This window comes from Enterococcus sp. R12, assembly GCF_058135755.1.
The window spans coordinates 1,384,114-1,440,273 of record NZ_CM176874.1; the positions used below are offsets into that span (position 1 = coordinate 1,384,114).

Here is a 56,160-nt window from a genome sequence, read left to right on the forward strand (position 1 = left end):
CGATTTTACCTTCGATCTCAACGCCTAAAACAAAGCTTGAGTCACTTTCTGCATATAGGGTCACTTGTGCACTGACAGTCGAAGCACCGTCGATTCCTTTGTTGCTTTTCACTAATTCAAGGGCACTATTGAAACAAGCACTAAACCCAGCCGCAAAAAGTTGTTCTGGATTGGTGGCATTTTCAACACGTTTGCCAGGTGCAGTAATATTTAGTTCAAATGAATGATCGGGACTATGAACTTCTCCTGAACGGCCGCCAGTATTGATCATTTTTGTCGAATACATTTTTTTCATCATTTCTTCACTCCTGATTTTTATATTTTGTACAATTAGATTGTATGCAATTTAATGAGGAAATGCAAGGAATTGGTTTTCGTTCTATGTTTTTTTTCTAAAAAAAAGCGGAATCTGCATAAGTTTACTGTTCTCTTGGGTGAAACGTGCTATCATAGTTAGTAACACTTGTAATAGATTAACAAATGAGTTTGAAGCTTCAAATTTACTGCATGAAGGCAAAGAGGGTGAAAATCATCGTAGATTATATGGAAAAACGAGCGGTAGGGCGCTATTTTCGATCGTTGACGGATCATTATTCAGGCTATATACGGCTTTATGGCACCTATACAGAATATCGGGTGATTGCAGGGATTCCTGCTGAAAATGTCATGTTAGAGATTATCGGGGTTGAAAACGGTGTCTTATTGACCCGTGTAAACAATACATTATTTGAAAATGGAAGAGGGTTTTTACAATGATCATTATCCAAATTATTTTAGTTATCTTCGTATTAGTGATTTTGATTTGGCTGATTGCAAGCACTGCTGTGATCGTTCGTCAAGGGGAAGTCAAAGTTGTCGAAAGTTTTGGGAAGTACGTTCGAACGTTGGAACCAGGGCTTCATTTTCTTGTTCCGATTTTGTATACAGTTCGAGAAAGAGTGTCCTTGAAACAGATTCCTTTGGAGATCGAACCCCAAAGTGCAATCACAAAAGATAATGTAATCGTTCAAATTGATGAAGCAATCAAATACCATGTCACAGATGTGCGTGCCTTTGTCTACGAAAATGAAAACTCCGTTGTTTCAATGATCCAAGATGCCCAATCGAACTTGCGGGGAATCATCGGGAAAATGGATTTAAATGAAGTTTTAAATGGAACTGAAGAAATCAACGTGGCTCTATTTACTTCGATCAAAGACATCACTGCTGGCTACGGGTTAGCGATCGACCGGATCAATATCGGAGAAATCAAAGTTTCCCAAGAAATCATTGAATCAATGAATAAATTGATCACAGCTTCAAGAGACAAAGAATCCATGATCACAAGAGCCCAAGGGGAGAAATCTTCTTCAGTCTTAAGTGCCGAAGCCAAAGCTTCGCAAATGACGATCGACGCGCAAGCTCGGGCAGAACAAACCCAAATCGATGCAGAGGCGCGGGCAAAACGTGTACGGATCGATGCTGAGGCAGAAGCGGAACGAATCGCGAAAATCACTGAAGCTGAACGCAAACGGATTTTAGCTATCAATGAAGCAATCAAAGAAAGCCAGCTAGACGAGCGCTCCTTATCTTATCTAGGGATCGAAGCCTTTAAAGACGTGGTCAACAGCAATACCAACACGGTCATTCTGCCATCCAATATGACGGAACTAGGAAATATTCCAGTCGTCAAACAACTTTGGGAAAACGCACCATCTAAATCAGCAGAATAACTTTGAAGCGCAACAATTAAAAAAGCTCAAATGCTCCGAGAATAAACCGGCGCATTTGAGCTTTTTTATTTCGTTTTGTCTGCCGCTTGATTATCGACAATCAACAGGGCAATCATGACATAACCGATCCAACTGTCCCGAGAATATAAGATGTAGCGAGGGGACCAAGAAGCGGCATATTTCTGTTTGTATTCCCGCAATCCTTCAAAGGAATAGAAGCGAGACCCGAAGGTGTAAACGAGATAGGCGATCCGCTCTTGCAAGAAACTACTGCGGAAAGTACCAACATTGGCTAATGGTGCCATACCTAAATCGAATTGTTGGTAGCCTTGTTCTTTAAAATAATCAAACAGCTGAATAAACAAGAAATCCATCGTTCCGTTCGGGGCTTTTTCAGGATCGTGACGCATCAGATCAATGGAAGCTAAGCCTGTCTGATAAGTTGGCATAAAGGAGGCAAACGCGACGATCTCTTGTTGCTGATTACGGACAACTGCAGTTGGTGCGGTACTCAGATAGGATTCTGAAAAGAATCCAAGGGAGAACCCTTTTTCTTTCCGTCCATCTAGCCAGTTGTCAGAAATTTCCTTAAGGGTTGCAAAGGTTTCGGCTGAAAAGGGTGGGGTGAGCACATCAAAGGTAAAGCCTTCTTTGGTAATCTTGTTGTTCAATGCCCGCTGTCCTTTCATTTTCTTTCCTGAGAGGGTGAAGCTAGGCAGATCCACATAGGCTTTCTCACCGAATTTGATAAAGTCATACCCGAATTCATGCAGTAGCATCACCATTTCTTCACTACTTTCATAAAAGACTGGCAAGTAATTCCACTGATCCATCTCTGTTAGAAAGGTTTCCAGTGCCTGGAGAAAGTCTGCTTGCTTTCCAGAAGGATCCCCCATGACTAAGCATTTATTATTAAAGGTCGTAAATTGAAAAAAGACCGTCGGCTCGCCGATTTCTGGATAAACGTACACTTGCTTGTCTTTTAAATAGACAAGATGGCTATCGCTATTGCCGCCATAAGTGTTCAAAACATGCTTCACTTTATCGGTGGCGGCACTGACGCCGAGTTGGTGCTTTGGTCCCATCAAGTAGCGTGCAAACAGCAGCATCGCAACGGCGACGAATAAAATCGCAACGAAACCTTGGAGCCATAATTTTTCAGAAGGGAAAAGCAAAAAATCCATCGAATGGTGATGCGTCGGATGACGATTGATATGGGGCATGTTGTAGACCCCGATAATGACATAGAGAATCGTCAACGAACCAATCAGCAAACCATCGATCGTCAGCCATTCCCAAGCGAAAACCAGTTGCTTTCGGAATAACTCGCTTTTTGAAAAGATCATGATCGCCAGTAATAATAGAAGAAACAGCATGGTCGAAAAGCGGAACCCCGCAAAAATAGCATAGCCGATCGTTGCTGCAATCAACAAAAGCGTCGGCACATACGCGCGACTGACACGGGCAGAGATGCCGCGACCGGCAATCAAAAAGAGATAGCCGAGAAAGATACTCGGGTACTGCATTACAAAATTCAAGCGAATCGGATTGAGGTGGGCTAACCATTTGATTTGATCAAAGGCTTCTGGGATCGTGGCGGAAAGCACCAACATCGTTCCAGTCAAATAAAGCAGCAACACTTCGATCTTGTGGAACACTTCCAACAACAAGCTTTTTGGAATACCAGAAAAGCGCTGGTTGAGGGAGACACCGACATTTTTTGAGAAAAAAAGCAAACCGATCAAAAAGGGAATGATGTAATAAAACAGACGGAACAGCAAGAGCCAGGCAATGACACTTTCACGGGGAATCTGTAGTGAACCCATTCCCATGATCATCATGACATCAAAGGTTCCCAGTTCCCCGGGAATCATCGAGACGATCCCAATCACGGAAGCAGCGATGAAAAGCGGCAACAGTTGAAACACATCGACCGAGAGACCCATCAACAGACCCGTCGTAAAGAAGGCGGCAAAAACACCTAGCCATTCCAATAAGGAAGCGGCGATCAGCTGCAGACGATCGCGTCGTTGCAGCCCACCTAAGTAGGCATTTTTTTTGGAAAAACTAAGCGCATAGACGATTGGAAAATAAAGACTGCCGCCTAAAAGCCAGATCCAATACTGTTGGAGATAATCGGTCGTGGGACCGAAGAGGACGAATGCCAGCGCAGCAAGCGATAAAATCGAAAGACCAGACATCAAATAGATAAAAATCTTCGAAATGGCTTGGGCAACGTCTTTGCCTTTTTTTCCTTTGCCATAAAATTCCGACCGTAACCCGATACTGATGAAACCGCCAAAGCCGATCAAATTGTTCATGGTATTGATGATCCAGCTGGTTTCTAGTAAATAACGGCGATCAGGTTTGTCCCCTAGCAAGCGATTCAAGACGATATCATATAAGACCATGGGAAAGACACACAGTAAGCCAATGACAGCCATTAAAGCCACTCGCCAAAGGGATAGCTGCGCAAACAATTGTTTTAGTTGATCAATCGAGATCGTCTTGCTTAACGAAAGCAGCTCGCCGAACACGATCACGGCGACTGCAATTAAGAAGAGGGTTTTAAACAGTGAGCGGTGGTCGCGGAGCCAAGTAAAGATTCTCATAGTTATTCACCGACCTTTTCTAAAAAAGATAAAACTTTCGTATTAAATACTTCTGGATTTTTTCGTGCAAAACTATGTCCTTGTCCTTTGACGACGATAAAATTGGACTGAGGAATACTGTTTGCAATATAAAAAGAATGGGAAAGCTTGATCGAATCACGTTTGCCGACCAAAATCAATGTCGGCACACTGAGGTGATTCAAATCGGCTGTAGATAAACCGATTGGACGAAACAACAATCCCAAAATAGGCAGAAAGCCCCGCATGCCTTTGGAGAATGGGGAACAAAGCCAAACGATCAGATATTGCAAGACACTGCCGATTCGAGAAAAGAGCCTCACACCTCGCGGTTCCGTGTTGCCAGAGTTTAAAATCATGCAGCTGACATGCTCTGGGTAGAGATGGCAAAAGACCATCGCCAGATTGGCACCATCGCTAAATCCTAGTAAGGCGATTTTCGTTAGCTTTTCTTGCTGAATAATTGCTAAGAGATCTGTTGCCATTTTAAAAAAATCGATTTTCTTCTGCGTATTGGTGGATTTGCCATGTCCTCGACTATCGATTAAATACAGTTGATGTTTTTGACGCAAAGTGTCGACCTGCTTTGAGAAATAGGCACTGCTGCCGCCATTTCCGTGCAATAAAAAAAGAGGGCGTCCTGAACCGGTTTTCTCGTAATAGAGGACAGACCCGTCCGGTAAGGGCGCGTAACATTTTTCAACTTCCATTTTTTCACCTACTTTCTAAGAGTATACCTTGAAGTCAGGGACGATCACAAATATATCACTAGATAAAATGAGAAAAAATAACAATCTGCTCATCTTTTTTTTACCAGAAGTTCAGGAAAAGGCTTTTTTCTTTACAATGTAAAGAAAAATAATTGGTAAACATAATTAATTTGTTTTCAGAAAATTCTTTACAAATGGACGATCGTTGTCTATAATCGAACTAACTAATTGAGAATGATTTTCATTTACGAAAGAGAGGCTAGCCAATGACCACTATAGCAGATGTTCTGATTATCGGCGGAGGACCCACTGGACTCTATGCGAGTTTTTATGCTGGATTACGTGATCTATCGGTCGTATTGTTTGAAGCACAAGCCGAATTAGGCGGGAAGATCAATTTCTATCCTGAAAAAATGGTCTGGGATGTGGGTGCATTGCCGCCCACCAAGGGAAAGAAAGTCAAAGAACACTTGATTGAACAGGCCAAGTTGTTTGATCCAACGATCTATCTGAAAACGAAAATCATTTCATTGACCAAGGAAGACGACCTTTTTTATGCAGTGGATGACCAAGGGAGGACCCATGTTGGACGCACCGTTTTAGTCTGTATCGGCGGCGGTGTCGTTTCTCCGCAAAAATTGCCATGTTTCATCCATAATAATGTCGACAACTATATCCACTATCAGTTTCCTGACCAGCAAGCGATCCAAGGCAAGCATCTAGTGATCTCTGGCGGCGGTGATGCGGCAGTGGATTATGCGATCGAAGCAGTGTCTTATGGTGCCAAAGTCACCCTGTGTTACCGAGGAGAAAAATTGAAAGCTCATGAAGCACAAGTAAAGAAGATGAAAGCAGAAGGGATTCAAGTGCTGATGAATCACACCATCGATGGGGTGAATCAAGCCGAAACATTCAATATGGTTCTACGACTAAAAAACAGTGCCAACCATGAAACGATCGATTTTTTATGCGATCATCTACTGATCCAACACGGGTATGACCGTGACAGTGGCTTGTTAGATAAAGTCTCCTTTGATCTTGCACGCCATGAAGACTTTTACCTCAATTGCGAGATTCCTACAAAAACTAGCCATCCTGGTGTTTTTGCGGCGGGCGACATTCATTATTTCAAAGGCAAAGTGAATCTTTTGGCGGGAGCCTTTCAAGATGCTGCGCAAGCAGTCAACCAAATCAAACACTATTTAGAGCCGACCAGTGTCCCACAGGCGATGGTTTCATCCCACAATGAGAAATTCAGTGAAAGAAATCGCCAGTTGTTGGTGAATGAGTAGCCATGCTTCTTTGTGAAAGAAAAAGTAGAAAAAGCAGGAGTCCCTTATGGGTCCTGCTTTTTTGGTGTCCTCAGAACAGAAATTCGTTTCACTAGAAGTGAATGTTTGCCGCTCCTAAAAAATAAAATCTCTCAAATAAATGATGCAAACTGTGAAAATTTCAGCTATTATTTTCAAGTTGACTATTTGGAGGGGATGACATGAATCAAACAAGATACGCAGAATTAAAACAAGCAGAAAGAGGCGCCATCTTAAGTATCGTTGCTTACATTTTGGTTTCGATCGCCAAACTTGCCATCGGTCGTTTGGCAAACTCTGAAGGACTATGGGCAGATGGGTTGAACAATGCGACGGATATCGTAGCGTCGATCGCTGTCTTGATTGGTTTGCGTTTGGCTCAAAAGCCAGCAGATGAAGACCATAAATATGGTCATTGGAAAGCAGAAAACGTGGCGAGTCTCGTAACGTCCTTGATTATGCTGGCAGTCGGTCTGCAGGTCTTATGGTCTTCCATTCAAACGATTCTACTCGGAGAAACGCAAAGTCCCGATATGATCGCGGCAGTCGTCGGTATCATTTCAGCTATTTTGATGTATGGCATGTATTATTATAATAAGCGATTATCCGCTCGCGTAAAAAGCTCCGCTCTGCTAGCAGCTGCTAAAGACAACCGCAGCGATGCGTGGACGAGTATTGGAACTGCGATCGCTATTTTTGCCGCATCATTTGGTATCGGTTGGTTGGACAGTTTGACTGCGATCGTGGTAGCTCTTTTGATTATCAAAACCGCCGTCGATATTTTTCGTGAGAGTGCCTTTTCACTTTCTGATGGGTTTGATGAATCGTTAGTCGTGGAGTATGAAGCGGCAATCGCTGGTTTTTCTGAAGTGAAATCTGTCAAATCGATTCGAGGAAGAATGTATGGCGCCAATGTTTTTCTCGATGTCGTCGTGACGATGGACAAATCTTTGACGGTTGAAAAGAGTCATAACGTTGCAGATGCTATTGAAGATCTCTTAGCTGATCGTTTTCAGGTGTTTGATACTGACATCCACATCGAGCCTGCTACCGAATAAATTTTCTGGCAAAACCTTGATAGGACAAGGATGTAAACCACCCGTTTCCTGTTTGTAAACTGAAAAGTTCTTACGGAACCTGCTCATTCATGGCAAACTAGAGGTAACAAAGGAAGAAAGTAGGGAGCCCTATGAATAATAAGCAGGTAGTAGAAAATGAATTAGTTATTTCTTTAGATAAAATGGATGAAACAGAAATGATGGCACTTTGCCAACAATATATTGCGGCTATTGATGATAGCCAAGTCCTCTTCGCTTTACTGAAAAAAGTTCAAGCCTCAAAAGCAGCAGTAAGTAAATAAAAAACAAACCGGCATCTTATGCATTGATGTTCCCCTCAGCGAAAGCGAAAGGCGCATTGATCAACAGGAAAAGATGCCGGTTGTTTTTATTTTGTTTGAGTCTTTTTAAAAACTTTTAAAGGACGTTTAATAGTGCGATTAACCCATAGATGATCAAAGAGGCTATTCCTAGAGGAACAATGCGTCGGAATATAATCTCTTTCAAGCGCTTGCCTGCTTGTCGTTCTTTTTCATAGTTAGGATCATGGGCATGCGCTTTAAATTGCTGAGGAGAACGAGAGAAGATCAAGCCATTGGTCATCGATAAAACCCAGCCAATCAACGCCATGAAGAACGAAACAAAAATGATTGCCAGTAAAAGTAGTTGCAAGAGCTGCATCGTGTTGCTACCTCCTTTTCGTCACCATTTTTTCACTTCTAGTTTACCATCTTTTGAGACATTTTGGGGTCTTTGTTCCACGTGCCCTTTCTTTTTTTTCCCTATCCATTATAATAGAGATATTTATAAACGAGTTTTTGTTTCGTGCAGCAGAAAGAAGGGGTTCTTATGGCAATCACAAAAAAAATCGTTCAATCACCTGAAGATTTCCAAACGTTGGATCGTTTGATCAAAGAAATCTGGCCAGAAGTGTTTACACCTATCATTGGGTCCGATCAAGTCGCGTATATGCTGGCTCATTACCAATCACCAGCAGCGATTCAAAACGAAGTCCAGCAAGGAGCAGTCTATCTTTTGTTATTAGAAGGAGACCGAGCAGTAGGATATACAGCGTATGAAGAAACGCAGCAGCAGATTTATTTAAGTAAATTGTATCTCCATCAATCCACTAGAGGCAAAGGCTATGCCAGCCAAGTCTTTGATTGGTATGAGGAGATCGCCTCAGGCAAAACGCTGCATTTAAACGTCAACAAACAAAACCAGCAGGCGATCGCTGTTTATGAGCATCGCGGCTTTACGCGCGTTTCTGAACGCACCGTTGCGATTGGTTCGGGGTTTGTGATGGATGATTTTATTTATGAGAAGAAGATGGTTTGAAGGCGAAGGTGCGCAGCAAGGAGAAAACTGATGGAACTCACTGCCGAGAATAAGTCATTTAGTAAGAAAGAATGGCAACTATTTCAGTACGTATTAAATCAGCAAGCAGAGGTCTGTTCGATGTCTATTCGTGAGTTGGCGGATGCAACAAAAACTAGCTCAACGACTGTTCTGCGGTTTTGTCGAAAATTTGATTGCGGAGGTTTTTCAGAATTTAAAATCAAATTGAAAAGGACGTTACAGAAACAAGGAAAGACTGATCGATTATTCAAACAAGATAAAAAAGCCCTGCACTATTTTTTTGAACGTATGGATGAATCCTTCTATCGAGAAACATTATTAACGATTGCTAAACGAATAAGCAAAACAAAACTTTTAATCTTAGCCAGTGACAGGGAATCGACACTTGCTTTGACCTATGCCCAACAAAAGTTTGCACGTTTAGATAAGATCGTGTGCGTAAAGGAAGAAACAACATCGATTAAATCCGTTTGGCGAACCTTAAGTAGCGAAGCCACGTTGCTGGTTTTTTCTAATAAAGGCGCCGATCCATTCCTTGAATCCTTGATTACTGAATGTACCACCGCTGGAATTTCGACCATTTCACTAACAAATCGTTCAACAACGTCAATTGCCAGACTTTCTGAGCGAAACTTTGCTTACTATTTTTCCGATAATCAAGCAGCTGATTCATTGTCCTCACAAATTCCAGCCATTTATTTGGTGGAACTTTTATTTGATTTAGTTACAGATTGTGAAGATCGCTGAATAAATGAAACTACCTGCGCCTATCAGAGAAGTTCTTCTGATAGGCGTATTCTTTTGGCAATTTTTTCAATTAAATAAATTGCTGGTAGTTGAGAAGTCAGTTCAATGGTTTTCTCTTTTTTTTGACTGGCTTTAAAAATGGTCTCTCTTTCGATGTAATAGGGCACCGTTAAGTCGGATAACTGGCTGATAGTTGAATCTTCGGTATTCGTGATGGCAATAATCTGACAATCTTTTTGATTTAACTTTTGTAAGTATCGAATCATTTCTTGTGTTTCCCCAGAAATCGACAAAACAATGATACCGGTTTTGCACAATATGTCTTCAGGAAACCAGTCGATAGGATAATTTGAGGGATCGTCAACTTTTAATGCCGTTTTTCCCAAGTCAGTAAAATAGAGTGCGCCATATTCCGCAATCGTTTCAGATAAGCCTGATCCAATAAATAGCACGAAGCTTTTGTTCTTAAGAATCTCTGTTGCTCGATCGATTCTTTCAGATAAAAAGGGCTGGTTTACTCGCTTCAAGAAATCAATTGTTTGGGACTCATCACTATCGGATATTTTAGATTTTACGAGAGAATCTAAGTAAAAGCGCAAATTGATCTTAAATTCGGTAAACGTATCACATTCAAATTTCTTGCAAAAACGGCTAATACTAGCAGTACTGGTATGGGTCTCTTTGGCAAGTTCTTTCATCTTCATTTTAGACACTGAAGCCAAGTTTTTTGATACAAATCGGTAAACCTCGTATTCTAGTGCAGTAAGTTCAGGATTGTAGTCAAGAAAAAGCATGATGCACCTCCGTAACAAAGTGTTTTTTTTGTGGAACAAATGACAAGGGATGAAAACGTTCTCTATTTAGGATTATAACATTATATTGATTTTACTTCATGCTATACTTTCGTTGTTCAATAATGTAAGCGGATGCTTCGCTTAGTAAAAAAGGAATTGTAGGAGGGCGACATGGAGTATAATTTTTCGAAGGACTTTTTCTGGGGTGCAGCAACGAGTGCGACACAATCAGAAGGAACGATAGCTGGAGACAATAAAGGAGAAAACATTTGGGATTATGCCTCAAAAAACTATAACCATCGGTTTTTTGAAGGAGTTACAACAGAACATACATCAAGGTTTTATCAGGAAATGGAAGCGGATTTGGATCGAATGGCGGCACTTTCTTTTAATTCTTTTCGGACTTCGATCTCTTGGTCACGTCTTATTCCCGAAGGTACAGGGGAAGTTAATCCTGAAGCTGTTGACTTTTATACCAGAATGCTTGATGGGTTAAATCAAAGAGGCATCAAACCGTTTATCAATCTTTATCACTTTGACATGCCAATGAAATTACAAGAAATCGGCGGATTTGAAAATCGTGAGGTCATCGAAGCGTATCGGTCGTATGCGAAAATTTGTTTTGATCTATTTCATGAGAAAGTTGCGTACTGGTTTACCTTTAATGAGCCGATGATTCCAGCAGAAGCCGGCTATTTGCATGACCGACACTATCCTTATGTAGTAGATTTTAAACGGGCGGCACAAGTACTTCACCATATCATCCTTGCTCACTGTGAGGCAGTTAAGGTCTTTCGACAAGGAACTTATCAAGGAAAAATCGGTATCATCATGGATGTGATCCCAGTTTACCCAAGAAGCCAGCATCCTGCCGACTTAAAAGCAGCGGAAATGGCAGACCTCTTCTATACTCGCTCCCTTAATGAAGCGATTTTAAAAGGTCGTTACCCACAGGAGTTAAAGGCTATTTTAACGCGCTACGACCAAATGCCACGAGTGGAAGAACAAGATCTTGCTTTGATTGCTGAAACAACGATTGATCTGTTAGGGATCAATTATTACCGTCCACGGCGAGTGAAAGCCAAAGAATCTTTGCCTAATCCCGAGGGAGTTTTCTCACCAGAATGGTTTTACGATGATTACGAGATGCCTGGCAGAAGAATGAATACTTCAAGGGGGATTGAGATTTATCCTCATGGCTTGTATGATATCGCTAAAAAAATCCAGTTAGAATATGGGAATATTGATTGGTTTGTTTCAGAAAATGGCATCGGGATTCAGGGAGAAGAAACATTTATCGAAGGAGGGCAAGTGCAAGACAACTACCGAATTGCTTTTTTAAAAGAGCATTTAATTGAGCTTCATCAAGCAATGATGGAGGGGAGTAACTGTCTGGGGTATCACATGTGGACATTTGTGGACTGTTGGAGTTGGCAGAATGCGTTCAAAAATCGCTATGGCTTTTATCGTCTGGATTTAGAAACGGGAGAAAAAACGATGAAAAAGTCTGGCCTATGGTTTAAAGAAGTGATTCAAAAAAATGGTTTTTCAAACGAATTTTAGGAGGGTTTTATAATGAAAGTTTTAGACTCGGTTGCAATGAAGTTATTACCGATTGCCAATGCTATTGGACAGCAGCGGCACTTGCAGGCTATTCGAAATGGGTTGATTTCTATTTTACCGCTCACGATCGTTGGCTCTTTTTTCACTATTATTTTAAATTTGCCGATTCCTGGTTATACCGAATGGGTCGCTCCTTATTTACCGGCACTTGACATTCCTTTTCGATTTACGGTGGGGTTAATGTCTCTCTATGCCTCATTTACGATTGGCTCCAACTTAGGTGCTAGTTACAAACTCGATCGGATAACAAGTGGGTTTTTATCCATGTTAGCGACGATTTTAATGGTCGTTCCGATCAATTTGGCGGAAGGCATCAGCACGACAGGAGATGCCGTACTTGCAGGAAGGTATTTACCCATCGCTTCCCTTGGATCCCAAGGATTATTCGGTGCGATCATTGCGGCGCTAGTTTCAGTAGAGATTTATCATTTTACAAAAGCAAAAAACTTGGAAATCAAGATGCCAGAAGGCGTACCGCCTGTTGTAGGCGAATCCTTTGCGGCACTCCTACCAACCTTGCTGGTTATCTTAGTCTTTTGGATTCCGCGTCACTTTTTCGGCTTTGATTTAAATGGATTGCTGACGATCGCCATCTCTCCTTTAAAAGGTTTCTTAACAGGTAATAATTTGATAGGCGGAATCATCACACAATTTGTTATCTGCGTTTTCTGGGTATTGGGTATTCATGGCCATGCCGTTTTAGGACCCATCATTCGTCCATTTTGGGATCAAGCAATTTTAGAAAATGCGGAATTATTCCAAAATGGTATGTCTGCCTTTGATCTACCAAATCTTTTTACCGAACAATTTTATCAATGGTATGCGCAAATGGGTGGTACTGGATCAACGCTTGCATTGGTTGTTTTGTTTATGTTCTCTCGTTCAAACTATTTAAAACAATTGGGTCGTCTTTCCATTTTACCAGGGATTTTTAATATTAATGAACCGATGATCTTTGGGACGCCAATTGTGATGAATCCACTGTTGGCAATTCCGTTTATTCTTGTGCCAATCGCTAATACTATCTTAGTCTATATCGTTACCGCTTTAGATTGGATGCCTAAGATGATGGTCAAACCACCATTTTCGATTCCCGCACCTCTTGGCGCATTGATTACCTCAAATTGGAATTGGGTTGCTTGTTTGATGGTCTTCGTCTGTTTCTTCGTTTCATTAGCGATTTACTATCCATTCTTTAAAGTATTTGAGAAACTTCAAGTGGCGCAAGAGCTAGAAACAGCTAAAGAAGGTGAGTAGAATGGTTCTAGTAGTGAGTTGTTTGCTCTTGATTTTTCTGACCCATCTTCTTTTAGAAAAAAATAATGCCAAAATCACGCTGGCTTTTTGGAAACTGTTACTTGTTTCCTTACTTTTCTTACTCAGTTTGTTTTTCTTGTTGATCCGCACTCCTTTGGCACCAGTTTTCATTTTGTTACTTATTATCAATTGTACCGTCATCCAAAATCGTTTTATGTATCAGTATCGACCGAAAAGACAACGATAGGACGCTTGATGGTTACTGTAGGAAATGTTATTGCGAAAAGATTATTCTATCTACTGTTTAAAAAACTATTTACGAACCCAGATCCTCTGTGCTATTATCCTTGTATAAACATTATAATGTTATAAACTAAGGAGGCAATTATGAAAGGGTTTGTAGAATTTATAGAACAGAAGTTGATGCCGATTGCAAATAAAGTGGGGATGCAACGGCACATGGTAGCGATTCGTAAGGGGATCATCGCTACGTTACCATTAACGATCGTTGGGTCTTTCTTCACGATCTTACTGAATTTTCCCATCGAATCAGTCGCTGCGGTGATCGAACCGTATCGGGAAGTTTTGGATATTCCCTTTCGTTATACAGTCGGATTATTGGCATTGTATGCAACGTATGGGATTGCTTCATCGCTAGCAAAAAGCTACAAGCTGGATTCATTGACTGCGGGTATCTTAGCAACGATGTCCTTTCTTGTAACCGCTGCACCACCGTTGCGAGTCTTCGATTCTGTGGAAGGCATCATTGATGCGGGACGCTATATCAATGTGGCAAACTTAGGCTCAGGCTCTTTGTTTGGCGCGATCGTCACGGCGATCTTGTCCGTTGAAATCTATCGTTTCTTTATCGTAAAAAACATTACCATCAAAATGCCAGATGGTGTACCACCAGAAGTAACGAATTCATTTATGGCGTTGATTCCTGGAGGAGCGATCCTGATTTTGTTCTGGGTGATCCGTCATATGTTAGGCTTTGATATCAATGGCTTTTTAAGTAACTTGTTGATGCCGTTAAAAGACGTGCTAGCTGGTAACAGCTTGTTTGGTGGCTTATTGACTGTCTTCTTGATCTGTTTCTTCTGGGTACTGGGGATTCATGGACCAGCCATCATGGGTCCTGTCATTCGTCCATTCTGGGATATTTCCATCGCTGAAAATATGGAAGCGTTCCAAGCATCTGGCAATGCGCATGAATTGCCTAATATTTTTACGGAACAATTTTTACAATGGTTCGTCTGGATCGGTGGAGCCGGTACGACCTTAGCGTTGGTCGTTTTGTTCTTCTTCTCCAAATCAAAATACTTGAAACAATTGGGCCGTTTGTCCATCTTGCCAGGCTTATTCAATATCAATGAACCAGTGATTTTCGGTGCACCGATCGTAATGAACCCAATCTTAGGCATTCCGTTCTTGGTGGCACCATTGATTACGACAACGATTTCTTACTTCGCGACTATTACGGGTGTCGTACCGATGATGGCTGCCAGACTTGGGTTTGCCATTCCAGCACCAATCGCCGCCTGGATGAGTACGGACTGGAGTATCGCAGCAGCGATTTTAGTAATCGTCAACTTCTTTATCACACTCGCAATCTACTACCCATTCTTTAAAGTCTTTGAGAAACAGCAGATTGCCCGCGAACAAGAAGAAGAAACAGCCGCTTAAGCAAGACAAAAAAGAGTGAGGTGCAAACATGGGGATTTATGCCATTTGTTTATTTTTTGGTTGTCAAATTTGGTTAACAAAATCAGCACAAGGGAAAAAAATTCAAGAAGTGCCGTTTTGGCGGATGCTTTTGTTCGGGATTCTTGGCGTTGCTGCAGCGATCCTACTGAGCCGTCAGTTTCCGTGGGGACCATTTTTGACGATAACGGCGACGATTGTTTGCAGTTCGCTTTTACTGACACGTTTTACTGCTTTTTATGAAGAAATGAGGATGAGATAAGTTGAAAAGACAACTAGGAGTATCGGTGTATCCCGATCACAGTGATTTTGAAACAGACAAAGCCTATCTGCAATTAGCCCATGATTATGGCTTTAGCCGCATTTTTATGAGTATGCTGGAAGTAAGTGACGGCAAAGAAAATGTGCAGAAAAAGTTTAAAGCGTTGATTGATTTTGCCAAAGGATTAGGCTATGAAACGATTTTAGACGTGGCACCAGCCATCTTTTCGGAACTAGGCATCTCCTATGATGACTTGACCTTTTTCCATGAACTAGGTGCCGATGGGATTCGTTTAGATTTAGGCTTTGACGGCAATAAAGAAGCGATGTTGACCTACAATCCCTTTGGCTTAGCTGTTGAATTGAATATGAGCAATGATGTGGCGTATTTAGACAATATTTTGACCTATCAAGCCAACATTCCTTACTTATATGGCTGCCACAATTTCTATCCGCAAGAAGGGACTGCCTTGCCCTATGATTTCTTTGAAAAATGCAGTCGTCGTTTCAAGGAAAAAGGCATTCGAACCGCCGCATTTATCTCTTCTAAAACGGGAACGATCGGACCTTGGGATATCAATGATGGCTTACCGACCTTAGAAATGCACCGGAAAATGCCTGTAGAAACTGCCGCAAAGCATTTGTTTGCCACAGGCCTGATCGACGATGTCATTATCGGAAATGCTTATGCTTCTGAAGCAGAATTGGCAGCGCTAGGAGCGATTGATCGCTACCAGACTGCATTTGCTATTGAATTTGTGCCTGAAATCAATGAAGTTGAACGCCAAATCGCCCTGGACGAGCAGCATTACCGCCGAGGCGACATCACCGATCGGATGATCCGTTCCACAGAAGTTCGTAAAAAGTATAAGAACCATGACAATCCTGTCCATGACCACGAAGGCGTCTTTCAACGAGGGGACGTTGTGATCGGCAACGATCGTTTTGGCAAGTACAAAAACGAGCTGCAAGTCGTGCTAGAGCCTCACTCAGATCCACGAAAAAATAAAATCGGTTCGATCGTCGAACAAGAGTTAGTTCTGCTGCCCTTTATCCATCCTTGGTCGAAATTCACTTTCACAGAGAGGAAGGTGTAACGAAATGTTTGATTTGATTATTCGTCAAGCCCGCACGATCGATGAAGAAGTATTTGATATTGGGATCCAAGACGGCAAAATCACTGCTCTGGCACCCACATTGCAGGAGCAGGCGAAACAAGAGCTGACCTTAGCAGAAGGGGAGTTCTTGTCAGCTGGTTGGATCGATGACCATGTCCATTGTTTCGAGGAAATGACGCTCTATTATGATTATCCAGACGAGATCGGTGTCAAACAAGGCGTCACGACCGTTATCGATGCGGGGACGACGGGCGCTGAAAATATCCATCGGTTTTATGATTTAGCCAAAGAAGCCAAAACCAATGTCTTTGCTTTAGTCAACATTTCCAAATGGGGGATCGTAGAGCAGGATGAACTTGCGGATCTGTCAAAAGTCAAAAAAGAATTGGTCAAAGAAGCACTGCAGAAGTTTCCTGACTTTATCGTCGGGATCAAAGCCCGAATGAGCAAAACGGTGATCGGCGAAAATGGCATCACGCCGTTGAAATTAGCGAAAACGATCCAAGCTGAAAATCAACCGCTGCCTTTGATGGTCCATATTGGTTCAGCACCACCGAATTTAGCAGAGATTCTCGCTGAATTGGAAACAGGCGATGTGGTAACCCATTGCTTTAACGGCAAAGCCAATGGGATTTTGGATCAGACAAACCAAACCATCAAGCCTTTCGTCTTTGCTGCCTATGAAAAAGGCTTGGTCTTCGATATTGGTCATGGGACAGACAGTTTCAATTTTGACGTGGCGGAGACAGCCTTTGCCAATCAGCTGAAGGCTTCTTCCATTAGTACAGATATCTACATTCGCAATCGTACTAATGGACCAGTCTTTGATTTAGCGACGACTATGGAAAAATTAGCGGTCGTAGGGTATGATTGGCGTGAGATCATCGAGAAGGTGACCAGTGCCCCTGCGAAGCAATTTCATTTACAGAACAAAGGCGAGATCGCATTGGGATATGATGCTGATTTTACGATTTTCCGCTTTGAAGCGGGCGAAAAGGAATTGACGGATTCTAACGGCAATCGCCGAATCACGACACAACAGATCGTGCCGCAAAAAGCGGTGATAGGAGGGGAACTTTTTGACACTGAATATTGAAGAATTAGGCTTGAAAGAAGTCATCAATGCTTCTGGCAAAATGACGATTCTAGGTGTCTCGAAAGTCAGCGAAAGTGTGCTTGCAGCCCAGCGCTACGGCGGGGAGCATTTCTTTGAAATGGCAGATCTAGCAGAAAAAACCGGAGCCTATTTAGCAGAATTGTTGAAAACGGAAGATGCACAGATCGTTTCTTCCGCTTCAGCGGGGATCGCCCAATCAGTGGCGGCACTCATCGGTCAAGGCGACAGCTATCATTTGTATCATCCATATAGTGAGAAAATCAGTAAGCGGGAGATCATTTTGCCCAAAGGCCACAACGTAGATTATGGCACACCAGTGGAAGTGATGGTGACACAAGGTGGTGGGAAGGTAGTGGAAGCAGGCTATGCCAATATGTGTACACCCGAGCACATTGAACAGATGATCACACCCGAAACGGCAGCGATCCTCTACATAAAGAGTCATCACACCGTTCAAAAAAGTATGCTGACGGTAGCAGAAACGGCCCAAGTTGCCAAGGCACACGATCTTCCATTGATCGTTGATGCGGCTGCTGAGGAAGATTTGTTTGCCTATACCCAAGCTGGTGCTGATTTAGTGATCTATTCAGGTGCCAAAGCATTTTCAGGACCGAGTGCTGGCTTAGTGATCGGCAAGCAGCCCTATGTCTCTTGGGTGCGCCTGCAATCCAAAGGGATAGGTCGAGCAATGAAAATCGGTAAAGACAATATTCTCGGATTTACCCAAGCCGTGACGGATTATCTAGCGGAGGGAACAGAATCTGGCGCTTCGATGCAAGAGCGTCTGCAACCATTTATTGCGGCAATCAATGAAATCACTGGTTTCGAAGCAAAAATCGTTCAAGACAGCGCTGGCAGAGACATTTATCGGGCGAGTGTTAAAGTGAAAGAACCAAGTGCCAAAGCAGTGATCGACGCGCTAAAAGCAGGAGAACCAGCGATTTATACCCGTGAGTACCAAGCCAATAACGGCATTATTGAATTTGATATCCGAGCAGTCAATGAACAAGAAATGGCAGTGATTACTGATCGCTTACAAGAAATTATGTTAGGAGCAACCCAAAAATGAAAACTTCACCCAATTATTTCGCTAACCGTGTCTGTCTAAATGTGTTAGCAAACTCCATCGACAATGCGAAAGCTTGTTACGATGCAGCAGAGGGCAACATCGTCCTAGGTGTTTTATCAAAAAACTATGATAGTGACGAGGCGGCTATCGCTGACATGAAGAACTATCAAGTGGCAACAAATAATGCCCTTTCTGTAGGGCTTGGTGCTGGCGACCCCAATCAAAGTGAAATGGTCTCCCGAATTTCCGCTGTTCTTCAACCACAGCATGTTAACCAAGTGTTCACGGGAGCGGGGACCTCACGAGCTTTGCTAGGACAATCTGAAACGATCGTCAATGCCCTTGTTTCACCAACGGGAAAAGTCGGCTATGTCAATATTGCGACTGGTCCATTGAGTTCACAAACTCCAGCTGCAGAAGTCCCAGTTGAAACAGCGATCGCTTTATTAAAAGACATGGGCGCTAGTTCTATCAAGTATTTTCCAATGAAAGGGTTGGCTCATAAAGCAGAATATCAAGCGGTAGCCGAGGCTTGTGCCGCGAATGATTTTTATTTGGAACCGACCGGCGGTATCGATTTAGAAAACTTTGAAGAAATCTTGCAGATCGCTGTTGATGCAGGAGTGAAAAAAATCATTCCACATATTTACAGCTCGATCATCGATGGAGAAACAGGGGACACACGCCCTGGAGATGTACAGACATTAGCAGAAATGACGAAAAAGGTGTTGGCAGCAGCCAAATAGGGGGGATCAATGATGCGGATCGGTGCTTACGGTGAGGTAATGATGCGGTTGACGCCACCAGAATATCGAACGTTGGAACAGACCCACTCTTTGCGGATGGATTTTACGGGAACAGGGGTCAATCTGTTAGGCAATTTGGCGCATTTCGGCTTGACGACGTCGATGCTGTCGCAGGTGCCAGCCAACCGATTAGGAGATACGGCAAAAGCCAGCTTGCGTTCCTATGGAATCCAGACGGCATTTGTTGGCAAAAAATATAGTCATATCGGCAGTTATTTCGCCGAGATCGGCTACGGCGCTCGTCCGACCTATGTGACGTATCAAAATCGCCATCATAGTTCCTTTGGCGTTTCAGGTCCAGAAGAATATGCTATCGATGGGTTTTTAGAAACGGTCGATCTCATTCATATTTGCGGGATCTCTCTTAGTTTGACTGAGAAAACCTGGCAAACAGCTTTGGCTTTGGCCAAACAGGCCCATGCCAAGCAGATTCGCGTCTGCTTTGATTTCAACTTCCGTCCAAGCTTGAATGAAGAATTAAATCGGGAGGTACTGAAACGACGGTATGAAACGATCCTACCCTATTGTGATCTAGTTTTCGGCTCTGTCCGTGACTTGGAGGAGCTCTTGGCTTATCCCTTAGAGGAAACCGAAGGCGCCGAGCTTGCGTTGATCCAATCCTTTATTGACCAGTATCAACTAGAATGGTTCTGCGGGACACGGCGTCTAGCCGTGGAAGACAAGCAGTTTATCAGCGGAAGGATCATTACGGCACAAGATACCTATGAAACGGCACCGCAGCTGCTGCAAGTGTTGGATCGGATCGGGGCAGGGGATGCCTATGCTGCTGGCGTATTATTAGGCTATGCCGAAAAATGGTCGCTCCAACGCACCGCTGATTTTGCTATCACGAATGCAGTTTTGGCTCATACGATGCTGGGGGATGTCCCCTTAACCACCAAAGAACAAGTTGAACAAGTCTTACAGGCACCAGGGAAAGACTTAATTCGCTAGAAAAAACACTTGCGTCCTTCTCGTGATGGATGACAGCGCAAAAGTAGACCAATCGGCTGCTTGTGCGCAATCATTCATCGCTTGTAGGAGAAGACGCAAGTGTTTTTATTGTTTTAAAAAGGTTTCTACTTTTTTCTCAGGGATCACCCACAATAATAGTACAAGACTATCCAGTGTGATGATAAATAGGGGATGGATCAGCCAGCCCAGGAGCAATGCCAGCACGTTGATAAACAACGTAAAGTAGAGTTTCTTGTATCCGCGAAACAGTTCCACGATGGCTTGATTGTCAGGATTGGCACGAACCAAGGATTTTCCAACTAGGAAATAGCTGAAATCCGTCAATAAAATGACAGCCCCGTATAGCAGCTGTGGGGCAAGAGCGACTGGATAACGACTGACCCATGACGTTACAAAAGGAAAGAGGGTCAGTGCCAGAATCAACAAATGATTCGCCCACAAGGTCCAACCGTCAATTTTAGACACTACTTGAAATAGATGATGGTGATTGTTCCAGTAGATCGCTAACATCACAAAGCTGATCAAATAAATAACAAATTGCTGTTCCACTCCTAAAAAAGAAGCAAAGGTATCGCCTTCGGGCTGGTGCAATTCCAATACTAATAAGGTCATTACGATCGCAATGACCGCATCCGTAAAGGCTTCGATTCGATTTTTTGACATGTACATCCATCCTTTTAAGTTTCTGTTTACTGGATCAGTGTACGCGATTGTCAGAAATTCGTCGAATGATTATTCTCGGGACAAAAGCCAACGTTCCAGCTATTTCGCAATTGGCCCATTGCCTAGTGCACCGAATAAAAACAAATCGATCGCTTCTGGCATCTTGTCTTCTTTTTCTGGTGAGTCCAAATGAGCCGCCATCAGTACTAACAATTGACTGGTGACAAATTCTGGGTCGACATCCGAACGGAGATTGGAATCACTGCGACGAAACAAGTCAAGAAACGGTTCTTTATAATTTTTCCGCCAAAGCAAGTACAGTTTTTTAGAAGTGTCCTCAGAAACGGTATGCTGAATGTCGTGCATCATCATATAAAAATTGATCCGATGCCGACTTCTTAAAAAAAGAAACATGTTCAAGATTTTTTCAGAGATCGTCAAGGAAGTATCTTCAACGGTCTGATTTAGCTTTCCAGAAACCTCTTGTGCCAAAGAAACCATCACTTCATAATAGATGGCTTCTTTGCCTTTGAAGTGATAATAAAGATTGGGTTGGGTGATGCCGACGGCTTCTGCGATCTGTCTAGTAGAAGTTGCTTGATACCCCTGCTGCATAAACAGGTTCTCTGCCACTCGTAATATTTTTTCTCGCAAGTTCAAAGTCAGCCCTCCCAACGTTCCTGACGAAGCATTTTTTTCGCGGTAAACAAAAGTTGGATTTTCCGTTGTTTCGGTACCGCTGTTTTTTCAGCAAAGACTTGATAGTTGTTTTTGCGAATCACAGTCAAGATTTCCCGATAGATCAAAGCAGCTGCTAATAGAGCTTCACGGCAATCCTCATCGATTTGCGGCATCATGACAAAAGATTCTTGATAAAGCGTCTCTGCCAGTTGCGCCTCGTGTTCCCACATCTCGATAAACTGTGGGTTTTGATTACCAGCTGCTAAAGCCTCTCGCGAAAGGTTGTATTGCGCCAAGACCGTTTGCGGCAAATAGATGCGGCCCATCCGCAGATCCTCGCCAATATCACGTAAAATATTGGTGCGCTGCATCGCTTCACCCAATTTGATGGCGGGCTCTTGAATCGCAGCGGCTGCTTGCGAGAGAATCGGCAAGAGCATCAGACCTACACTGCCAGCTACGTAGTAACTATAGTCAGAAAGCTCTTTTTCAGAGGTGGGCTGCTGGAAGTCAAGGTCTTGTTTTTGCCCCACCAATAGGTCGAAAAAGGGTTGAAATTGCAGATCAAACTGTTGGAAAGAAAGGGTCAATGCCCGCCAAATGGCTTCATCAGGATCTTCTTCCTTGACGGCTTGCGACAAGTCGATCGCATCGTCTGAAACTTGTTTTTGCATTTCTTCCAAGCGTTTTTTCATGGCTTCGATCAACAAAGGATCTTGCTTTTCATCGACGGCATCATCGGCACGTCGGCAAAAGGCGTAGACGGCATAGACGGCGCGGGCTTTGTCTTTTGGCAATTGAGAAAAGGCGGTATGGAAATTTTTCGAATGCTTTTTTATGATGGCCTCACAGTATAAAAAATCGTTGTCGTATTCATCAAAGACGCTTAATGATTTAACGGTCATCTTTTAACAACTCCTCCACAGCTAACTTGGCACTTTGCATCACGATTGGCACACCCGCTCCCGGATGCGTACTGCTGCCGCAGAAGTATAGGCCTTCTGCATAATCAAATTTATTATGGGGACGATAGTAATTGCTTTGCGCCAAGGTTGGTTTCAAGCCAAATGTCGCACCGTTGTAGGCATTGAAGCGGTCATTGAACGTATCTGGCGTATACATTTTTTCATACACGATGTGTTCATCAATATCCGTAAAGATCGTTTTTTCTTTTAATAATCCAATGATCTGCTGGCGGTAGCTTTGGATCGTTTCATCCGTCCATTGATCAAATTTAGATAACTCAGGTACTGGGACTAAAACATAAAGACCTTCTTGACCATCAGGTGCTAAGGAAGCATCTTTCAGGGTTGGACGATACAAGTAGAAGGAAGGATCTTCTGGCAGCTTACCAGCCTCGAAAAGATCATCTACATTGCGTTTGAAATCATTGGCAAAATAAATGCTGTGGAGTGCGCTATCCTCATATTTTTTGTCCAGACCTAAATAAAGCAAGAAACAAGAACAAGAATAATCCATCGAAGCGATTTTTTGATTGGTGTATTTGCCGCGTTTTGATTCATCAGGAATCAAGCTTTCCATAGCATAAGGAAAATCAGCCGCACAAATCACGGCATCTGCGGTGATCGTTTCTCCATTGACACGAACGCCTTTGGTTTGCTTGTTTTCGATCAATAATTCATCGATCGGCGTATTGTAATGGATCGTACCGCCTAATTCTTGGAACAAACGTGCCATACCAGTGGCTAACGTATACATGCCGCCTTTGATGAAATAGACCCCATACATCAACTCGATCATAGGGATGATCGTATAAAGGGACGGCCCTTGGTAAGGGGAGACACCGATATACAAGGTTTGAAACGCCAATGATTTACGCAGGCGATCATCTTTGACAAATTTAGAAATGGAAGAGTAGGCGTCACTAAACGTTCGCAGCTTTAACCCTGCCCATAATGATTTGGGATTGTAAAAATCTCGCCATGTCCGAAACGACTTGGTGATGAAGGACTCTTTGGCGATCACATAGCGTTTGTAAATATCTGCTAAAAAGGCAAAATAGCCTTGAGCATCTTCTTCTGAGATCGCTTCTAGCGTTTTGGTCAATTCTACTAAGTCATTTGAGAAGGTCAGCGGTTCGTCTTGGGCAAAATACAGCTGCAGCATCGGATCGACTTTCTCCATAGGAATATAGTCATTCGGATCAACGCCAGCAAATTCAAACACTTCACGATAAATTTCAGGCATCATCACGATGGTGGGGCCCACATCAAAGGTAAAGCCGTTTTCCTTGATCTGATTCATTTTGCCCCCAGGTTGACCTTCTTTTTCGTAGAGGGTGACGTCATAGCCAAGTTTTTGCAAACGGACAGCAGCAGCTAATCCTGACACGCCCGCACCGACAACAATAATTTTTTTCATGCTTGCTCCTTCTGCGAATCATCTGATTCGGCTTCTTTTTTCGTGTGTTCTTTTTCTTCTAAAACGCCATCTTTCATGACGAGAACCCGATCACAATAATCTGTTAAACGGGTATCATGGGTCACCATAATGGTGGCTTTTTGTTTTTCTTTGGTTTCTTTTGCTAAGATTTTGACGACTTCGACGGCTTTTTTTGAATCAAGACTCGCCGTTGGTTCATCTGCCAATATGATGGTGGGATCATGATAGAGCGCTCGGGCAATAGCCACACGCTGTCTTTCACCACCAGAAAGTTCATCGGGGTATTTGTTCTGCAGCTTTTCGATCCCAAGTTGTTCAAACAATTCAGTTGCTGATTGCTCTTGGGTTTCTTTGCTGACCTTATCCACTAATTGGAGTTGCTTTTTGACCGTCAAAAAAGGGACAAGGTTGGAAGCTTGTAAAATAAAGCCGATCTTTTTGAAACGAGTTTTTGCCCGTTGCTTTTCTTTTTGTTTACTGAAGGGTTCGTCATTGATAAACACTTCGCCTTCAGAGGGGGCTTGCAGACCACCGGCGATCGTTAGAAAGGTACTTTTCCCAGAGCCAGAAGGACCGATGATGGCGACAAATTCGCCTTTTTCTACCGAAAAGTTGGTTTCTTTCAAGGCTTCAATTGTCGCGTCCCCATCTTTAAATGATTTTTTGACTTGTTTGAATTCAATGGCACTCATGTTTTTTCCTCCTATCCGATTGCTTTCAATGGGTCGATTTTTACAATCGTTCGCACCGAGAAGAAAGCACCTAGCATCGCGATCAGAATCATCATGACACTGATACTAGCAAAGAATAATAGATTGATTTGGAATGGCACTGCCGCAGGTAACACGAGGGCGGTACCGATCGTTGCCAAACCACCGATCAAAACACCCGAGGTTGCCAATAAGAACGTTTGGGCGATCACCGAAAAAGCAATGTAGCGGCTAGAGATCCCTTGAGCTTTCATGACACCAAAAATTTCTGATTTTTGCATCGTTAGCACATAGATAAAAATACCGATAACGATGGCAGCGATCACGATCAAGAACCCGATCATAAAGCCAAAGGTCAGCACTTGTGCGTTGTAACCAGGCAATTCATTAATAAATTTGCTGATATCCGTAGCGACCAGATCATCTGGCACTTCTTTGATTTTGCCACGAGTCACGATCGCGTTGATACGGGCATTTTCAGAATCATCTTCTTTTTCAAAACGAATTTCTTGATAGGCACCGATCGACGTGTAGAGGACCGGAGCGACACTGAAGCGGGCGTTATCTGTAAAACCGACGATTTTTAATTTTTTGTCACTGCCTGCTAATTTGATGGTGTCACCAATGGAAATCCCGTATTCTTCCTCAATACTGCTGTCGGCGACCGCTTCATCATCTGAAGCAAACATCTCGCCATCGGTAATATTGGGTGCTAAAAATTGATCTGGATCAATGCCGAAAAAGGTGACATCGACTTTTTCACCGTTGTCTTCTTTGGTCACAACTCCAGCGGTTTGCGCCAAAACTGCTTTTTCTGGTGCATCGACTTCATCATAAAGACTGCGAGGAAGCATCGACATGTTTAAATTATCATTTGCTTCTTCGGTCAACAAAATTTGATCTGCCTCCCATTTGTCGACCGCCATCCGATTATCTTGAGCCAACCCATAAGCTAACCCAGTTAAAAAAAAGACCAAATAGGCGATTAAAAACATGACCCCTGTGACTAGGGCGTAACGCAATTTGGAATGGCGTATTTCATTGATTGCCAAAAACATAACGATTCCTCCTAATATTTTATCACTTGATAAAATAAAAATACCATTTTTTTTATTTTCAGCAAACTATCTTGCTTACAAAGAGTAAATTCGGTGAAAAAAGGAAGGTTATTTAGAAGGGGCGTCTGTTGATTGAAGAAAACCACTTGCTGCCCTTTGATTTGAATAGACGCGTAGGAGCAGCGAAGGGGCGGGGGATTTTAGTGGAGAAAGAACGTTTAGAATAACAGTAAAAGCCCTCTGATTCAGTGCAGACACAACTGCGGCGCTGAATCAGAGGGTTCCTATTTGAAGTCTGGTGCTGGATCAAAGTGTCAATCGTCAGTTTCTTTGCTTGTAGCGATAACTAACGGCACGATTTTTTCAAAGGAGTGACGGAAGCTTTCAGGTTGTGCTAATTTTTGATAGATGATCGCCAAACCGTCTTGGTTTTTGCGATAATCCAACCAAACCTTCAGCTCACTTTGAGGACCGTATTTCTTTGAAATGTACTGATACGCTTCATGATGCAATTGTTCTAAATCTGTCAGCTGCTTTTTCTCATAAGCAAAAAGCAAGGTTCGCTTGAGGATTCGCTCAAAATCTAAGTCGCGATCGGCTTCGGAAATAATTTTGCCATAAAGCGAGCGAGGCTCATAGGGCAGCGAGGCGCGATGATCTTCTACAGCTTCGCCGATCATTGAAATGACTGGAGGAGAGAAAAAGCGTGGCAACACAGCATCTTGTTCAACGATCTTGCGGGAATTGCTTTCGTGGTTTTTGCGGCCATAGAGCAAGCCGATATCATGGTAGGCAGCTACCGTATAGACGATATTCAGGTCAACGGGCAATGTTTCAGCAATTTCAAAACTATTTTGGATCACTTGGTGGACGTGCGCTGGGGAGTGACTGCTATCCAATTGGTTGTATTGCGGGATGATGGAGCTTTCAATATAGTGCTTTAGTTGTGGATCAATCGGTGCATCACTCTTCATTTGTCTGGTTCTCCTGCCTTTCATGTGCTAGATGAGGGGGAATTGAGCCAGTGCCAAACCGATCAATTGTTGCTAGACCTAGCGGCTGACGACAAAAGCCAAAGGGCTGTCCATCAATGGTGATTTGCTGCTTGAGCCACGGAAGGTAACTGATAGTATTGGTTGGATCGCCAGCAGCTGCTTGTTCCATATTCTGCCATTCATTCGACGTAGAAATCGTTGCATCACCTTTCAATAAGCCCTGCCAAATCACCTGGATCTCCTTGGGACAAAGGTTTCCTGCAATTGATGACAGCCCGTTAAACCCTAGTGCGACCTTTTCCGCCAAGTCCGCTTCACCACCAGCATAAAAACGAAAATCGGCAGCCGTCTTTGTTTTTAGTTGAGGCACTCGCTCCTTCCTGCCAGCTTCTTTTAAGCCGATCACCCGAGGGTCAGCGATCAAGGTCAAGAGGCTTTCTGCAGATAAATCAAAGCCCGTGCGGCGGGGATTGTTGTATAAAATAACTGGTTTTTCGCAAGTATGGATCAATCCCTGAGCATAGAGCACGGCTTCCTTTTGGGTCAGGCAAAGATAAGGGGGAAAGCCTAAAACCACACCATCGATTCGGGGATTTTTGCTGACTGCTTCTGCCAACGCGAGCGTTTCATGAAATACGATGCCAGCTAAACCGAAGAGGACTTCGAAATCGGCTGCCCAGCTGGTTTCTTGCGCTAAGGCATGTAGAAGCTGTTTTTTTTCTGTTAAGGTCAATGAGTGCTGTTCACCGGTGGAGCCGCACACCAAAACCGATTTGATCCCTTGCTTTTGCAGTTGCAAGATATGAGCGATCGTTCTTTTCGTGTCAAGTCTTTCTGCATGATCAAATGCTGTTGGGACGGCAACATGCAATGAGTGATTCAATGAAGTCATCCGATTCATCCTTTCTTGTGATACGTTTAGCCAGCGATGTTCTTCTTGCTTCTGGTGCAAGCCAAGGAAGACGAAACAACTGATTATCCACTAAGTGTAGCAAACTTCTCGTTTCAGCAAAAGGCTTAGCAAAATATTTTTAAAACGGTGGTTGCGTTTTCAAATAAAGCATGGTATTATGCAAGTAATAAAACAGGCATGTGACTGGTAATGCAGGCAGGACCTATAAAAAACATGGAAGGGATCGTTGGATTCCGTTCAATGTTTTTGTAGGTGCTGCCTGCTTTTTTCTTTGTTTGGCCAACAAAGGAAAACTAATTAAAGGAGAAGAAAATTATGAATGTAAAAGAAACGGCAACTGCCATCGTTGAGTTGATTGGCGGAAAAGAAAATATCGCACATTTGGAACATTGCTCCACACGCTTGCGCTTTACCTTAAAAGACAATAGCCTCGTACAAAAAGATGCCTTGGAAAAAGTCGATGGTGTGATTGGGGTGCGACAAAATGTCCAATGCCAAGTCATCATCGGCAATGATGTCGTCGAAGTGTATGATGAGGTTATGAACGTGTTAGGTCATGAGCTAACAGCGGATGGAGGAAGTGAAGGAAAACAAAAACAATCGTGGGGTGCGGTCCTGCTTGATTTTATTATCTCGATTTTTCAACCGTTGATTCCAGCAGTCGCTGGTGGGGGCGTCTTGAAATCCTTACTGTTACTTGCTTCTGTCACTGGATTGATGGACAATACGAGCCAGACGTATCAAATTTTGAATCTGATCGGTGGCGCACCATTGTATTTCTTACCGATTTTAGTGGCGATCACCACGGCAAATAAATTAAAGGTCAACCAATTGGTGGCGGTTTCCGCTGTCGGTGCCTTGATTTTGCCTGAACTAACGACACTATTGACAGATGGCGCAGCGTTCATGGGCTTCGGTTTACAAAATATCGCCTATGCGTCACAAGTATTTCCAGCCATTTTAACGGTTTTATTTTACGCTCAAATTGAAAAGCTATTTACCCGAATCTCACCAAAACCGATCCGTATCTTCTTTGTTCCGATGATGAGCTTAGTTATTACGGTTCCAGTTGCTTTATTGATTTTAGGCCCATTAGGCTTTGAAGTCGGAACGATTTTTTCAGCAGCGATCATTTGGCTGTATGCCCATTTAGGTTGGGTGGCAACAGGGATTTTAGCCGCTGTTTTACCATTGATGGTGGTTACTGGTATGCACAAAGCCATGATTCCCTATGCTGTTTCGTCCATGAGTGAGATGGGGGCAGAGCTGTTATACTTGCCTGCCTCATTGGCACATAACATTGCAGAAGCTGGTGCTTGTTTTGCGGTGAGTGTTCGGACCAAAGACCAAAAACTTCGTTCAACCGCTGTTTCTGCAGGCATCTCCGCCCTTTTTGGCATCACCGAGCCTGCTTTGTATGGGGTGACGATCCTGCATAAACGAGTGCTTTACGGCGTGATGGCTTCCAGCCTAGTTGGTGGAGCGGTGGCTGGTTTGTTTGCCATCAAGGCCTTCGCATTAGTTGGCCCTGGTCTAGCAAGTATCACTATGTTCGTGGATGAAGCCAACCCGATGAATCTTGTGTGGGCATTGGTCACGTTAGGGGTATCCTTTGCTGTTGCTTTTGTCCTTGTCCTTTTCTTATTCAAAGACAAAGTGGTAGAAAATAAGACGACTGTTGCCGATCCCAAAGCCGAAGTATTGAGCAAACCAGTAGATGGGCAAGTGGTAGCTTTATCTGAAGTCAACGATGAAGTCTTTTCAAGCGGCATGATCGGAGAAGGGTTCGGGATCATCCCGACGTCTGGCGAATTGATCGCACCAGAAGATGGCGAGATCACGATGTTGTTTGAAACCAACCATGCGATCGGGTTAAAAACCCGTAATGGCGCAGAACTGCTCTTTCATATCGGCTTGGATACCGTCCAATTAGAAGGCAAACACTTTACCCCTTACGTAAAAGCGGGGGATCAAGTGAAACAAGGGCAACCGCTGATCCAATTTGATCTAGATGCCATCAAAGCAGCTGGTTTTGATCCAATCGTGATCTGTGTGGTCACCAATCAAGAAAACTTTACAGTCAAAACGATCGAATCAACCGATGAGCAAAGCGACCAAGGTGTCCTATCGATCGCACCACTCGTCTAAACAAATGAGCAATGCAATAAAAACAATGTAAAAAGGGGATTGAAAAAATGACTGAAACAACTTTTCCAAAGGACTTCTTATGGGGTGGCGCTATCGCCGCAAATCAAGTAGAAGGAGGTTGGAATCTTGGCGGCAAAGGCTTGTCAGTGGCTGATGTGGCGACCTACAAACCTCATGTCGATAACAAAGATTATGCGGCGCACATGAGCGTGACCGTAGAAGCCGTCAAAGAAGCGATGGCAGATCCAACAGATACCATCTATCCAAAACGGCGAGGAATCGATTTCTATCACCGCTATCCAGAAGATTTGGCTTTGTTTGCGGAGATGGGCTTTAAAGTGTTGCGATTGTCGATTGCGTGGACCCGTTTGTTCCCAACCGGGGAAGAAACGACACCCAATCAAGAAGGGATCGCTTTTTACCGCAATGTCTTTCAAGAAATGCAGCGCTTGGGGATCAAACCGATCGTAACCTTGTCTCACTATGAAATGCCGCTAGCCCTTAGCTTGAAGTACAATGGCTGGGTGGAACGTAAAGTAATCGATGACTTTGTCCGCTTTGCAACCGTCTGTTTCGAAGAATTTGGGGAGTATGTGGAATATTGGCTGACCTTTAACGAAATCGACAGTATCCATCGTCATCCCTTTACAACAGCAGGCATCATTCCAGAACAATCAGAAGCAGGCAAAGAAGAGCAAGAGGTGTATCAAGCGCTCCATCACCAATTTGTTGCCAGCTCATTAGTGACCAAAATCGCTCATGAGAAAAACCCAAACAATAAAGTTGGCTGTATGTTAACGAAACTAATGACGTATCCATTGACTTGTGACCCATTGGATGTTGAATTGACCTTAAAGAAAAACTTGGAAAATGATTTTTATGCGGACGTTCAAGTCAAAGGGGCTTATCCGCGAATGATTGAAAAAGATCTGGAAAAACGCGGCATCAAGATTGAAATGGCACCAGAAGACCGCCAAATCTTAAAAGATCACACCGTTGATTTTCTTTCCTTTAGTTATTATATGTCTATGGCCGAATCAGGTGATCCAAATGCCGAACGGACACCGGGCAATACGGTTTTAGGGGTGAAAAATCCCAAGCTGCCATCAACTGAATGGGGCTGGCAGATCGATCCTAAAGGCTTGAAAATCTCCTTGCTTTCATTGTATGATCGGTATCAAGTGCCATTAATGATCGTTGAAAATGGTATGGGCGCCGTGGATGTCCTTGAAGACGGCCAAGTGCATGATCCGTATCGGGTCGATTATTTCAAGGCACACTTCAAACAAATGAAGGAAGCCATCGATGAAGGGGTCGATTTGATTGGTTATACTTCTTGGGCACCGATCGATCTGGTCAGTGCGGGTACGTCACAAGTGACGAAACGCTATGGCTTCATTTATGTGGATGCCGATGATGAAGGAAACGGCAGTTATGACCGTTTGAAAAAAGATTCCTTCGACTGGTACAAAGAAGTGATCGCCACCAATGGCGCAAGTTTGGCAGAATAAACAGTGAGGAGCGAGAGTGCATGATTTACATCAAGAAAGTCTTAAATTCAAGTGTCGTACTTGTTGATAAGGAAGGCCAAGAAATGATTGCACTTGGGAAAGGCATCGGCTATGGAAAGAAAGTCGGCGACAGCATAGCCGATACCCAGATCGATCAAGTTTTTCTGCCAATCGATGAAAAAAAATCAGGTCAGTTTGCCGATTTAGTGGATGAGATTCCGTTGTACTATTTTGAAATGACCAAAGAAATCGTCCAACTGGCGCAAAAAATGCTGCCATATCCGCTAAATTCAACGATTTACCTCACCTTATCGGATCACTTGCACTTTGCTGTAGAACGTCAGCAAAAAGGCTTGAGTGTGACGAATCGGCTCTATTGGGAAATCAAGAATTACTATACAGATGAATTTCGAGCGGCCGAACAGGCACTACGCTTGTTGAAAGAGAAGTATCAAATTGAGCTGCCAGAAGAAGAAGCCTCCAATATCGCGTTTCATTTGATCAATGCCCAGTCGAACACCGAGGAAAATCAAGATGGGTTGAAAAAGGCCAAATTGATCGGGTTGATCGTCAATATGGTGCGCTACTCGATCCAGCAAGACGTCAACACCAATTCGATCCATTACAATCGCTTTATCACCCACGTGCGTTTCTTCGTTGACCGATTCTTTTTGGATGGTCTGCTGCAAGAAGAAGATGAAGGACTATACCGTCAAATGTGGGCTCTTTATCCGAATGCTATGGAGATTGCGACAAAAGTCAAAGCCTATATCGATAAAGAATACCAAACGAAGATCCCTGTCAATGAAATCGTCTATCTAGGCGTTCATATCAATCGATTGATGAATCATTCAGCGATCAATTCCTAAGCGTCCTCATTTTAACAAACATAAACAAGCCGTTTCCCTTTGCTGGAGAAACGGCTTGTTTGTGTTTAGTAGGCTTGCTTGTTAGGAATCACGCCTCGAACGCCGCCTTTTGGCTGCTCCACGTCGCCTTGGTAGCGTGGGATCAAATGACAATGGCAATGAAAGACCGTCTGTCCAGCAGCCTCCCCGCAATTGAAGCCGATGTTGAAGCCGTCTGGTCGATAGGTTTCCAATAAATAAGCTTTGCCTCCCTGCAACAAAGCCTGCAAGTCTTGTAATTCCTCTTGGGTGAGAGCAAAATAATCCCTGCGATGCGCTTTGGGGATCAATAGCAAGTGTCCAGGGGTGACGGGGTACTTATCAGCGATCGCATAAAAGCGTTCGTTTTCAATGATCGCATGTTTTGAGGCAGTACAAAAAATACAAGTCAAAATCTTTCGCTCCTTTTTCTCGGCTAGATAGCGTATCAATACTTATCTTTAGTGTACCAAAAGCTGATTTGAAATGAAACGCACGAAAAAAAGCATGTCCTTTTGAGTCAATTGACAGTAAAATAAAAAAAAGTTTATAGATTCGCTTGACTTAGAGTGCACTTCAACCTGTATGCTTAGTGTAACTTAAAAAAACAGGAGGACGTACAAATGGACTATGTAAAATTTGGCAATACAGGACTTGATGTGTCACCTTTGTGTTTAGGGACAATGGGATTTGGCGATCCCAACAGCGGGTTTCATGAGTGGGTGTTAGAAGAAGACGACAGTCGTGAAGTCATCAAAAAAGCCTTGGATCTGGGTATCAACTTTTTTGATACGGCAAATGTCTATTCTTATGGAGCGAGCGAAGAAATCGTCGGTCGAGCACTGAATGATTTTGCGCCACGAGATGAGATCGTGGTTGCCACAAAACTATATTCTAAAATGAAACAGCGACCTAACAGTGGAGGCTTATCCCGAAAAGCGATTTTTTATCAAGTCGAACAAAGCTTAAAACGCCTGCAAATGGACTACATTGATCTGTATATCATCCATCGTTGGGATTACCACACGCCAATTGAAGAAACCATGAAGGCATTACATGATTTGGTAGTTTCTGGAAAAGTACGCTATATCGGCGCATCTGCGATGTACGCTTGGCAATTTGCCAAAGCACAAGCAGTCGCTGAAAAAAATGGCTGGACCAAATTTGTTTCGATGCAAAATCACTTGAACTTGCTTTATCGAGAAGAAGAGCGAGAAATGATGCCCTTGTGTGCCGATCAAAAAATTGCCGTGACGCCATATAGCCCATTGGCTGCCGGACGGTTAACAAGAGATTGGGGTGCAGAGACCAAACGGTACTTAACGGATAAAACCGCCAATCAAAAGTACGACAAAACGATGGAACAAGACCGAGAGATCGTGGCGCGGGTCGCACAGATCGCTGACAAACACCAAAGCAAACGGGCGCAAATCGCCTTGGCATGGTTATTACAAAAAGAAGAAGTGGTCGCACCAATTATCGGCGCAACAAAAGAAAGCCATTTATTAGATGCATTACCTGCCCTTGATCTAAAGCTGACTGCCGAAGAGATTGCGTATTTGGAAGAGCCATACTTGCCTCATGCAGTGGTAGGAGCGGAATAATCAGACACAGTCAAAAGTGGTTCCTTGATTAAAGAGAGAATACACCACGAGTGAGGAAGAAAAAATGCAAAACAAGGAAGTGAAGCCATGAATATCAAAAAAGTCAGTGAACTGAGCGGCGTCTCAGCTGATACCATCCGTTACTATGAAAAGATTGGGCTGATTCCGGCGGTCAAACGCAATAAAAACGGTGTTCGTGAATTTGATGATGACGACTTAAAATGGATCACCTTTACCAGGCAAATGCGCAACGCTGGACTATCGATTGATGGCCTGAGTCATTACCTGGCTTTATTTGAAGAAGGGCGAGGGACGGTTCCTGAGCGCAAGCAGCTGTTAGCCGAACAAATTGCAGTTTTGCGGGAGAAAATCTCAGATATGACGGAAGCTGTTGAACGTTTAGAATACAAATTGGAACATTACGACGAGCATGTTCTGCCGACTGAAGAACGACTGCGTCAACGCAAAGCCAATCTCGTCAACCAGACTTTATGACAAGCCATTTTTTCTACTCAAAGAACGAGGCTTGAATTTTTCAAAAATGAAAGGGAGCTTATGAAACGACTTGCGATTTTAGGTGCTGCTGGCACGATCGGTCAGCGATCACGGCAAAAACTTTTGGAAAGAACCAATCGACCACTCGTACTCTATGCCCGCCGTGCAACGGAGCGTTTGCATGAGATCGATGCTGCGCGTGAGACGATCATTGATGGTGACTTTCTCGATTTAGGACGACTCGTTCGGGCATTGCAAAGCTGCCAGTCGGTTTTTTTGACGGATATCCATGATCCTCGGGCAACGCTGCGGGTGATCGAGGCAATGAAATTAGCAGAGGTCAACCAATTGATCAGTGTCGCACCCGAAAAAAGACTTTGTACATTGGAGGCATTGAAGCAATTGGCAGACTTAACAGCGCCTTTTCTTGCCCCTGAAAAGCATCAGCTGCTCTTGCAGCAAAAAAATCGCTTGATGTCCTACCAATTGATTGTAGGCTCAGAGTTGGCTGTTCGCTTTGTTCATTTGCCATCAATGGAAGAATGCATGTTACAGCCAGGGGGATGGCAAGAAGCAGTCGCAGAAGAAATGCTTGCGATGTATCACTGCTATACAGCCTAAAGCCTGTGCATTTGTGATGAAAACCAACATGCTTTCTTGAAGTTCAGAATCATTTTTTTCATGTTTTCATGAAAAAAATGGTTCTTTCTTTTGAGCTTTTTTTGATAGAATAGACAGAAGCTTTTATCCATAAAATTAGTTGCCAGATTGAAAGGAGAACGTTGATGGAATCACTTATCAAAAAAAATCTTGCTTTATTGCTTGGGGTGCTGTGGATCTGCATCGCATTAAACTTTTTCCTTTTGCCTCACAGTATTGCTTCTGCTGGTGTCGGGTCGATCGGCTATCTGATCGAAACCGGCTGGTCGATCAATCGTCATATCGTTGTCTGGGGGATTAATTTATTGATGCTGGCGTTGGCATTTTTGCTTTTAAAGCGAGAGGTCTTTGTCAATACGGTTATCGGCAGTCTGGCATTTCCCGTTCTTCTGGCGCTTTTACCAGAGATCATGCTCTTGCGTTTTTATTCCGTTTCCTTGATTTTAGGTAGTTTCTTCTTTAGCTTCGGTATTTTTTCACTTTACAAAATCGGTGCTTCCAATGGTGGGGTCACGATTCCGCCGCTGATTTTGGAAAAATACTATGGCATTCGAAAATCTAGTGGTGTCTTCTTAACCAATCTGATCATCATCTTGTTGAATCTCCTGATTTTTTCTTGGCAAGAAGCCCTCATTTCCGCTTTCTCTATCTATTTGATTGCCTTTTTCATGCGCTTCTTTATGCGGATCGAGCAAAAAACACAGGCAAAAAAAGCAGTGAACGTTCAAGAAACAGCAGAACTAGAATAAACTAGCAGAAGCAAACCATCGGTGCAACAGGTAGTGACCCCCAAGAGTTAGACGAAACGTCTACCTACAGGAGGTCAGTCCAACATTTGCACCGATGGTTTTTTAATAGTTTCTTTTTCTCAAAACAGCAATAGCTCCGGCTAGGCAGCTGATGATCAATAAGCAACTCAGCAGCAGCGCTGGCAGCAGTTCCCCTAGTTTGATTTGGTCGGTTAAGTAGTTAGGAAATTGGCTGGAAAGGGAATAAGGATTCCAGTTTGTTACTTGACTCCATAGGTTGCCTAACATGCCCATCAGATAACAGACGCCTATAAACAACAGCCCTTGATAGATGCTTTTGGCAAAGCTGGAACCTAGCAGCAGGATGCTGATTGCTAGTAAACCAAAAAGCCAATAGCTGAACAATGCGCTAGGGACTTGAACAGCGCTAGAATCATCGAAATAGATCAAGGTATAAAAAGCACTGACACTGGCACTTAGGAGGTAGCTCAAAGACCACAGAATCGTTAAATAGCCAGCTTTGGCACAGACGATCGTCGTTTTCGGTAATCCTTTCGTAATCAGCTGAATAAAGGTCCCTTGGGCTATTTCGGCAGAGAGCGTATCGGTAAAAAGAACCACAAATACAAGCAGACCAATCGTGCCGATGTTGCTGTAAAACTGCAGCCACGCATCGATCGATGTCGGATCAGCAATCGTGATTTCAATCGATTCCGGCATCATACTGGCCATCAGATCTGGCATAATTTTGGCAGTAAAGGGAGAAAGCATACCAATCAGAGCAAACAGGATCAAGCAAATCAGTAGTTTTTTGCTGCGAAGACCGCCGAGAAATTCTTTCTTTAAGAAAACAAGAAACACCTTCATTTGATCACCTCCAAATAAATCGCCTCTAAAGTCGGTTCGATCCGTTGAAAGGATTCAGGTACTATCTGTTGTTCATTGAGCAATCGCAGCAACTGCTTTCCAACATTCGTGTCGGCAGTTTCGTCGATCAGTAATTGATTGTTCTTTCTTTCTGCCGCAATGCCGTGGGATGCTAACAGATTGGCAAATTTCGAATGGTCACCTTCGTTGGTAAAGACAATCCCAAAGGCGGTTTTTCGATAACGTTTTTTTAAGGAATCCATCGTTTCAAACGCCTGGATCTGACCTTTGTGCAAAATCGCAATGTAATCTGACAGTTGCTCGACATCTGCGAGAATATGGGATGAAAAAAGAACTGTCGTTTCTTCTTTGATTTTAGCCAATACATCAAGAAAGGCCTTGCGACCTAAAGGATCGAGTGCAGAGGTCGGCTCATCACAAATCAAGATAGCTGGTCGGTTGATCAATGCTTGAGCTAATCCAAGACGCTGCTTCATGCCGCGAGAAAAGCCAGCGATTTTTTGTTTCGAAGCTTCCAGGCCTACCAACGCTAAAACTTCCATCACCCGCTGAGGCTGAAAAGGTTCTTGATTGGGCTGGATCTTTCCGCAAAAAGTCAAATATTCTACAGCTGTCATAAACGAGTAAAACTGCGGTACATCTGGTAAATAGCCGATCCAGCGATTGGTCTTGGCTGAGCCGAATTGCACCACTTCGCCGCAAACGGTGATTTCGCCTTCATCAATGGGGAGCAATCCTAAAATCGCCTTCATGGTCGTTGTTTTGCCAGCACCATTTTCCCCGACAAACCCCACAACGCTGCCCTTTGGAACCGAAAAGGTTAGGTCTTGCAGCACTTGTTTGCGCCCAAAACGCTTGGATAAATGGTTGATCTCGATCATCTTCATTGTTGGTCCTCTTTTCCGAAAGCAAAATAAAGGATAGGACCGATCAGGCTAACAAAACAGGCGATGAAAAGCCAAAGAATACGGGAGCCGAATTTAAACTGTTCTTGTTTTAAAATATCGCGAACCGCCAAGATGATCAGGACCAATTGCAAAACAATCAAGGGGATCAGTACGGGCAAATAATCAGACATATTTTCTGGTATATTTAGTGAAACACTATTCATGTGAAGCCCTCCTTTGTGGCTCATTTTCTTGTTCGGACAGTTTTTGCAGCTGCTGAAATAATTCTTCAAATAGTGGTTGCTTCAGATAAGGTTCAAATAATGGTGTGAACTGCGCGATTTCGAGAAATTGTTTTTTGACATTGTCTGAGTTCCGCGGGATCTGACTACCTAATTCTAATTCGCTGATCCACTCATCGATGCTATTGAAATAATCGTCTCCTTTCAAAACGATTTCCTCAGGCGTGTCTGCTAATGTTTTCACATACAGCGTTAATGCTTGTAGCAATAAGCTTTCTTTTCCTAAAGCGGCAAAAGAAACCATTCCAGCAGATAAAAAGTTCAGTAAAGAAAGGGGATGCAGCTGGGCCAGTTGGAAGCTCTCGCTGAGTGCCAGCCCACGTGCAAAGGTTTTTTCCAGTTGCTCCTCGTCTTGTGTGAGCATTGCCAAATAATTTGTCAGTAAGCTCATAAAAAGAATCAAGTATTGATAAATCGCACTTTGCGTCACAATCTCAGCTTGCTGCAACTGATTTTTTTGCTGAAATGCGGCGGCAATCAACGGTTCGCTAGGTAAGAAAGAGAGCGTTTTCGTGCCAAGGATCGCCAAGACCTCATCGGGCTTGTTTCTCATCAGCAGACAATAGGCTTCGATTTGTTGCGCTTGTTGTGCCAACGCATTGTCACCATGCGCAATGATCCGTTGATAAAGGATTTCTGCTTCTTTCAAATAGGTAGTTTTCTTCGCTTCCATCAAGGCTTCTTCAGAGGGGTGCCCTTCTGTGCTATCTGCTACAGGGACATCTGGCAAAAGATCCCAATGATTTAAGTAAAAGGAGCCCATCTGTAACAAGAACGGGTAACAAGAGTAATACCGTTTGGTAAAACTTTGTGCCAGCGCGAGGACTTCACTTGGTGTTTTTGTTTGAAAGGCGTCTTTTAGTAATTGATAGATTCGCTGGATCTCTTTAGGAGATAGCTGCGAGTCCAAAATCAATAATTCATCGACGCTGCAATCAAAATACGCTGCTAATAAGGGCAGCGAGGTGATATCTGGATAAGACTGTCCCGTTTCCCATTTCGAAACGGATGCTTTGGATACATTCATAAACACTGCTAATTCTTGCTGGGTAATACCTCGTTGTTTTCTTCTCCGAGCGATTTCCTCGCCAATTGGTAAGTCCATAGTGCACCTCCGATAGGTTTGTTTGGTATACTTCTATCATAAGAGGATAAGAGATGACTTACAATGGATTGCTAGTTAATTTTTGGTTGATTTAATTAACTACAAGTTGATTATAAGGCGAAGTATTCCAATCTTTGGGAAAGAGATGATCGTAAATGAGAGATAGAAAATTGAAAGTTGTAGCAGCGATCGATTCCTTCAAAGGAAGTGCCACTTCCGCAGAACTAAATGAAGCGGTCTTAAGCGGGTTTTCAGACCAGTGGGAAACACGCAGTATCCCAATCGCTGATGGGGGAGAAGGGTCAATGGCAGCAGTCATTGCTGCGCTGGGAGGCAATTACGAAACGGTTTCAGTTACCGCTCCATTAGGCGGTAAGTTGCAAGCCCGTATGTTGGTCACCAAAATCAAGGAAGAAAAAATTGCCCTGATTGAATCTGCAGAAGTGATTGGGTTGCAACTCGTGGAACCTAGTGACGAGACCACCCGCAATAGCTCTTCTTTTGGTTTAGGCCAAATGGTCTTAGCAGCTTGCAGGCAAGGTGTGAAAAAAATTTACCTGACCCTTGGCGGTAGCGGCACTTCTGATGGGGGTGTAGGCTTTTTACTTGCGCTAGGAGCAACCATTCAAAGAAACGAGCGGATGGAAAACAATCCTTTGCTGCAAGCAGAATCTCTGGCGCTCAGCCAGTTGAACCCTCTGCTTGCACAAATTGACCTGTTTGCATTGGCCGATGTAACGAATCCCTATTTTGGCAATCAGGGATTTGCGCAGGTTTTTGGTCCGCAAAAAGGGGCATCCCAAGAAACGATCCAGCAGTTGGATCAGCAGGCAAAGCACTTGGCTGAGCACATCAAGCGGACCACGGGGATCGATCTGGAAGTCCCTGGTGCTGGTGCGGCAGGTGGGCTTGGTGGTGCTGTTCGTTTGGCAGGTGGTCAATTGGTTCCAGGATTTGCGACGATCGCTTCATTGGTTGGGTTTGAGGAAAAAATCAAAGGAGCAGATTTGTTGATCACGGGTGAAGGACGCATCGATGGGCAAACCGCTGGGGGAAAAGTACCCTATGGCGTCGCGTTGCTCGCCCACAAACATCAGGTCCCCGTTGTTGCCATCTGCGGCTCCCGAAGCGACGATCTAGGAAAACTACCGCAACTACTATCTGCCGTCTTTTGTATCCAGCAAGGTCCGATTTCGTTGACAGAAGCGATGGAGAAAAAGCGAACCTTAGTGAATGCTCAACAGGCTGCTCAAGCCATCGCTGGTTTTGTGGAGCAGTGGCAAAAAAAGACTGAATCAGACACTTAAAATAGGACTGAATAAGAAGATAACACCAAAAAAACTTCGTATTGGCTACTGCCTTTTGTACGAAGTTTTTTTGGTGTTTTTCTCTGTGCTTAAGCCAAGGTAGCTTGTGCTTCAATCTCTACTTTAAAGTCAGGGGCAACCAAGCCGGCAACGATCACGAGACTCATGGCTGGTTTGTTTTCTACCAAAATAGTTTTAAACGCCGTACGGACAGCAGCTAAGTAGGCAGCATCTGTTAAAAAGACGGTCATTTTGACCACTGATGACCAGGACAGTTGATTGGCTGATAGAAGCTGTTCGATCTTTTTCAAAACGATGGTTGTTTGCTCTTGCGGGTCCTCAGGTGTGGCTCCGTCTTGCGACGGCGTTTGACCAGAAATGAAAAGAAAAGGTCCTTGAGCGATTTTTGTATCGGTATAGATTGCCATTTCTTTGGCTCCTTTCGTCTATCTTGCCTTTGGATGATGGGACAGATAGAAATTGATTGGGTGTGTCCTAGTTTACTTGATTCCACCTGCAAAAACAATCAACGGACGTGTTCAGTTGGTTGTGTGAAGCCACGTGACCAAGCCACTCTTCCCCTTTAAGAAAAGCACTCATTTTTTTCAGGCTCCGCTGAAATTATCGCCAGAATTTTATGGTTTCAATGTCTTATACTATGTTCAGATCAAATAAATAAACAAGGAGGAAAAAAATATGAATTGGTACAAAAACACAACAGAAGAACTATTACACACATTGCAAACAACACGGCAGGGCCTTTCCTCCGAAGAACGCAACCAGCGTTTAGCAAAGCAAGGTGAAAATAAAATTACTGAGGCAGCGCAGATCCCCACATGGAAGAAAGTCGGCAAGCACTTTACCGACTTACTGATGTTGGTCTTGATCGTCGCAGCCGTCTTAAAAGGGATTTCTGGTGATTATATCGAAAGCGGCATTATTATGGCGGTCGTCGTCATCAATGGATTCGTCGGCTACTGGCAAGAGCGCAAAGCCCAAGAATCACTGGATGGATTGAAGCAGTTCATGGGGCAAGAAGCAACGATTTATGTTCACGGCCGCAAGAAGAAAATTGCTGTTTCTTCCTTAGTAAATGGAGATTTAGTCGTTTTAGGACCAGGAGATGTTGTACCAGCAGATATGCGCTTGATCGAAACCCATGATCTTGTGATTGAAGAGTCGATTTTAACTGGCGAATCTGAGCCTGTTCAAAAAATGACCGAGCCTATTACTCAAGAAAGTACAATTGGTGACCAGCGGAACATGGCGTTTTCTGGTACCCATGTAGAAAGCGGAACTGCCAGCGGGATCGTCGTTGAAACAGGCGACGATACACAAATCGGCCAGATCAATCAAGCAATTCAGTCTGTGAAAGCGCAAGAAACCCCGTTGATCAAAAAAATGAAGCAATTGAATCACCAAATCTTTAAAGGCATTATCGGATTAGTGATTTTCTTGATCTTCTTTACTACCTTCCGCTACGGCTTTGATCTTGATCTCTTGTTCTCATCAGGTATCGCCTTAGTGGTAGCGATGATTCCTGAGGGTTTGCCAGCCGTGATGAACATGATTTTATCGATGGGTGTCAAGGAAATGTCCGAGGAGCAAGCAATCATCAAAACGATGCCATCAGTGGAGACACTAGGTGCCATGACGGTGATTTGTTCAGACAAAACAGGAACCTTGACCAAAAATGAAATGACGGTCGTCGATGTTTTAGTTGAGTCAAACGTGGATAAAGCAACGGTGCTTGATATCATGGCAAATTGTCAAGACTTGAAGCAAGACGAAGGACAAAAGGCTGCGGATCTCGTTGGGAACCCAACCGAAAAAGCCTTGTTACAATACGCAGAATCAGCGCAGCAACCATTGCGTAAAACAGTCGATAAGATTCCTTTTAGTTCCTCTTACAAGTACATGGCAACACGCCATCAAAATCAAGAAGAGCCGAATGCCTCGGTAGTTTTTGTCAAAGGTGCGCCCGAAGTGTTGCTTGAGAAAAGCCAACTGACTTCAAATCAAAAGCAATGGTGGTTAGATGAAAGTGCAAAATTAGCAGCGAAAGGGCAGCGGCTGATCGGCTTTGCGCATCTGACACTGTCGGCACAGGAGTCCTTGTCCCACGAAGGGCTAACCAATTTAACCTTTGTCGGGATCGCTGGTATCATTGATCCTCCGAAAGACAGTGCCATCAAAGCGGTAAAAGAGTGCTTGCAAGCGGGCATCCAAGTCAAAATGATCACAGGAGACCATGGCAAGACTGCTCAAGCCATCGGCAAGCAAATTGGCTTGAAGCACACAAATCACGTGTTGGAAGGGTTAGAAATCGATCTGCTGTCGGAGGAAGAATTGCAGCAAGCAGTCCAAAAGACAGACATCTTTGCTCGAACGACCCCTGAGCATAAATTACGGATCGTTAGTGCTTTGCAGGCGAATGAAGAGATCGTCGGAATGACCGGTGATGGCGTAAACGATGCACCAGCGCTGAAAAAAGCCGATATTGGGATCGCTATGGGGATCAAAGGCAGTGAAGTAACCAAGCAAGCAGCCGATATGGTTTTGGCAGACGATAATTTTCATACGATCGCCAATGCCGTCCGAGTGGGTCGTCGAATCTACGATAATTTGAAGAAAACCATCAACTTCTTCTTACCAACTGCGGTTGCCCAAGGATTGATCGTTATTGCGGCACTCTTGTTGAACCGACCACTGCCACTGACACCTGTCCAAATTTTATGGGTAAATATGGTGACAACGATCACGCTTTCTTACGCACTCGGTTTTGAAAAGGCAAGTGCGGATGTCATGAATCGACCACCACGGCCAATCAAAGAAGGCATCTTGTCTTGGTACAGCTTGTTCCGCATCTTCTACGTCTCGCTGTTGATCATGATTCCTTCTTACGTCTTAGCGGTTCAATTTGAGGGAACGGTCCTTCAGCAAAGCATGCTGCTGCAAAGTATCGTCTTTGCCCAAGCGGTCTACTTGTTGAACTGTCGGGAGCTGGTCAAGCCAGCCTTGAATCGCCAACTGTTTGCCAACCGAGCGCTATTCGTTTCTCTTTCACTGCTGATCGTATTACAGGCAGCTATTTTCCTAACCCCTCTAGGACACCATCTTTTAGGGATCGGTTCTTTGACCTTGATGCAGCAGTTGAGTATCGCTGCTAACGGCGCACTCCTTTTCGCAGTCGTTGAGGGTGAGAAATTTATTACGAATAAGCTGCAAGGACGGCAAAAAGCCGCTCCAGTGAAGCAGTAGCGGCAGCTTGATGATTCTAGCGATAGCTTAAATAATAGGTTTGGATGAGCTCAGTCACTTGATTGAGCTCATTTTTCGTTGGTACCATCGATAAGTAAAAAACTGGAACAGATACTTCCTCTAAAGGGAAATTTGAGAGAATAAAATCAACCTCGATTTTCACCAACGCTTCTAGTTGACCAGGCTCGATCGCCGATAAAAGGATGCGGGCACCGAGGAAGTCATTCAATTCTTGCAGGAGATAAGCTTTCCAGGCAGGCTCACCTTGGAAAACAAAATACCCTTTTGCGCGAATGGGATTGATTTGTAAAATCGCTTGTTGGATCAGTAAGGTGGTGGTTGACCATAATGGAAAACTCATTTCCGATTGACTGGCTGTTTGCTCTTCTAAAAAGTCATGGATCGTCGCTTCGATCGATAGCGAATAGGGTTGATTTAACCGTTGGATCTCGTGAAATTCGAGCCCGAACAGTTCTGAGAGCTTGGCTGACTCTTGCGATTTGATCAAAAGCAACAGTAGATTCTCAATCAGTTGTGTATCACTAGCTAAAGACAACTGCAACAAGCGGTCTAGTTTTCCAACAAAATGGGTCGTTTTCTGATAAATAGTTTTGTAGGATTCAAGAATTGCTTGGATCGTTGCGGACCAGTCGTTATTGTAGTTCCAACTTTCTAAGAAGCAGTAGAAGCTAAAGAAGTGTTCGCTGCGTTCTAAATAAACGCCTTCTTTTTGATACAGATGGCTTAATGGCTGTTGGAAAAGGCTATAAAGGGGATCGTCCCCCTGAAATTCAAAGGAATCGATACGGCAATTGGCTTTGATGCGAATCGTATTGATAAAAAACCAGCAGGTACCGTAGATTTGTTCCACTTCAATCTGCAGCTTGGCTTTTGCTAAGCGATCCAAGAAATGATAATAGTGGGACTCATGAATCGTATATTCCTCAAAAAAGTAATTGTTATGGGTGTATGGCAGTAACAGGCGATGAAAAAAAACACGGATGTTGATCTCACTTCCTTCAAAGCGGATCATGCGATTGGTGATCCGAATCCGCAACGAAAAATCAGTGAGACTTTTGTTTAATTTTGTCACATGTCGTCGCAAGGTCTCATAGGATGTTCCTGTTTGGCTAAGAATATCTTGCGTACGGAGTTCGCTGGAAAAAAGCAATGCTTTCATCAAAGAAACACCGATCGATTGAGGGAAAAACGTTTCCCAGAGCTGACTCATCAACAATGGCCCATCATGGGTCAGAGCAAAGCCGCTACTGGCAGCTTCGATCTGCCAACCATCAGGCAATTGTTGGCGAATATAGGTTAAATCGGAAAAAACGGTTCGCTCCGTCGTATCGATCAATTTTGCTAGTTGCTTGGCAGTGATCATTTTGTGATTCGCCAGTTGTTCCAAGAGAAGGATCTGACGTAATAAATCCTTCTCCGTAATGATTTTTTTCATCATCCCATCCATGACAAAAACTTCCTTTCCGAGTCTTTCATCAAAAGAGTCACATTGACTGTTTTGATGAAAGACAACTCTTTCGTGTTCTTTTTGATTTTATACGAAAAAGGCAAGTTTTGCTATTTCCAATTCACTGGATGATGTTTTTTTTATTAAAAAAGATGGGATCGACAACCTTCTGAGTAACTGTCTAAAGGAATGCGTTTGTTTTATGTGTTTTAACGGTTAAAGGTCTATCATGTGTTCGTATTTCTTCATTCGCAAATACATAGAATAACTTTCTTTCGACAATTTTATTTTTGAGGAAAAAAGACTCTTTTTGCGAGAGGCGTAGAGTTTTCGATGGAGCGCAGAATTGATGATCCATTCAATTTCTGCTTGTTCTTCCTCGGATAATTCGACTATTTTCTCATTGGATTGAATGAGAGAGTAAGTAAATTCTAAGCAGCTCATTTTATAAATAAAGGTGGAAAAATATAATTTGTCTATGTGCATTTAATCACCCTTTCTTACATTCGGTTCAATCATATAGAAGAATATTTCAAATAACAATTCTTTTTTTTCATGATGTTATGAAAATTTTGGGTAAATGTCGATTTTTTGGCAAAATTATAGCAAAGCTTTCACTCTTTAATCTTCACGTAAGGGTTATAAAAAAACAAATATTATTTAAATAGAGTAGCAGTTATAATTAAGTACGCTGAAAGAAGTGAAGGAGATTTTTGTCCTAAAGAATGTCTTTTTATTTTGGTTAAGGCAACCCATTGTAGGTTGTTTTCTTGTATTGTCAAAAGGAGACAAAAAAAGAAAATTCGCTTTTTTCTGTTGACAGATCAGCAAAAGCCACGTAATATAGCTACCAATAACTAGTAAAGACCAAACAAAAGAGAAGTATGAGGACGTTCGTCTTGCAGAGAGCTGATGGTGGTGTAAATCAGCAGATTGACGCTTCAGAAATGGACTTTTGTGTCGAAAGGCTGAAATCAGTAGGCTTTTTTCGGGATCTCCCGTTACAGAGAACGATCGTTGATAGACGATCTAGAGAACCAATTGAGGTGGCACCGTGAGTAATCGCCCTCATGCAGACGAGTTTGTTTGCATGAGGGCTTTTTTGTTTTTCTTGCCCTTCAACCAATAAAAAAAATAAACGTAAAATCAAACTAAGAGAAGTACTTGAGTCTTTTTTGGTTACAGAAAGTCGGCGGTGATGAGAGTCCGATACCAAGAAATCAAGGAAATGGCCTTAGCCGATCATTTTTTGAACCCTTTTTTTGGCAGTAGGAAAATGCGGGAACTCCCGTTATAGAGGAAGACCGTTGTTAGACGGTTGATAGAGAAGAAGTTGTTTTTTTAGGCAACTTTCAATTGAGGTGGTACCGCGGTCATTCGCCCTCAAGCAGACGTTTTTATGATGTTTGCTTGAGGGCTTTTTGTTTACAAAGAAAGGAGCAGCTTATGTATCGAATGGAACGAATCAACAGCGATTGTTTGACACCTGTCTCAGTGTTTTTACGGATTCAAGGGGCGCATAAATGTTTACTGGAAAGTATTCCCAGAGAAGAAGATACGGGACGCTATTCGATCCTCACCTTTGATCCTGTTCAGAAACTGACCTTTAAGGATGGTGTTTTTCAAGTGGAAGATCTTTTGGAAAAAATGGTCAACAAGTATCCCTGTCAGGACCCTTTAAAAGAAATGGAACGGTATGTAGTCAAAAAAGAAACCACCGCTTTACCGAATCTGCCGTTGCAAAGTGGGGCGATCGGGTATGCGGGCTATGATATCGCAGCTTGCTATGAAGATATTGGACAACTGCCCGCAGATGAATTGCAGGTGCCTGATATGGCCTTTTGGCTTTTTGAAACCTTTCTCGTTCTGGACCATCAAAGGGAAACCTTGACCATCATCCTTGAAAATTGCTACAGCCAAAGGGGGACCGCCGAGATGAAGCAGGTACTCCAAGCGGTGCAGCAGCAATTAAGGACACCGGTCGCAGCTGAGACCCGTGGGTTATCGAATGAAAAGCTGCATTTTACAAGTAATGTTACCCAACATGCCTATGAAACGATCGTTCGTGAGGCAAAAGCCCGAATTACGGCAGGGGATATGTTTCAAGTGGTTCCTTCCCAACGTCTGCAAGCAGCATTTACGCAAGATCCTTTTGACTATTACCGAAAACTGCGAGTGACGAATCCGTCTGCCTACCTCTATTATCTTGATTTCGATCACGGATTCAAAGTGATCGGCAGTTCACCTGAAAGCTTGATTCGGGTTCAAGGAACAACGATCACCACAAATCCAATCGCTGGTACCCGCAAACGAGGGGCAACCAAAGCAGAAGACGAAGCTTTGGCGGCGGAACTATTAGCAGATGAAAAAGAACGTGCAGAGCACCAAATGCTGATCGATCTGGGGCGCAATGATTTGGGCCGAATCGCTGAACATGGCACGGTTCATGTTCCTTTATACATGGTGATCGAGAAATACCGCTATGTCATGCATATCGTTTCGGTGGTGGCTGCCAAGCGCAGAGCAGGTGTGACGGCAATGGATGCCTTGAAAGCAACCCTGCCAGCAGGCACGGTCAGCGGGGCACCAAAGATTCGTGCCATGACTCGCATCTATCAATGGGAAGCTGTTCGAAGAGGGGTCTATGCGGGAGCCGTTGGGTATTTTTCTCGAAACGATCAAGCGGATTTTGCCATCGGGATTCGGACAATGGTTTTGAAAGACGCGATCGCTTATGTCCAGGCAGGGGCGGGTGTCGTTTATGATTCTGATCCCTCATCTGAATACCACGAAACCTTATACAAAGCCAAAGCACTATTGGAGGTGTCAGCCAATGATTTTACTCGTCGATAACTATGATTCGTTTACTTACAATCTTCTCCAGCTCTGTCCAGAAGAAACAGTCGTCTTGCGAAATGATGATCCAGACCTTTTCCTTGTTGCTGAAGAAGCAGATGCCATCATTTTTTCTCCAGGACCAGGACGTCCCGCAGAGGCAGGATTCATGATTCCTTTGATCAAAGCACACCATGATAGCAAGCCGCTTTTAGGGATCTGCTTAGGTCATCAAGCCATTGGAGAAGCGTTTGGTGCCAAAGTGGTCCAAGCACCAGCCATTATGCACGGAAAGCAATCGAGCCTTACGTATCAGAAAAAAGGCGTATTCGAAACCTACCTAGGAGACATGACTGTCATGCGCTATCACTCGCTGGTCATTGAGCCAGCGACCCTTCCTGCACAATTTGAGGTATTGGCTGAAACAAAAGGGATCATCATGGCGATCCAGCATCGACAAAAGCCGATCATAGGCCTTCAATTCCACCCAGAATCAATGGGGACAAACGAAGGGGCGTTTTTTATCCAACGGTTTCTTGAACTCATTTCAGAGAAATCAGCAAAAAGCAGCAAATGAAAAAGGAGGAACATTTATGGAAGCAGTCAAAATACAGCAGCCGCAGCAAATCACCCAGCAGCTTTTTAATGGCAGTCATTTAAGTTATCAGGAGATGCGCCACTTTGCTCAAGGAATTTTAAACGGGATGTTTTCAGAAAGTCAATTGGGGGCAGCGTTAGTTGCGATGAAGATCAACGGCATCACAGCCGCCGAATTGACCGCTTTAGCGGAAATCATGTTAGAGCATGCCGTGACCATTCCTTATGAAGGAGGAGACGCCATGGACAATTGCGGTACTGGCGGAGACCACTCCAATAGTTTTAATGTCTCCACTACGGCTGCTTTCGTGATAGCAGCTGGGGGAATCACGATGGCAAAACACGGCAATCGCAGTATCTCTAGTCGTTCAGGCAGTGCCGATGTCTTAGCCTGCTTGGGGGTATCGATCCAAGCATCACCAGAAAAAATCGCTGAGCTATTAACGACTGTCGGCATCGCGTTTCTCTTCGCTCCCTCGTTGCATCCCGGCATGAAAGCAGTGATGAAGATACGGCAAGAATTAGCAACGCCAACGATTTTTAATCTATTAGGCCCCTTGATCAATCCTGTTCCGTTGACTACGCAACTGATTGGGACTTACGCAGGCGAGAGCTTGGCCGACACCGCTCAGGCGTTAGGCAGTCTTGGTCGGCAAAGAGCAATGGTGATCCATGGATGCAACGGAATGGATGAAGCCAATTTGGCAGGTGAAACTGCGATCAGCTTTTATCAAGGAGGAGAGGTAGCCAATTTTTCTTTGGATCCACAAGCGTACGGCTTTACGCCAGCGCCGATCGAGGCGATCGTCGGCGGGGATGCCGCTCAAAATGCGGCGATCTTAACTGCGGTGTTGAAAAATCAACCCTCCGTTTATCTAGAAACGGTGGTCTTAAATGCAGGGTTAGGCTTTTACGCTAACGGCAAAGCCACCACGCTAGCAGAAGGGTTTGCGATGGCACGGGCGTGTATCGCTTCGGGTGCCGCCTATGACAAACTGCAGGAGTTGATCCGCCAGTCAAATAGCCAATAACTACGAAAGCTGTAAGGAGGAGAATCATGGATTTTTTAGAAACGATCATCCAGAAAAAAGTTGAAGAAGTTGCCGCGATGCCACAAGAAACCGAAAAGGTCGTAGCGAAACGCCCATCATTTTATCAGCAAGTCAAGGACCGACCACAAAAGATGCACCTCATTGCTGAAATCAAGCGAGCTTCACCTTCAAAAGGAGACATTAATCAAGCGATCGACCCAGTCACGCAAGCGCAAGCTTATGAAGCCGCGGGTGTCAGCGGGATTTCCGTTTTGACCGACCAGCAATTTTTCAAAGGCTCGCTGGCAGATCTTGAAGCAGTCAGTAAGGCTGTTTCGGTGCCTATACTATGCAAAGACTTCATTATCGACAAAAAACAATTGATTCGCGCCAAGAATGCGGGTGCCAGTATCGTTTTATTGATCGTGGCTGCGTTAGAGCCAGCCCGTTTCGTCGCGCTGTATCAAGAAGCTGAAGCACTAGGGTTGGAAGTACTCGTTGAGACTCATAATGCGGCTGAATTTCAACAAGCCCAAGCATTAGGTGCCAAAATCATCGGCGTCAACAATCGTGACCTAAAAACTTTTGACGTTTCCTTGGATGTCAGTGTTGCTTTAGCACCTCAGCCATCAGAGGCGGTTTATATCAGTGAATCTGGTATTCGAACGGCCGCAGATGTGCTGCAGCTTGCACCGTTTTATCATGGAGTCCTCGTTGGAGAAACGTTGATGAGGAGCAATCGAATTGTTGAAACAGCGGCAGATTTGCAGGTGAGCCGTCGATGACCAAAGTGAAAATTTGTGGACTCACCGAACGCCTGCATGTCGAAACTGCCATCAATGCAGGAGCAGATTACCTTGGCTTTGTTTTTGCCGAAAGCCGTCGGAGAATCGATCCGACCCAAGTCCGCAAGATAACGGAGCAAGTTCCCGAAAATGTAGGGAAAGTCGGGGTTTTCGTTTCTCCAAGTGTTGAAGAAGTGCAAGCGGCAATTCAAACCGCCCAATTGACAGCGATTCAGCTCCATGGAAAGGTTCTGCCATCTTTGCAAACAGCCATTCAGAAGGGGGTTTTTGCTCATCAAAAGATCGCAGTGATCCAAGCCTTTGATGGAGAAGCAGAAACTTTAAAGCAAGATTTCCTGAGCTGCGATGCAGATTTTGGTTTATTGGACGCTCCAGTAAGAGATCACCCTTATGCTGGCGGCAACGGCCAGTCCTTTGACTGGCAAAAAGCGGCGAGAGAACCGTTGCCGTTGTCTGAGCGATTTTTTATTGCTGGCGGGTTGCACGCGGAAAATGTAGAAGAGGCGATCCAACTTTTTAGGCCTTATGCTGTCGATGTTTCTTCAGGCGTTGAAACCCAGGGCAAGAAAGACAGTCGGAAAATCGAACAATTTATTCATTTAGTAAAGGAGAAAAAAAGATGACTCAGTATCCCACGAAAACAGGATTTTATGGTTCTTTTGGCGGACAGTTTGTGCCAGAGACATTGATGTATGCAGTCAAGCAATTGGAAACTGTCTATCGTGAAGCACAAACGGACGCAAGTTTTCAAGCTGAATTACAGGAATATTTACAAGAGTATGTAGGAAGAGAGACCCCCCTTTATCATGCCCAGCGCTTGTCACAACACTTAGGCGGTGCCAAAATTTATCTGAAGCGAGAAGATTTGAATCATACGGGTGCCCATAAAATCAATAATGCACTTGGCCAAGTCTTATTAGCAAAACGGATGGGGAAAAAGAAAGTGGTAGCAGAGACCGGTGCTGGGCAGCATGGCGTCGCCACAGCAACTGCGGCCGCGTTGTTCGGTATGGAATGCACGATTTTTATGGGCGCGGTAGATGTTCAGCGGCAAGCACTAAACGTCTTTCGAATGGAATTGTTGGGAGCAAAAGTGGTTTCAGTCACATCAGGCAATCAGACATTGAAAGATGCTGTCAATGAAGCGCTGCGCTACTGGGTCGCAACCGTCGAGCACACTCATTACGTGATGGGTTCGGTACTCGGTCCGCATCCTTTTCCAGAGATCGTTCGAGATTTTCAAAGTGTGATTGGCAGTGAGACACGGCGGCAACTATTAGAAAAAGAAGGACAACTACCAACGACAGTCGTTGCTTGTGTTGGCGGCGGCAGCAATGCGATGGGAATGTTTTACCCTTTCATCAACGATCAAACCGTTCGTTTGATTGGCGTTGAAGCAGCTGGAAAAGGCGTGGATACTACCGAGCATGCGGCGACTTTAACGAAAGGCAGTATCGGTATTTTACATGGTACCAAAATGCATTTGCTGCAAGACGATGATGGGCAAGTGATTGAACCCTATTCGATTTCAGCTGGTTTGGATTACCCAGGGGTCGGTCCCGAGCATTCTTATTTGAAGGAAATTGCGCGTGCGGAGTATTTCGCGGTCACTGATGAAGAAGCTGTTGACGCCTTTTATCTCTTGTCTCAAATCGAAGGCATTATTCCCGCTTTGGAAAGTGCTCATGCCGTTGCCTATGCTTTAAAGTTAGCGCCAACGATGACAGCAGAAGAACGCTTAGTGATCTGTTTGTCTGGGCGAGGGGACAAAGATGTTCAACAAATCAAAGATCGGAAAGGGGAAGCGAAATGACCAGCAAAACATTGACGATGAAACTAAAGGAGCGCCAAAAACAAGGCAAGCCTTTGTTTGTACCTTATATCATGGCGGGTGCCAACGGACTGGAACGCCTGCCAGCAGAAATCGAACTGTTGACGACACATGGCGCAGCCGCCATTGAAATCGGCGTGCCCTTTTCAGACCCAGTCGCAGATGGAGCGGTCATCCAAGCGGCTGGAATGCAGGCATTAGCCAATGGCACCACTTTAAAAAAGATCATTGCTGCGCTGCAAACGATCCATTCTGAGGTTCCACTGGTATTGATGGGGTATGCCAATTCATTCTTTCATTATGGGATTGAACAGTTAGCAAATGAGTTAAAAACGACAAATGTGAAAGGGTTGATTATTCCAGATTTACCTTTTGAACATCGATCGCTAGTAACGCCTACGTTTGATGCGGCGGATCTCGCGCTGCTCACACTGGTCTCTTTGACCAGTCCTCCAGACAGAATTCAGACGCTGATCGAAGAAGCGGAAGGATTCGTTTATGCTGTGACAGTGAACGGTGTCACTGGAGAAGATCGTCAATACAACGAACAGCTGGATCAGCATTTGCAAGCCATTTCGGAAAAAAGTCCCATTCCTGTACTAGCTGGTTTCGGGGTCTCGACCCACGCAGACGTGCAGCGCTTTGCCCGAGTGTGCGATGGGGTAGTGATCGGTTCAAAAATCGTAGCAGCCTTACAGAACGAGCCACTGCCTAAAGTCAGTGAGCTGTTAGCAGAACTTGTTGGTATTTCATAGAAAATCAATGTGAAGGAAAGAACCCGAGTTGGGTTCTTTTTTTTTATGAGAAAACTAGTATTCGAGATACTGATGGGCTGCTATGGAAAAAAGAGCACGCTGTGTGAAGAGGAAAAAAAGGCTGATGGAAGATCAGCCTAAATTGTTGTGATTATGCCAGTGTATCGGTGTCGATGGTGACTGTCTCGCAAAAATGCCCTCTGCCCCCAACGTAAACACGATGGATTTCCTTTCGCGAGGACGTAGCTAGTTTGACAAAGATTTCAGAAGGTTCACCTAAATTGCTGCCTTGTTCAAAGCGATACACTTCTTTTTCAAGGGAACACTTTTGATGCAAGAAGCAAGCCAAAGCGGCATTGGAAGTACCTGTGGCAGATTCTTCATTGATGTCAAACAATGGGGCAAAGTTACGGCAAACGATTCGTTCTTTTTCCATTGCATATAAGTGCATGCCAACTACTTGTTGCAGCGCGCTTACTTTTTTTATTTCCTCAAAATCAGGTACAACTTGCTGCAACTGGGCCGTTGTTTTGATTGGAACAAGGATATCCTTTAATCCAGTAGAAACGATTTGAATAGGAATTTGATCATCGATAGCATTGGTATCGAAACAGTCAGCTAATTGTTCTAGTGAAAGCACATCTGAAAACAGTGGTTTGTTCTGTTCCATGAAAATGACACCGTCTTTGATGGTGATCGACAAACGTCCGGCGTTGGTGTCGATGCGATACTGTTGCTTGGAAAGTTTGTTCAAATACGACAACAGAGCAAAGGAGGCAATTGTTGCATGTCCGCATAAGTCAACTTCTTCTTTTGGCGTAAAATAGTCAAATCGGAAATCGGCCTCCGGGGATTTCGATAAAAAAGCTGTTTCTGAAAAGCCTAACTCTTTTGCGATGGCTAACTTTTGTTGTGGCGTAAGAGGCTGTTCCAGCAAAACGACTCCAGCCTTGTTGCCACCCGTTTGATTTTTACTAAAACCGCTTGCGATATGTACCGTTATCTCCATAGGACACCTACTTTCTTTATTCTTGTCAAGCATAGCATAATTTTTGCAGGGGGAGGATAAGAAAACGGATTGGTTGAGCGTGTTATACTGAAGGTACGACAGAGGAGGGACATTATGAAGAAAGGGAAGGTAATTGTAGTCAGTGGTGTTACAGCGTCGGGCAAAACGACATTGGTTCGTGAATTGAGTAGATTGGCAGGTGGAGCAGTGATCTCCTTTGATGATTATAGTATCGATGCACTGCCCTCAGCACCATCTTTTGATTATTTTTTACAAGATCCCCGCGCAGCGATCAATCAATATGACATCAGTCTGCTACTAAAAGATCTGAAGAGAGCGATCAGCATTCAACCAATCATTTTTGTGGACTTTCCCTTCGGATATGAGCACCAAGATTTGCGTCAGTTGATCGATACGGTGATTTATTTGAAAACACCACTAGATATTGCTTTTGCTCGTCAGATTAAACGGGATTATACGAACGAATCAAAAGAAGCGATTTTGACTTGGGCAGATACTTATCTTTCCTATGCAAGGGAGCTATTTGTTTTACACGAACAGATCATTGCTGAAACAGCCGACTATGTACTGGATGGTGCTCGACCAGCTGATCAGCTAGCAGAACAAGTAAAGTATTATCAAGTATTTTAAGAAGCGCTTTTAAGTAAGATTTAGTCTACTGAGTTTTGTTTAAACTCCCTTACTATCTGTTTCAAAGGTCAAAAATGCCGCTGCTTCCTCTAAAGAGAGCGCTGCTCCATGGAATGTGGGCCACGCATTGATACCGTCACATTTTTTTCTCGGAATCAAGTGAAGATGAAAGTGAGGGACTGATTGACCCGCTGCTTGATTTGCTGCGCTTAGCAAATTAATCCCATCAAATCCTAAGCGAGTGACACAATGATCTGCTATTTTTTGAACCGTTTGAATGAGGTGAGCAAGAAGAACGGGGTCGCAGTCTAAAATACTGGTGTAATGTTTTTTAGGAATAACCAGCATATGATAATCCACGTCTTTGGCATGATCAAGGAAGGCGCAAACACTGTCATCTTCATAGATTACATGGCTTTTTATTTTTCCAGAGACGATACGGCAAAAAGGACATTCTTCCATCAAAATTCCTCCTATGGAATAAATTTTGTTAGTTGTGTTCGAGAAGTATAATATCTAAAAACGTGAAGCTACTGGATTATGGGAAACCATAAACGAGCTTTGCAATTAAGCCGCTCTTTGAGAGGATAATATCATATTTATTTAGCAGTTAAAACTATATGTGATAATTAATGATGTTTTAGATAATTAGTTAATAGGTTGTTTGTAAAAGAAAAGCACCGTGCTGCTGATTTGTGGTAAAAGTGACGTTTGAAAAAAGTGGCTTTTAAAAAATTTGTCAAAAAAAAATCGCTAGGAATCAAGATTCCTAACGATCTGCTAGCGCTATGCACGATAATATAACGTTCCAGGAGGGATTCGAACCCCCGACCGTTCGCTTAGAAGGCGAATGCTCTATCCGGCTGAGCTACTGGAACAAATAATTTTCAGCGAATGCTCACTTCGCCTAAGCTGTTGAAATCAATCAGCAACAAATAACATTATAGAAAAAGGGCGCAGCAATGTCAATCTCTTTTCGCCCTTTTCTTATTTTTTCTTTGAAAAAAGGAAGCGCAGCTGCTCTCAACCTTTCTCAGGTTCCTCAAGGATTACGCTATCTGCTTCTTTCGTAATGAGAATCACACCATCTCCTAAAGGGACGAGGGTGGAGGTCAGCTGAGGATGGTTCATCACGGTATCCAAGAAAAGATTCAACTTGCGATGGATCGCTCGCTGGTTCCGAGGGATGTCTTCGATGGGTTGTAGAATCGTTCCAGCTTGGAACACGTCATCCACCATCAACACGCCACCTTTGCGTAATAGACGCAGACATTCTGGTAAAAATTCAATGTATTTCGATTTGGCGCTGTCCATGAAGATAAAATCATAAGGACCACTCAATGTAGGCAGGACGTCTGCCGCTTGTCCTTCTAATAGCGTGATTTTGTCTTCATTTCCTAAGCGAGCATAGGTTTCTTTGGCTTTGCGGATCATGACGTCAAAGCGATCGATCGTTGTGACATGACCCTCTTTCACACATTGCGCCATCAAGCTTGAAGAAAAACCGATCGCTGTGCCGATCTCAAGGATTTCTTTTGGCTGAAGCTGTCCCAATAAAAACTGCAAAAAGACCACAGTTTCATGTGGGATGATTGGCACTTCTTTTTCATGAGCGGCTTGCTCGATTTCACCAAGTTCGCCGGGTAATTGTTTTTGTTTTTCACGCATAAACGCCACTAGTTCTGGTTTGACTACTGGAC

General features: G+C 43.7%; 57 protein-coding genes, 1 tRNA gene and 2 other annotated features (2 of these 60 cut by a window edge). Of the genes, 34 read left to right on the forward strand and 24 right to left on the reverse strand.

The features are described 5' to 3' along the window. Positions 1-295, reverse strand: the 5' portion of a protein-coding gene (locus tag ACTW1R_RS06320) for an organic hydroperoxide resistance protein (protein ID WP_034858106.1). Its footprint begins 116 nt before the window's first position; the window shows 295 of its 411 coding nt (coding positions 1-295); it begins with the start codon at positions 293-295; its stop codon lies off the left edge, out of view. A 185-nt stretch (positions 296-480) separates the two neighbouring features. On the opposite strand from ACTW1R_RS06320, the gene ACTW1R_RS06325 reads away from it, so the two are divergent. Both ACTW1R_RS06325 and ACTW1R_RS06330 read left to right on the forward strand, forming a co-directional pair. Further along, a complete protein-coding gene (locus ACTW1R_RS06325) occupies positions 481-756 on the forward strand; it encodes a hypothetical protein (protein ID WP_016620494.1) in 276 nt (91 codons plus the stop codon). Further along, on the forward strand, positions 753-1,712 hold the full coding sequence (locus ACTW1R_RS06330) for an SPFH domain-containing protein (RefSeq protein ID WP_016610357.1): 960 nt from the start codon (positions 753-755) through the stop codon (positions 1,710-1,712). Before ACTW1R_RS06325 ends, ACTW1R_RS06330 begins: the two co-directional genes overlap by 4 nt. A 65-nt stretch (positions 1,713-1,777) precedes the next feature. On the opposite strand, the gene mprF is transcribed toward ACTW1R_RS06330, so the two are convergent. After that, complete coding sequence (mprF, locus tag ACTW1R_RS06335; RefSeq protein ID WP_489927533.1) at positions 1,778-4,324, reverse strand: bifunctional lysylphosphatidylglycerol flippase/synthetase MprF; 2,547 nt, start codon at positions 4,322-4,324, stop codon at positions 1,778-1,780. Positions 4,325-4,326: 2 nt separating this feature from the next. Beyond that, positions 4,327-5,052, reverse strand: a complete 726-nt coding sequence (locus ACTW1R_RS06340; RefSeq protein ID WP_438712923.1) for an alpha/beta fold hydrolase — start codon at positions 5,050-5,052, stop codon at positions 4,327-4,329. A gap of 266 nt (positions 5,053-5,318) precedes the next feature. Between ACTW1R_RS06340 and ACTW1R_RS06345 the strand changes: the two genes are divergently transcribed. From ACTW1R_RS06345 to ACTW1R_RS06355, 3 genes are all read left to right on the forward strand, one after another. Next, positions 5,319-6,344: an NAD(P)/FAD-dependent oxidoreductase gene (locus tag ACTW1R_RS06345; protein ID WP_005225695.1), complete on the forward strand. Its 1,026-nt coding sequence runs from the start codon at positions 5,319-5,321 to the stop codon at positions 6,342-6,344. Between the two features lie 200 nt (positions 6,345-6,544). After that, positions 6,545-7,420, forward strand: coding sequence for a cation diffusion facilitator family transporter (locus ACTW1R_RS06350; protein ID WP_005225697.1), 876 nt, complete (start codon positions 6,545-6,547; stop codon positions 7,418-7,420). Between the two features lie 131 nt (positions 7,421-7,551). Beyond that, positions 7,552-7,722, forward strand: coding sequence for a hypothetical protein (locus ACTW1R_RS06355; RefSeq protein ID WP_005225698.1), 171 nt, complete (start codon positions 7,552-7,554; stop codon positions 7,720-7,722). Between the two features lie 115 nt (positions 7,723-7,837). On the opposite strand, the gene ACTW1R_RS06360 is transcribed toward ACTW1R_RS06355, so the two are convergent. Further along, complete coding sequence (locus ACTW1R_RS06360) at positions 7,838-8,101, reverse strand: hypothetical protein (protein WP_015509456.1); 264 nt, start codon at positions 8,099-8,101, stop codon at positions 7,838-7,840. Between the two features lie 168 nt (positions 8,102-8,269). On the opposite strand from ACTW1R_RS06360, the gene ACTW1R_RS06365 reads away from it, so the two are divergent. Both ACTW1R_RS06365 and ACTW1R_RS06370 read left to right on the forward strand, forming a co-directional pair. Beyond that, entirely contained in the window at positions 8,270-8,758 is a 489-nt protein-coding gene (locus tag ACTW1R_RS06365; RefSeq protein ID WP_074931759.1) for a GNAT family N-acetyltransferase, read from the forward strand. A 30-nt stretch (positions 8,759-8,788) separates the two neighbouring features. Then, entirely contained in the window at positions 8,789-9,526 is a 738-nt protein-coding gene (locus ACTW1R_RS06370; RefSeq protein WP_123833855.1) for a MurR/RpiR family transcriptional regulator, read from the forward strand. A gap of 23 nt (positions 9,527-9,549) precedes the next feature. Here the strand turns inward: ACTW1R_RS06370 and ACTW1R_RS06375 are convergent, their stop codons facing one another. Then, positions 9,550-10,320, reverse strand: coding sequence for a MurR/RpiR family transcriptional regulator (locus ACTW1R_RS06375; RefSeq protein ID WP_015509458.1), 771 nt, complete (start codon positions 10,318-10,320; stop codon positions 9,550-9,552). Positions 10,321-10,491: 171 nt separating this feature from the next. On the opposite strand from ACTW1R_RS06375, the gene ACTW1R_RS06380 reads away from it, so the two are divergent. The 10 genes from ACTW1R_RS06380 to ACTW1R_RS06425 all read left to right on the forward strand — a co-directional run bounded on the left by ACTW1R_RS06380 (position 10,492) and on the right by ACTW1R_RS06425 (position 20,229). Beyond that, complete coding sequence (locus ACTW1R_RS06380; protein ID WP_086338386.1) at positions 10,492-11,883, forward strand: glycoside hydrolase family 1 protein; 1,392 nt, start codon at positions 10,492-10,494, stop codon at positions 11,881-11,883. 12 nt (positions 11,884-11,895) lie between these two features. Beyond that, positions 11,896-13,200: a PTS sugar transporter subunit IIC gene (locus ACTW1R_RS06385; protein WP_123833858.1), complete on the forward strand. Its 1,305-nt coding sequence runs from the start codon at positions 11,896-11,898 to the stop codon at positions 13,198-13,200. A gap of 1 nt (position 13,201) precedes the next feature. Continuing rightward, the gene (locus ACTW1R_RS06390) at positions 13,202-13,447 is read left to right on the forward strand and encodes a hypothetical protein (RefSeq protein ID WP_060792480.1); all 246 of its coding nucleotides are present in this window, start codon (positions 13,202-13,204) and stop codon (positions 13,445-13,447) included. A 140-nt stretch (positions 13,448-13,587) separates the two neighbouring features. Continuing rightward, the gene (locus tag ACTW1R_RS06395) at positions 13,588-14,886 is read left to right on the forward strand and encodes a PTS sugar transporter subunit IIC (protein WP_005225702.1); all 1,299 of its coding nucleotides are present in this window, start codon (positions 13,588-13,590) and stop codon (positions 14,884-14,886) included. Positions 14,887-14,914: 28 nt separating this feature from the next. Next, positions 14,915-15,166, forward strand: coding sequence for a hypothetical protein (locus ACTW1R_RS06400; protein ID WP_005225703.1), 252 nt, complete (start codon positions 14,915-14,917; stop codon positions 15,164-15,166). 1 nt (position 15,167) lies between these two features. Continuing rightward, complete coding sequence (locus tag ACTW1R_RS06405; RefSeq protein ID WP_325815627.1) at positions 15,168-16,262, forward strand: DUF871 domain-containing protein; 1,095 nt, start codon at positions 15,168-15,170, stop codon at positions 16,260-16,262. Between the two features lie 4 nt (positions 16,263-16,266). After that, entirely contained in the window at positions 16,267-17,379 is a 1,113-nt protein-coding gene (locus ACTW1R_RS06410; RefSeq protein ID WP_010747945.1) for an amidohydrolase/deacetylase family metallohydrolase, read from the forward strand. Next, positions 17,363-18,469 (forward strand): DgaE family pyridoxal phosphate-dependent ammonia lyase, encoded by a 1,107-nt coding sequence (locus ACTW1R_RS06415; protein ID WP_010747946.1) that lies wholly within the window; start codon positions 17,363-17,365, stop codon positions 18,467-18,469. Before ACTW1R_RS06410 ends, ACTW1R_RS06415 begins: the two co-directional genes overlap by 17 nt. Continuing rightward, a complete protein-coding gene (dagF, locus tag ACTW1R_RS06420; RefSeq protein ID WP_413155610.1) occupies positions 18,466-19,215 on the forward strand; it encodes a 2-dehydro-3-deoxy-phosphogluconate aldolase in 750 nt (249 codons plus the stop codon). The genes ACTW1R_RS06415 and dagF overlap by 4 nt, the downstream gene beginning before the upstream one ends. A 9-nt stretch (positions 19,216-19,224) precedes the next feature. Then, positions 19,225-20,229: a sugar kinase gene (locus ACTW1R_RS06425; RefSeq protein ID WP_369674868.1), complete on the forward strand. Its 1,005-nt coding sequence runs from the start codon at positions 19,225-19,227 to the stop codon at positions 20,227-20,229. A gap of 105 nt (positions 20,230-20,334) precedes the next feature. Here the strand turns inward: ACTW1R_RS06425 and ACTW1R_RS06430 are convergent, their stop codons facing one another. From ACTW1R_RS06430 to ACTW1R_RS06465, 8 genes are all read right to left on the reverse strand, one after another. Further along, a complete protein-coding gene (locus ACTW1R_RS06430; RefSeq protein WP_489927534.1) occupies positions 20,335-20,913 on the reverse strand; it encodes a TMEM175 family protein in 579 nt (192 codons plus the stop codon). A 99-nt stretch (positions 20,914-21,012) separates the two neighbouring features. Further along, complete coding sequence (locus tag ACTW1R_RS06435; protein ID WP_010747950.1) at positions 21,013-21,573, reverse strand: TetR/AcrR family transcriptional regulator; 561 nt, start codon at positions 21,571-21,573, stop codon at positions 21,013-21,015. A gap of 2 nt (positions 21,574-21,575) precedes the next feature. Further along, complete coding sequence (locus ACTW1R_RS06440) at positions 21,576-22,499, reverse strand: phytoene/squalene synthase family protein (RefSeq protein WP_086292134.1); 924 nt, start codon at positions 22,497-22,499, stop codon at positions 21,576-21,578. Then, entirely contained in the window at positions 22,489-23,976 is a 1,488-nt protein-coding gene (locus tag ACTW1R_RS06445) for a phytoene desaturase family protein (protein WP_005235239.1), read from the reverse strand. Before ACTW1R_RS06445 ends, ACTW1R_RS06440 begins: the two co-directional genes overlap by 11 nt. Then, positions 23,973-24,689: an ABC transporter ATP-binding protein gene (locus ACTW1R_RS06450; protein WP_005225713.1), complete on the reverse strand. Its 717-nt coding sequence runs from the start codon at positions 24,687-24,689 to the stop codon at positions 23,973-23,975. The genes ACTW1R_RS06445 and ACTW1R_RS06450 overlap by 4 nt, the downstream gene beginning before the upstream one ends. 11 nt (positions 24,690-24,700) lie before the next feature. Then, positions 24,701-25,765 (reverse strand): ABC transporter permease, encoded by a 1,065-nt coding sequence (locus ACTW1R_RS06455; protein ID WP_005235249.1) that lies wholly within the window; start codon positions 25,763-25,765, stop codon positions 24,701-24,703. Between the two features lie 314 nt (positions 25,766-26,079). Next, on the reverse strand, positions 26,080-26,739 hold the full coding sequence (locus ACTW1R_RS06460; protein WP_413155609.1) for an HD domain-containing protein: 660 nt from the start codon (positions 26,737-26,739) through the stop codon (positions 26,080-26,082). Continuing rightward, positions 26,729-27,652, reverse strand: a complete 924-nt coding sequence (locus tag ACTW1R_RS06465) for a dihydrodipicolinate synthase family protein (RefSeq protein ID WP_489927535.1) — start codon at positions 27,650-27,652, stop codon at positions 26,729-26,731. Before ACTW1R_RS06465 ends, ACTW1R_RS06460 begins: the two co-directional genes overlap by 11 nt. A gap of 336 nt (positions 27,653-27,988) precedes the next feature. Here ACTW1R_RS06465 and ACTW1R_RS06470 point away from each other — a divergent pair, with 336 nt between their 5' ends. Genes ACTW1R_RS06470 through ACTW1R_RS06480 form a run of 3 tightly spaced genes read left to right on the forward strand, consistent with a single transcriptional unit; the run spans position 27,989 to position 32,201 of the window. After that, positions 27,989-29,821, forward strand: a complete 1,833-nt coding sequence (locus tag ACTW1R_RS06470; RefSeq protein WP_489927536.1) for a beta-glucoside-specific PTS transporter subunit IIABC — start codon at positions 27,989-27,991, stop codon at positions 29,819-29,821. Positions 29,822-29,868: 47 nt separating this feature from the next. Further along, positions 29,869-31,332, forward strand: a complete 1,464-nt coding sequence (locus ACTW1R_RS06475; protein WP_015509472.1) for a glycoside hydrolase family 1 protein — start codon at positions 29,869-29,871, stop codon at positions 31,330-31,332. Positions 31,333-31,352: 20 nt separating this feature from the next. Further along, positions 31,353-32,201, forward strand: a complete 849-nt coding sequence (locus tag ACTW1R_RS06480) for a PRD domain-containing protein (RefSeq protein WP_015509473.1) — start codon at positions 31,353-31,355, stop codon at positions 32,199-32,201. Positions 32,202-32,266: 65 nt separating this feature from the next. Here ACTW1R_RS06480 and ACTW1R_RS06485 read toward each other — a convergent pair whose 3' ends face one another. Then, the gene (locus ACTW1R_RS06485) at positions 32,267-32,632 is read right to left on the reverse strand and encodes an HIT family protein (protein WP_489927537.1); all 366 of its coding nucleotides are present in this window, start codon (positions 32,630-32,632) and stop codon (positions 32,267-32,269) included. Positions 32,633-32,842: 210 nt separating this feature from the next. Between ACTW1R_RS06485 and ACTW1R_RS06490 the strand changes: the two genes are divergently transcribed. The 4 genes from ACTW1R_RS06490 (at position 32,843) to ACTW1R_RS06505 (ending at position 35,727) form a co-directional block, all read left to right on the forward strand. After that, positions 32,843-33,823, forward strand: a complete 981-nt coding sequence (locus ACTW1R_RS06490) for an aldo/keto reductase (RefSeq protein ID WP_270290460.1) — start codon at positions 32,843-32,845, stop codon at positions 33,821-33,823. Positions 33,824-33,910: 87 nt separating this feature from the next. Then, complete coding sequence (locus tag ACTW1R_RS06495; protein WP_016610339.1) at positions 33,911-34,318, forward strand: MerR family transcriptional regulator; 408 nt, start codon at positions 33,911-33,913, stop codon at positions 34,316-34,318. Positions 34,319-34,378: 60 nt separating this feature from the next. Further along, complete coding sequence (locus ACTW1R_RS06500; protein WP_489927538.1) at positions 34,379-34,939, forward strand: NAD(P)H-binding protein; 561 nt, start codon at positions 34,379-34,381, stop codon at positions 34,937-34,939. A gap of 164 nt (positions 34,940-35,103) precedes the next feature. After that, positions 35,104-35,727, forward strand: coding sequence for a YitT family protein (locus tag ACTW1R_RS06505; protein ID WP_016610336.1), 624 nt, complete (start codon positions 35,104-35,106; stop codon positions 35,725-35,727). A gap of 102 nt (positions 35,728-35,829) precedes the next feature. Here the strand turns inward: ACTW1R_RS06505 and ACTW1R_RS06510 are convergent, their stop codons facing one another. The 4 genes from ACTW1R_RS06510 to ACTW1R_RS06525 are packed head-to-tail and all read right to left on the reverse strand — an operon-like array spanning position 35,830 to position 38,909. Then, complete coding sequence (locus ACTW1R_RS06510) at positions 35,830-36,594, reverse strand: ABC transporter permease subunit (protein ID WP_086292142.1); 765 nt, start codon at positions 36,592-36,594, stop codon at positions 35,830-35,832. After that, positions 36,591-37,502 (reverse strand): ABC transporter ATP-binding protein, encoded by a 912-nt coding sequence (locus tag ACTW1R_RS06515; RefSeq protein WP_016610334.1) that lies wholly within the window; start codon positions 37,500-37,502, stop codon positions 36,591-36,593. The genes ACTW1R_RS06510 and ACTW1R_RS06515 overlap by 4 nt, the downstream gene beginning before the upstream one ends. Beyond that, a complete protein-coding gene (locus tag ACTW1R_RS06520; protein ID WP_010747962.1) occupies positions 37,499-37,726 on the reverse strand; it encodes a PLD nuclease N-terminal domain-containing protein in 228 nt (75 codons plus the stop codon). The genes ACTW1R_RS06515 and ACTW1R_RS06520 overlap by 4 nt, the downstream gene beginning before the upstream one ends. After that, positions 37,719-38,909 (reverse strand): helix-turn-helix domain-containing protein, encoded by a 1,191-nt coding sequence (locus ACTW1R_RS06525; protein ID WP_016610333.1) that lies wholly within the window; start codon positions 38,907-38,909, stop codon positions 37,719-37,721. The genes ACTW1R_RS06520 and ACTW1R_RS06525 overlap by 8 nt, the downstream gene beginning before the upstream one ends. A 155-nt stretch (positions 38,910-39,064) precedes the next feature. Between ACTW1R_RS06525 and ACTW1R_RS06530 the strand changes: the two genes are divergently transcribed. Further along, positions 39,065-40,216, forward strand: a complete 1,152-nt coding sequence (locus ACTW1R_RS06530) for a glycerate kinase family protein (protein WP_489927539.1) — start codon at positions 39,065-39,067, stop codon at positions 40,214-40,216. A gap of 89 nt (positions 40,217-40,305) precedes the next feature. Here ACTW1R_RS06530 and ACTW1R_RS06535 read toward each other — a convergent pair whose 3' ends face one another. Continuing rightward, positions 40,306-40,644: a RidA family protein gene (locus tag ACTW1R_RS06535; RefSeq protein WP_142964437.1), complete on the reverse strand. Its 339-nt coding sequence runs from the start codon at positions 40,642-40,644 to the stop codon at positions 40,306-40,308. Between the two features lie 268 nt (positions 40,645-40,912). Here ACTW1R_RS06535 and ACTW1R_RS06540 point away from each other — a divergent pair, with 268 nt between their 5' ends. After that, positions 40,913-43,477 (forward strand): HAD-IC family P-type ATPase, encoded by a 2,565-nt coding sequence (locus tag ACTW1R_RS06540; protein ID WP_375826322.1) that lies wholly within the window; start codon positions 40,913-40,915, stop codon positions 43,475-43,477. A 16-nt stretch (positions 43,478-43,493) separates the two neighbouring features. Here the strand turns inward: ACTW1R_RS06540 and mafR are convergent, their stop codons facing one another. Beyond that, on the reverse strand, positions 43,494-44,945 hold the full coding sequence (gene mafR, locus ACTW1R_RS06545) for a global transcriptional activator MafR (protein ID WP_375826323.1): 1,452 nt from the start codon (positions 44,943-44,945) through the stop codon (positions 43,494-43,496). An 860-nt stretch (positions 44,946-45,805) separates the two neighbouring features. Further along, positions 45,806-46,018: a binding site (T-box leader), on the forward strand. Positions 46,019-46,085: 67 nt separating this feature from the next. Continuing rightward, positions 46,086-46,333: a binding site (T-box leader), on the forward strand. A 58-nt stretch (positions 46,334-46,391) separates the two neighbouring features. On the opposite strand from mafR, the gene trpE reads away from it, so the two are divergent. The 7 genes from trpE to trpA are packed head-to-tail and all read left to right on the forward strand — an operon-like array spanning position 46,392 to position 52,800. After that, a complete protein-coding gene (trpE, locus tag ACTW1R_RS06550; RefSeq protein ID WP_375826324.1) occupies positions 46,392-47,798 on the forward strand; it encodes an anthranilate synthase component I in 1,407 nt (468 codons plus the stop codon). After that, positions 47,779-48,357, forward strand: coding sequence for an aminodeoxychorismate/anthranilate synthase component II (locus ACTW1R_RS06555; protein ID WP_375826325.1), 579 nt, complete (start codon positions 47,779-47,781; stop codon positions 48,355-48,357). The genes trpE and ACTW1R_RS06555 overlap by 20 nt, the downstream gene beginning before the upstream one ends. Before the next feature lie 16 nt (positions 48,358-48,373). Next, positions 48,374-49,408: an anthranilate phosphoribosyltransferase gene (gene trpD, locus ACTW1R_RS06560; protein WP_375826326.1), complete on the forward strand. Its 1,035-nt coding sequence runs from the start codon at positions 48,374-48,376 to the stop codon at positions 49,406-49,408. Between the two features lie 26 nt (positions 49,409-49,434). Beyond that, complete coding sequence (trpC, locus tag ACTW1R_RS06565; protein ID WP_375826327.1) at positions 49,435-50,193, forward strand: indole-3-glycerol phosphate synthase TrpC; 759 nt, start codon at positions 49,435-49,437, stop codon at positions 50,191-50,193. Continuing rightward, complete coding sequence (locus tag ACTW1R_RS06570) at positions 50,190-50,837, forward strand: phosphoribosylanthranilate isomerase (protein ID WP_375826328.1); 648 nt, start codon at positions 50,190-50,192, stop codon at positions 50,835-50,837. Before trpC ends, ACTW1R_RS06570 begins: the two co-directional genes overlap by 4 nt. After that, entirely contained in the window at positions 50,834-52,027 is a 1,194-nt protein-coding gene (gene trpB, locus ACTW1R_RS06575) for a tryptophan synthase subunit beta (RefSeq protein WP_369674862.1), read from the forward strand. The genes ACTW1R_RS06570 and trpB overlap by 4 nt, the downstream gene beginning before the upstream one ends. Next, positions 52,024-52,800, forward strand: coding sequence for a tryptophan synthase subunit alpha (gene trpA / locus ACTW1R_RS06580; protein WP_005225741.1), 777 nt, complete (start codon positions 52,024-52,026; stop codon positions 52,798-52,800). Before trpB ends, trpA begins: the two co-directional genes overlap by 4 nt. Positions 52,801-52,951: 151 nt before the next feature. Here the strand turns inward: trpA and ACTW1R_RS06585 are convergent, their stop codons facing one another. Further along, positions 52,952-53,809: a PhzF family phenazine biosynthesis protein gene (locus tag ACTW1R_RS06585; RefSeq protein WP_375826329.1), complete on the reverse strand. Its 858-nt coding sequence runs from the start codon at positions 53,807-53,809 to the stop codon at positions 52,952-52,954. 114 nt (positions 53,810-53,923) lie between these two features. Between ACTW1R_RS06585 and ACTW1R_RS06590 the strand changes: the two genes are divergently transcribed. Continuing rightward, positions 53,924-54,460 (forward strand): AAA family ATPase, encoded by a 537-nt coding sequence (locus ACTW1R_RS06590; protein ID WP_375826330.1) that lies wholly within the window; start codon positions 53,924-53,926, stop codon positions 54,458-54,460. A 39-nt stretch (positions 54,461-54,499) separates the two neighbouring features. On the opposite strand, the gene ACTW1R_RS06595 is transcribed toward ACTW1R_RS06590, so the two are convergent. The 3 genes from ACTW1R_RS06595 to ACTW1R_RS06605 all read right to left on the reverse strand — a co-directional run. Next, entirely contained in the window at positions 54,500-54,922 is a 423-nt protein-coding gene (locus ACTW1R_RS06595; protein WP_086338359.1) for an HIT family protein, read from the reverse strand. 342 nt (positions 54,923-55,264) lie between these two features. Further along, positions 55,265-55,338: transfer RNA gene (locus ACTW1R_RS06600), tRNA-Arg, on the reverse strand. Positions 55,339-55,483: 145 nt separating this feature from the next. Then, positions 55,484-56,160, reverse strand: the 3' portion of a protein-coding gene (locus tag ACTW1R_RS06605) for an O-methyltransferase (RefSeq protein WP_005225745.1). It continues 22 nt past the right edge of the window; only the last 677 of its 699 coding nucleotides appear in the window; its start codon lies beyond the right edge, outside the window; it ends in the stop codon at positions 55,484-55,486.

Bases quoted from the DNA above. Each gene is read 5' to 3' on its own strand.
- ACTW1R_RS06325 (WP_016620494.1), top strand. From the start codon at position 481: ATGAGTTTGAAGCTTCAAATTTACTGCATGAAGGCAAAGAGGGTGAAA.
- ACTW1R_RS06330 (WP_016610357.1), top strand. From the start codon at position 753: ATGATCATTATCCAAATTATTTTAGTTATCTTCGTATTAGTGATTTTG.
- mprF (WP_489927533.1), bottom strand. From the start codon at position 4,324: ATGAGAATCTTTACTTGGCTCCGCGACCACCGCTCACTGTTTAAAACC.
- ACTW1R_RS06340 (WP_438712923.1), bottom strand. From the start codon at position 5,052: ATGGAAGTTGAAAAATGTTACGCGCCCTTACCGGACGGGTCTGTCCTC.
- ACTW1R_RS06345 (WP_005225695.1), top strand. From the start codon at position 5,319: ATGACCACTATAGCAGATGTTCTGATTATCGGCGGAGGACCCACTGGA.
- ACTW1R_RS06350 (WP_005225697.1), top strand. From the start codon at position 6,545: ATGAATCAAACAAGATACGCAGAATTAAAACAAGCAGAAAGAGGCGCC.
- ACTW1R_RS06355 (WP_005225698.1), top strand. From the start codon at position 7,552: ATGAATAATAAGCAGGTAGTAGAAAATGAATTAGTTATTTCTTTAGAT.
- ACTW1R_RS06360 (WP_015509456.1), bottom strand. From the start codon at position 8,101: ATGCAGCTCTTGCAACTACTTTTACTGGCAATCATTTTTGTTTCGTTC.
- ACTW1R_RS06365 (WP_074931759.1), top strand. From the start codon at position 8,270: ATGGCAATCACAAAAAAAATCGTTCAATCACCTGAAGATTTCCAAACG.
- ACTW1R_RS06370 (WP_123833855.1), top strand. From the start codon at position 8,789: ATGGAACTCACTGCCGAGAATAAGTCATTTAGTAAGAAAGAATGGCAA.
- ACTW1R_RS06375 (WP_015509458.1), bottom strand. From the start codon at position 10,320: ATGCTTTTTCTTGACTACAATCCTGAACTTACTGCACTAGAATACGAG.
- ACTW1R_RS06380 (WP_086338386.1), top strand. From the start codon at position 10,492: ATGGAGTATAATTTTTCGAAGGACTTTTTCTGGGGTGCAGCAACGAGT.
- ACTW1R_RS06385 (WP_123833858.1), top strand. From the start codon at position 11,896: ATGAAAGTTTTAGACTCGGTTGCAATGAAGTTATTACCGATTGCCAAT.
- ACTW1R_RS06390 (WP_060792480.1), top strand. From the start codon at position 13,202: ATGGTTCTAGTAGTGAGTTGTTTGCTCTTGATTTTTCTGACCCATCTT.
- ACTW1R_RS06395 (WP_005225702.1), top strand. From the start codon at position 13,588: ATGAAAGGGTTTGTAGAATTTATAGAACAGAAGTTGATGCCGATTGCA.
- ACTW1R_RS06400 (WP_005225703.1), top strand. From the start codon at position 14,915: ATGGGGATTTATGCCATTTGTTTATTTTTTGGTTGTCAAATTTGGTTA.
- ACTW1R_RS06410 (WP_010747945.1), top strand. From the start codon at position 16,267: ATGTTTGATTTGATTATTCGTCAAGCCCGCACGATCGATGAAGAAGTA.
- dagF (WP_413155610.1), top strand. From the start codon at position 18,466: ATGAAAACTTCACCCAATTATTTCGCTAACCGTGTCTGTCTAAATGTG.
- ACTW1R_RS06425 (WP_369674868.1), top strand. From the start codon at position 19,225: ATGATGCGGATCGGTGCTTACGGTGAGGTAATGATGCGGTTGACGCCA.
- ACTW1R_RS06430 (WP_489927534.1), bottom strand. From the start codon at position 20,913: ATGTCAAAAAATCGAATCGAAGCCTTTACGGATGCGGTCATTGCGATC.
- ACTW1R_RS06440 (WP_086292134.1), bottom strand. From the start codon at position 22,499: ATGACCGTTAAATCATTAAGCGTCTTTGATGAATACGACAACGATTTT.
- ACTW1R_RS06445 (WP_005235239.1), bottom strand. From the start codon at position 23,976: ATGAAAAAAATTATTGTTGTCGGTGCGGGCGTGTCAGGATTAGCTGCT.
- ACTW1R_RS06450 (WP_005225713.1), bottom strand. From the start codon at position 24,689: ATGAGTGCCATTGAATTCAAACAAGTCAAAAAATCATTTAAAGATGGG.
- ACTW1R_RS06455 (WP_005235249.1), bottom strand. From the start codon at position 25,765: ATGTTTTTGGCAATCAATGAAATACGCCATTCCAAATTGCGTTACGCC.
- ACTW1R_RS06460 (WP_413155609.1), bottom strand. From the start codon at position 26,739: ATGAAGAGTGATGCACCGATTGATCCACAACTAAAGCACTATATTGAA.
- ACTW1R_RS06465 (WP_489927535.1), bottom strand. From the start codon at position 27,652: ATGACTTCATTGAATCACTCATTGCATGTTGCCGTCCCAACAGCATTT.
- ACTW1R_RS06470 (WP_489927536.1), top strand. From the start codon at position 27,989: ATGAATGTAAAAGAAACGGCAACTGCCATCGTTGAGTTGATTGGCGGA.
- ACTW1R_RS06475 (WP_015509472.1), top strand. From the start codon at position 29,869: ATGACTGAAACAACTTTTCCAAAGGACTTCTTATGGGGTGGCGCTATC.
- ACTW1R_RS06480 (WP_015509473.1), top strand. From the start codon at position 31,353: ATGATTTACATCAAGAAAGTCTTAAATTCAAGTGTCGTACTTGTTGAT.
- ACTW1R_RS06490 (WP_270290460.1), top strand. From the start codon at position 32,843: ATGGACTATGTAAAATTTGGCAATACAGGACTTGATGTGTCACCTTTG.
- ACTW1R_RS06495 (WP_016610339.1), top strand. From the start codon at position 33,911: ATGAATATCAAAAAAGTCAGTGAACTGAGCGGCGTCTCAGCTGATACC.
- ACTW1R_RS06500 (WP_489927538.1), top strand. From the start codon at position 34,379: ATGAAACGACTTGCGATTTTAGGTGCTGCTGGCACGATCGGTCAGCGA.
- ACTW1R_RS06505 (WP_016610336.1), top strand. From the start codon at position 35,104: ATGGAATCACTTATCAAAAAAAATCTTGCTTTATTGCTTGGGGTGCTG.
- ACTW1R_RS06510 (WP_086292142.1), bottom strand. From the start codon at position 36,594: ATGAAGGTGTTTCTTGTTTTCTTAAAGAAAGAATTTCTCGGCGGTCTT.
- ACTW1R_RS06515 (WP_016610334.1), bottom strand. From the start codon at position 37,502: ATGAAGATGATCGAGATCAACCATTTATCCAAGCGTTTTGGGCGCAAA.
- ACTW1R_RS06520 (WP_010747962.1), bottom strand. From the start codon at position 37,726: ATGAATAGTGTTTCACTAAATATACCAGAAAATATGTCTGATTATTTG.
- ACTW1R_RS06525 (WP_016610333.1), bottom strand. From the start codon at position 38,909: ATGGACTTACCAATTGGCGAGGAAATCGCTCGGAGAAGAAAACAACGA.
- ACTW1R_RS06530 (WP_489927539.1), top strand. From the start codon at position 39,065: ATGAGAGATAGAAAATTGAAAGTTGTAGCAGCGATCGATTCCTTCAAA.
- ACTW1R_RS06535 (WP_142964437.1), bottom strand. From the start codon at position 40,644: ATGGCAATCTATACCGATACAAAAATCGCTCAAGGACCTTTTCTTTTC.
- ACTW1R_RS06540 (WP_375826322.1), top strand. From the start codon at position 40,913: ATGAATTGGTACAAAAACACAACAGAAGAACTATTACACACATTGCAA.
- mafR (WP_375826323.1), bottom strand. From the start codon at position 44,945: ATGGATGGGATGATGAAAAAAATCATTACGGAGAAGGATTTATTACGT.
- trpE (WP_375826324.1), top strand. From the start codon at position 46,392: ATGTATCGAATGGAACGAATCAACAGCGATTGTTTGACACCTGTCTCA.
- ACTW1R_RS06555 (WP_375826325.1), top strand. From the start codon at position 47,779: ATGATTTTACTCGTCGATAACTATGATTCGTTTACTTACAATCTTCTC.
- trpD (WP_375826326.1), top strand. From the start codon at position 48,374: ATGGAAGCAGTCAAAATACAGCAGCCGCAGCAAATCACCCAGCAGCTT.
- trpC (WP_375826327.1), top strand. From the start codon at position 49,435: ATGGATTTTTTAGAAACGATCATCCAGAAAAAAGTTGAAGAAGTTGCC.
- ACTW1R_RS06570 (WP_375826328.1), top strand. From the start codon at position 50,190: ATGACCAAAGTGAAAATTTGTGGACTCACCGAACGCCTGCATGTCGAA.
- trpB (WP_369674862.1), top strand. From the start codon at position 50,834: ATGACTCAGTATCCCACGAAAACAGGATTTTATGGTTCTTTTGGCGGA.
- trpA (WP_005225741.1), top strand. From the start codon at position 52,024: ATGACCAGCAAAACATTGACGATGAAACTAAAGGAGCGCCAAAAACAA.
- ACTW1R_RS06585 (WP_375826329.1), bottom strand. From the start codon at position 53,809: ATGGAGATAACGGTACATATCGCAAGCGGTTTTAGTAAAAATCAAACG.
- ACTW1R_RS06590 (WP_375826330.1), top strand. From the start codon at position 53,924: ATGAAGAAAGGGAAGGTAATTGTAGTCAGTGGTGTTACAGCGTCGGGC.
- ACTW1R_RS06595 (WP_086338359.1), bottom strand. From the start codon at position 54,922: ATGGAAGAATGTCCTTTTTGCCGTATCGTCTCTGGAAAAATAAAAAGC.